The organism is Mesorhizobium sp. WSM3873, from assembly GCF_001672445.1.
GTDB lineage: Bacteria > Pseudomonadota > Alphaproteobacteria > Rhizobiales > Rhizobiaceae > Mesorhizobium.
Window position 1 is genome coordinate 1 of the sequence record NZ_LYTM01000007.1, and the last position, 55400, is coordinate 55400.

57 protein-coding genes and 2 pseudogenes (1 of these 59 running past the window's edge) are annotated in these 55400 nt (G+C 62.6%); 24 read left to right on the forward strand and 35 right to left on the reverse strand.

What is annotated here, in order from left to right; genetic code table 11:
* The 3 genes from A9K71_RS06255 to A9K71_RS06265 form a co-directional block, all read left to right on the forward strand.
* On the forward strand, window positions 1-3141 hold a 3141-nt coding region (locus A9K71_RS06255; protein WP_066991945.1), incomplete at its 5' end, for a CheR family methyltransferase.
* On the forward strand, window positions 3138-3542 hold the full coding sequence (locus A9K71_RS06260; protein ID WP_066991949.1) for a response regulator: 405 nt from the start codon (window positions 3138-3140) through the stop codon (window positions 3540-3542). The genes A9K71_RS06255 and A9K71_RS06260, both read left to right, overlap by 4 nt.
* 340 nt (window positions 3543-3882) lie before the next feature.
* Window positions 3883-4467 carry a sigma-70 family RNA polymerase sigma factor gene (locus tag A9K71_RS06265; RefSeq protein WP_348626979.1) on the forward strand — a complete coding sequence of 195 codons (585 nt, stop codon included), beginning with the start codon at window positions 3883-3885 and terminating at the stop codon, window positions 4465-4467.
* Window positions 4468-4476: 9 nt separating this feature from the next.
* Here A9K71_RS06265 and A9K71_RS31930 read toward each other — a convergent pair whose 3' ends face one another.
* From A9K71_RS31930 to A9K71_RS06360, 20 genes and pseudogenes are all read right to left on the reverse strand, one after another.
* Entirely contained in the window at window positions 4477-4653 is a 177-nt protein-coding gene (locus A9K71_RS31930; protein ID WP_082980368.1) for a hypothetical protein, read from the reverse strand.
* A gap of 183 nt (window positions 4654-4836) precedes the next feature.
* Window positions 4837-5055, reverse strand: coding sequence for a hypothetical protein (locus tag A9K71_RS06270; RefSeq protein WP_066992288.1), 219 nt, complete (start codon window positions 5053-5055; stop codon window positions 4837-4839).
* A 64-nt stretch (window positions 5056-5119) separates the two neighbouring features.
* Window positions 5120-5974 (reverse strand): methyltransferase domain-containing protein, encoded by an 855-nt coding sequence (locus tag A9K71_RS06275; RefSeq protein WP_245299538.1) that lies wholly within the window; start codon window positions 5972-5974, stop codon window positions 5120-5122.
* 50 nt (window positions 5975-6024) lie between these two features.
* Window positions 6025-7017: a GNAT family N-acetyltransferase gene (locus tag A9K71_RS06280; RefSeq protein ID WP_082980369.1), complete on the reverse strand. Its 993-nt coding sequence runs from the start codon at window positions 7015-7017 to the stop codon at window positions 6025-6027.
* On the reverse strand, window positions 7014-8078 hold the full coding sequence (locus tag A9K71_RS06285; protein WP_066991955.1) for a glycosyltransferase: 1065 nt from the start codon (window positions 8076-8078) through the stop codon (window positions 7014-7016). Before A9K71_RS06285 ends, A9K71_RS06280 begins: the two co-directional genes overlap by 4 nt.
* Before the next feature lie 22 nt (window positions 8079-8100).
* Window positions 8101-9033 (reverse strand): beta-xylosidase, encoded by a 933-nt coding sequence (locus tag A9K71_RS06290; RefSeq protein ID WP_066992294.1) that lies wholly within the window; start codon window positions 9031-9033, stop codon window positions 8101-8103.
* Window positions 9026-9787, reverse strand: a complete 762-nt coding sequence (locus A9K71_RS06295; RefSeq protein ID WP_066991958.1) for a TIGR04290 family methyltransferase — start codon at window positions 9785-9787, stop codon at window positions 9026-9028. The genes A9K71_RS06290 and A9K71_RS06295 overlap by 8 nt, the downstream gene beginning before the upstream one ends.
* Window positions 9788-9789: 2 nt before the next feature.
* Complete coding sequence (locus A9K71_RS06300) at window positions 9790-10593, reverse strand: sugar phosphate nucleotidyltransferase (protein WP_066991961.1); 804 nt, start codon at window positions 10591-10593, stop codon at window positions 9790-9792.
* Window positions 10593-11693 carry a glycosyltransferase gene (locus A9K71_RS06305; RefSeq protein WP_066991965.1) on the reverse strand — a complete coding sequence of 367 codons (1101 nt, stop codon included), beginning with the start codon at window positions 11691-11693 and terminating at the stop codon, window positions 10593-10595. The genes A9K71_RS06300 and A9K71_RS06305 overlap by 1 nt, the downstream gene beginning before the upstream one ends.
* A gap of 13 nt (window positions 11694-11706) precedes the next feature.
* Window positions 11707-12300, reverse strand: a complete 594-nt coding sequence (locus A9K71_RS06310) for a histidine phosphatase family protein (protein ID WP_066991967.1) — start codon at window positions 12298-12300, stop codon at window positions 11707-11709.
* The gene (locus tag A9K71_RS06315) at window positions 12297-13400 is read right to left on the reverse strand and encodes an inositol-3-phosphate synthase (RefSeq protein ID WP_066991969.1); all 1104 of its coding nucleotides are present in this window, start codon (window positions 13398-13400) and stop codon (window positions 12297-12299) included. Before A9K71_RS06315 ends, A9K71_RS06310 begins: the two co-directional genes overlap by 4 nt.
* Before the next feature lie 191 nt (window positions 13401-13591).
* A complete protein-coding gene (locus A9K71_RS06320) occupies window positions 13592-13750 on the reverse strand; it encodes a DUF3309 domain-containing protein (protein WP_066991972.1) in 159 nt (52 codons plus the stop codon).
* 441 nt (window positions 13751-14191) lie between these two features.
* Window positions 14192-15148: pseudogene (locus tag A9K71_RS06325) on the reverse strand (UDP-glucuronic acid decarboxylase family protein); the annotation flags it as partial.
* Window positions 15149-15171: 23 nt separating this feature from the next.
* Window positions 15172-16281, reverse strand: coding sequence for a glycosyltransferase (locus A9K71_RS06330; protein WP_066991976.1), 1110 nt, complete (start codon window positions 16279-16281; stop codon window positions 15172-15174).
* Window positions 16278-17372 carry a glycosyltransferase gene (locus A9K71_RS06335; protein ID WP_066991978.1) on the reverse strand — a complete coding sequence of 365 codons (1095 nt, stop codon included), beginning with the start codon at window positions 17370-17372 and terminating at the stop codon, window positions 16278-16280. Before A9K71_RS06335 ends, A9K71_RS06330 begins: the two co-directional genes overlap by 4 nt.
* Window positions 17369-18499, reverse strand: coding sequence for a glycosyltransferase (locus tag A9K71_RS06340; protein WP_066991981.1), 1131 nt, complete (start codon window positions 18497-18499; stop codon window positions 17369-17371). Before A9K71_RS06340 ends, A9K71_RS06335 begins: the two co-directional genes overlap by 4 nt.
* A 2-nt stretch (window positions 18500-18501) precedes the next feature.
* Window positions 18502-19602 (reverse strand): glycosyltransferase family 4 protein, encoded by a 1101-nt coding sequence (locus tag A9K71_RS06345; RefSeq protein ID WP_066991984.1) that lies wholly within the window; start codon window positions 19600-19602, stop codon window positions 18502-18504.
* Window positions 19587-20879 carry a TIGR04295 family B12-binding domain-containing radical SAM protein gene (locus A9K71_RS06350; protein ID WP_066991987.1) on the reverse strand — a complete coding sequence of 431 codons (1293 nt, stop codon included), beginning with the start codon at window positions 20877-20879 and terminating at the stop codon, window positions 19587-19589. Before A9K71_RS06350 ends, A9K71_RS06345 begins: the two co-directional genes overlap by 16 nt.
* Window positions 20876-21949: an NAD-dependent epimerase/dehydratase family protein gene (locus A9K71_RS06355; protein WP_066991990.1), complete on the reverse strand. Its 1074-nt coding sequence runs from the start codon at window positions 21947-21949 to the stop codon at window positions 20876-20878. Before A9K71_RS06355 ends, A9K71_RS06350 begins: the two co-directional genes overlap by 4 nt.
* Entirely contained in the window at window positions 21946-23052 is a 1107-nt protein-coding gene (locus tag A9K71_RS06360; protein ID WP_066991993.1) for an SDR family NAD(P)-dependent oxidoreductase, read from the reverse strand. Before A9K71_RS06360 ends, A9K71_RS06355 begins: the two co-directional genes overlap by 4 nt.
* A gap of 213 nt (window positions 23053-23265) precedes the next feature.
* Here A9K71_RS06360 and A9K71_RS06365 point away from each other — a divergent pair, with 213 nt between their 5' ends.
* On the forward strand, window positions 23266-23538 hold the full coding sequence (locus tag A9K71_RS06365) for a hypothetical protein (RefSeq protein WP_066991996.1): 273 nt from the start codon (window positions 23266-23268) through the stop codon (window positions 23536-23538).
* A gap of 82 nt (window positions 23539-23620) precedes the next feature.
* On the opposite strand, the gene A9K71_RS31195 is transcribed toward A9K71_RS06365, so the two are convergent.
* The 3 genes from A9K71_RS31195 to A9K71_RS06375 all read right to left on the reverse strand — a co-directional run bounded on the left by A9K71_RS31195 (window position 23621) and on the right by A9K71_RS06375 (window position 25971).
* Complete coding sequence (locus A9K71_RS31195; RefSeq protein ID WP_127242060.1) at window positions 23621-23863, reverse strand: hypothetical protein; 243 nt, start codon at window positions 23861-23863, stop codon at window positions 23621-23623.
* 63 nt (window positions 23864-23926) lie between these two features.
* Entirely contained in the window at window positions 23927-25105 is a 1179-nt protein-coding gene (locus A9K71_RS06370; RefSeq protein ID WP_066992301.1) for a zinc-dependent alcohol dehydrogenase, read from the reverse strand.
* Between the two features lie 80 nt (window positions 25106-25185).
* Complete coding sequence (locus A9K71_RS06375; protein WP_066992305.1) at window positions 25186-25971, reverse strand: SDR family NAD(P)-dependent oxidoreductase; 786 nt, start codon at window positions 25969-25971, stop codon at window positions 25186-25188.
* Window positions 25972-26131: 160 nt separating this feature from the next.
* Between A9K71_RS06375 and A9K71_RS06380 the strand changes: the two genes are divergently transcribed.
* Complete coding sequence (locus A9K71_RS06380) at window positions 26132-26371, forward strand: hypothetical protein (RefSeq protein WP_066991999.1); 240 nt, start codon at window positions 26132-26134, stop codon at window positions 26369-26371.
* 69 nt (window positions 26372-26440) lie between these two features.
* Here A9K71_RS06380 and A9K71_RS06385 read toward each other — a convergent pair whose 3' ends face one another.
* A complete protein-coding gene (locus A9K71_RS06385; RefSeq protein ID WP_066992002.1) occupies window positions 26441-26650 on the reverse strand; it encodes a hypothetical protein in 210 nt (69 codons plus the stop codon).
* A gap of 285 nt (window positions 26651-26935) precedes the next feature.
* On the opposite strand from A9K71_RS06385, the gene A9K71_RS06390 reads away from it, so the two are divergent.
* Window positions 26936-27802 (forward strand): Ku protein, encoded by an 867-nt coding sequence (locus tag A9K71_RS06390; protein ID WP_066992309.1) that lies wholly within the window; start codon window positions 26936-26938, stop codon window positions 27800-27802.
* A 383-nt stretch (window positions 27803-28185) separates the two neighbouring features.
* Here the strand turns inward: A9K71_RS06390 and A9K71_RS06395 are convergent, their stop codons facing one another.
* Complete coding sequence (locus tag A9K71_RS06395) at window positions 28186-28506, reverse strand: hypothetical protein (RefSeq protein WP_066992005.1); 321 nt, start codon at window positions 28504-28506, stop codon at window positions 28186-28188.
* 197 nt (window positions 28507-28703) lie between these two features.
* On the opposite strand from A9K71_RS06395, the gene A9K71_RS06400 reads away from it, so the two are divergent.
* Together A9K71_RS06400 and A9K71_RS06405 are read left to right on the forward strand one after the other, a co-directional pair.
* Window positions 28704-29189 (forward strand): hypothetical protein, encoded by a 486-nt coding sequence (locus tag A9K71_RS06400; protein ID WP_066992008.1) that lies wholly within the window; start codon window positions 28704-28706, stop codon window positions 29187-29189.
* A gap of 338 nt (window positions 29190-29527) precedes the next feature.
* Window positions 29528-29953: a hypothetical protein gene (locus A9K71_RS06405; RefSeq protein WP_066992011.1), complete on the forward strand. Its 426-nt coding sequence runs from the start codon at window positions 29528-29530 to the stop codon at window positions 29951-29953.
* A gap of 145 nt (window positions 29954-30098) precedes the next feature.
* Here the strand turns inward: A9K71_RS06405 and A9K71_RS31200 are convergent, their stop codons facing one another.
* Together A9K71_RS31200 and A9K71_RS29960 are read right to left on the reverse strand one after the other, a co-directional pair.
* Complete coding sequence (locus A9K71_RS31200; protein WP_156752600.1) at window positions 30099-30236, reverse strand: hypothetical protein; 138 nt, start codon at window positions 30234-30236, stop codon at window positions 30099-30101.
* 44 nt (window positions 30237-30280) lie between these two features.
* Window positions 30281-30373 (reverse strand): annotated as a pseudogene (locus A9K71_RS29960) (DUF2934 domain-containing protein); the annotation flags it as partial.
* A 166-nt stretch (window positions 30374-30539) separates the two neighbouring features.
* On the opposite strand from A9K71_RS29960, the gene A9K71_RS06415 reads away from it, so the two are divergent.
* A complete protein-coding gene (locus A9K71_RS06415; protein WP_066992311.1) occupies window positions 30540-30857 on the forward strand; it encodes a hypothetical protein in 318 nt (105 codons plus the stop codon).
* 72 nt (window positions 30858-30929) lie between these two features.
* On the opposite strand, the gene A9K71_RS06420 is transcribed toward A9K71_RS06415, so the two are convergent.
* The gene (locus tag A9K71_RS06420; RefSeq protein WP_066992315.1) at window positions 30930-32921 is read right to left on the reverse strand and encodes a protein-L-isoaspartate(D-aspartate) O-methyltransferase; all 1992 of its coding nucleotides are present in this window, start codon (window positions 32919-32921) and stop codon (window positions 30930-30932) included.
* A gap of 469 nt (window positions 32922-33390) precedes the next feature.
* On the opposite strand from A9K71_RS06420, the gene A9K71_RS06430 reads away from it, so the two are divergent.
* Window positions 33391-33654, forward strand: a complete 264-nt coding sequence (locus tag A9K71_RS06430) for a hypothetical protein (RefSeq protein WP_066992318.1) — start codon at window positions 33391-33393, stop codon at window positions 33652-33654.
* Window positions 33655-33720: 66 nt separating this feature from the next.
* Here the strand turns inward: A9K71_RS06430 and A9K71_RS29965 are convergent, their stop codons facing one another.
* Together A9K71_RS29965 and A9K71_RS06435 are read right to left on the reverse strand one after the other, a co-directional pair.
* On the reverse strand, window positions 33721-33933 hold the full coding sequence (locus A9K71_RS29965; RefSeq protein WP_082980370.1) for a hypothetical protein: 213 nt from the start codon (window positions 33931-33933) through the stop codon (window positions 33721-33723).
* An 8-nt stretch (window positions 33934-33941) separates the two neighbouring features.
* Window positions 33942-34502, reverse strand: a complete 561-nt coding sequence (locus tag A9K71_RS06435) for a hypothetical protein (protein ID WP_066992020.1) — start codon at window positions 34500-34502, stop codon at window positions 33942-33944.
* Window positions 34503-35090: 588 nt separating this feature from the next.
* Between A9K71_RS06435 and A9K71_RS31935 the strand changes: the two genes are divergently transcribed.
* From A9K71_RS31935 to A9K71_RS06450, 5 genes are all read left to right on the forward strand, one after another.
* Window positions 35091-35252 (forward strand): hypothetical protein, encoded by a 162-nt coding sequence (locus A9K71_RS31935; protein WP_082953723.1) that lies wholly within the window; start codon window positions 35091-35093, stop codon window positions 35250-35252.
* 181 nt (window positions 35253-35433) lie between these two features.
* A complete protein-coding gene (locus tag A9K71_RS06440; protein ID WP_066992023.1) occupies window positions 35434-36240 on the forward strand; it encodes a nucleotidyltransferase in 807 nt (268 codons plus the stop codon).
* The gene (locus A9K71_RS06445) at window positions 36233-36979 is read left to right on the forward strand and encodes a metallophosphoesterase (protein ID WP_066992025.1); all 747 of its coding nucleotides are present in this window, start codon (window positions 36233-36235) and stop codon (window positions 36977-36979) included. The genes A9K71_RS06440 and A9K71_RS06445 overlap by 8 nt, the downstream gene beginning before the upstream one ends.
* 76 nt (window positions 36980-37055) lie before the next feature.
* A complete protein-coding gene (locus A9K71_RS31940; RefSeq protein ID WP_082980371.1) occupies window positions 37056-37232 on the forward strand; it encodes a hypothetical protein in 177 nt (58 codons plus the stop codon).
* 5 nt (window positions 37233-37237) lie between these two features.
* Entirely contained in the window at window positions 37238-38062 is an 825-nt protein-coding gene (locus A9K71_RS06450; protein ID WP_066992028.1) for a Ku protein, read from the forward strand.
* A 16-nt stretch (window positions 38063-38078) separates the two neighbouring features.
* On the opposite strand, the gene A9K71_RS06455 is transcribed toward A9K71_RS06450, so the two are convergent.
* Window positions 38079-38360 (reverse strand): hypothetical protein, encoded by a 282-nt coding sequence (locus A9K71_RS06455; protein ID WP_066992031.1) that lies wholly within the window; start codon window positions 38358-38360, stop codon window positions 38079-38081.
* Between the two features lie 131 nt (window positions 38361-38491).
* Complete coding sequence (locus tag A9K71_RS06460) at window positions 38492-39523, reverse strand: ATP-dependent DNA ligase (RefSeq protein WP_066992034.1); 1032 nt, start codon at window positions 39521-39523, stop codon at window positions 38492-38494.
* A gap of 159 nt (window positions 39524-39682) precedes the next feature.
* On the opposite strand from A9K71_RS06460, the gene A9K71_RS06465 reads away from it, so the two are divergent.
* Both A9K71_RS06465 and A9K71_RS06470 read left to right on the forward strand, forming a co-directional pair.
* Window positions 39683-40291, forward strand: coding sequence for a cysteine hydrolase family protein (locus A9K71_RS06465; protein WP_066992037.1), 609 nt, complete (start codon window positions 39683-39685; stop codon window positions 40289-40291).
* Between the two features lie 944 nt (window positions 40292-41235).
* Window positions 41236-41922: a response regulator transcription factor gene (locus A9K71_RS06470; RefSeq protein ID WP_245299539.1), complete on the forward strand. Its 687-nt coding sequence runs from the start codon at window positions 41236-41238 to the stop codon at window positions 41920-41922.
* Between the two features lie 148 nt (window positions 41923-42070).
* On the opposite strand, the gene A9K71_RS06475 is transcribed toward A9K71_RS06470, so the two are convergent.
* Complete coding sequence (locus A9K71_RS06475; RefSeq protein WP_066992042.1) at window positions 42071-43276, reverse strand: hypothetical protein; 1206 nt, start codon at window positions 43274-43276, stop codon at window positions 42071-42073.
* A gap of 423 nt (window positions 43277-43699) precedes the next feature.
* Between A9K71_RS06475 and A9K71_RS06480 the strand changes: the two genes are divergently transcribed.
* The gene (locus A9K71_RS06480) at window positions 43700-44287 is read left to right on the forward strand and encodes a sugar transferase (RefSeq protein ID WP_197504203.1); all 588 of its coding nucleotides are present in this window, start codon (window positions 43700-43702) and stop codon (window positions 44285-44287) included.
* A gap of 83 nt (window positions 44288-44370) precedes the next feature.
* Here A9K71_RS06480 and A9K71_RS06485 read toward each other — a convergent pair whose 3' ends face one another.
* Window positions 44371-44619 (reverse strand): hypothetical protein, encoded by a 249-nt coding sequence (locus A9K71_RS06485; RefSeq protein ID WP_066992046.1) that lies wholly within the window; start codon window positions 44617-44619, stop codon window positions 44371-44373.
* Between the two features lie 411 nt (window positions 44620-45030).
* Here A9K71_RS06485 and A9K71_RS06490 point away from each other — a divergent pair, with 411 nt between their 5' ends.
* From A9K71_RS06490 to A9K71_RS29980, 6 genes are all read left to right on the forward strand, one after another.
* Window positions 45031-46335, forward strand: coding sequence for an O-antigen ligase family protein (locus A9K71_RS06490; RefSeq protein WP_066992048.1), 1305 nt, complete (start codon window positions 45031-45033; stop codon window positions 46333-46335).
* Window positions 46336-46378: 43 nt separating this feature from the next.
* Complete coding sequence (locus A9K71_RS06495) at window positions 46379-47212, forward strand: hypothetical protein (RefSeq protein WP_066992051.1); 834 nt, start codon at window positions 46379-46381, stop codon at window positions 47210-47212.
* Between the two features lie 8 nt (window positions 47213-47220).
* Complete coding sequence (locus tag A9K71_RS06500) at window positions 47221-48225, forward strand: hypothetical protein (RefSeq protein ID WP_066992324.1); 1005 nt, start codon at window positions 47221-47223, stop codon at window positions 48223-48225.
* Window positions 48226-48382: 157 nt separating this feature from the next.
* A complete protein-coding gene (locus A9K71_RS06505) occupies window positions 48383-49534 on the forward strand; it encodes a PqqD family protein (protein WP_066992054.1) in 1152 nt (383 codons plus the stop codon).
* The gene (locus tag A9K71_RS06510; RefSeq protein WP_066992056.1) at window positions 49525-50526 is read left to right on the forward strand and encodes a nucleotidyltransferase family protein; all 1002 of its coding nucleotides are present in this window, start codon (window positions 49525-49527) and stop codon (window positions 50524-50526) included. The genes A9K71_RS06505 and A9K71_RS06510 overlap by 10 nt, the downstream gene beginning before the upstream one ends.
* 79 nt (window positions 50527-50605) lie before the next feature.
* A complete protein-coding gene (locus A9K71_RS29980; RefSeq protein WP_082980372.1) occupies window positions 50606-50848 on the forward strand; it encodes a hypothetical protein in 243 nt (80 codons plus the stop codon).
* A 157-nt stretch (window positions 50849-51005) separates the two neighbouring features.
* Here A9K71_RS29980 and A9K71_RS32395 read toward each other — a convergent pair whose 3' ends face one another.
* A protein-coding gene (locus tag A9K71_RS32395) for a hypothetical protein (protein WP_245299540.1) crosses the window boundary here: on the reverse strand, window positions 51006-55400 show its 3' portion. The gene runs 18 nt beyond the window's last position; 4395 of the gene's 4413 nt are visible here — the last part of the coding sequence; its start codon lies beyond the right edge, outside the window — the gene reads right to left on this strand; the stop codon is at window positions 51006-51008.

Below are 55400 nucleotides of genomic sequence, written 5' to 3' on the forward strand. Positions count from 1 at the left end.
GGCAGCGACGGCACCATCGGTCTGAGGGCGATCAAGGAGCACGGCGGGCTGACGCTTGCGCAGGCAGGCGCCGAATATGACGGCATGATGCGCAGCGCCGTGCAGAGCGGCATGATCGACATGGTGCTTCCGGCGGAAGAAATGGCGACGAAGCTGGTTGGTTATTTCAGCCACGCCACCCGCGACGAAAGTGAGCGCGACCGACGCAAGCGCGACGTGGCCGAGCAGCTTTCGCGCATCGCGGCGCTGCTTCGCGTGCGCACGGGCCATGATTTCAGCGGCTACAAGGACAACACCATCCTGAGGCGCATCCAGCGGCGCATGCAGGTGCTCCAGATCGACGATCCCACCGTGTTCTACGAGAGGTTGCGCGACGAGCCGCAGCAGGTCGATCTCCTGTTCCAGGACCTGCTCATCGGGGTGACCAGCTTCTTCCGGGACCCGCAGGCCTTCAATGCGCTCGAACGCTTCGTCGTCCCCAAGCTCTTCGAGAACCGAAAGCCCGACGAGACGATCAGGGTGTGGGTGCCTGGCTGTGCCACCGGAGAGGAAGCCTATTCGATCGCTATGCTTCTGAAGGAGAACGCGCCGCGCGGCGCCGCTTCTCCCAACCTGCAGATCTTCGCCACCGACATCGACGAGCGCGCGCTGGAAGTGGCGCGCGCCGGGCGCTACCCGGCAACGATGGCGAGCGACGTGGCGCCGAAGCGGCTAAAGGAGTTCTTCTCACGCGAGGACGGCACCTACCGCGTTTCCGCCGATTTGCGAGAGGCTTGCCTGTTTTCGGCGCACAATCTGTTACGCGATCCGCCGTTTTCCAAGCTCGACCTGGTCGCGTGCCGCAATCTCTTGATCTATATGGGGCCGGAACTGCAGGAAAAGATCATCCCGATCTTCCATTACGCGCTGCGCAGCAACGGCTATCTCTTTCTCGGATCTTCTGAGAACGTCACGCGCCATGCGCGCCTGTTCTCGACCGTCGACAAGGCGAGCCGTATCTTCCAGAAGCGCAGCGGGGTCGCTGCGCAACGGCTGCCGGAATTCCCGCTTGCCGCCGCGGCCAGACAGGCTGCGCCGGCCGTGCGGCAACGGACGACGACAGGAACTGTGCAGGAAGTCGCCGAGCGTTTTCTCGTCGAGCGCTATGCGCCGGCCTATGTGGTCATCAACGCGGCGGGCGAACTGATGCACAGTTCCGGAGGCACGGGCAAATACCTCGAGCTCGCGGCCGGTGCTCCCGACCACAACGTTTTTTCCATGGCGCGGCGCGGGCTGCGCATGGATCTAAGGGCTGCGCTTCACAAAGCCGTCAGCACCGGCCAGGTGGCGCTTCAGAACAAGATCAACGTCGGTACCAATGGCGGCCGCCAGACGATCAGCCTCGCCGTGCAGCCGCTGCCGGCCGAGGGCGGGACGGACCCACTCTACATGCTGGTCTTCCGGGATATCGGCGGCATCAAGGCGGATACCGAGGACGAGCCCGTCCACACGACCGACGATGTCGAAAGCGCCAATGTCAGTCAGCTCGAAAAGGAGCTGCGTGAGACCAAGGAGCGGCTCCAGATCACGACGGAGGAGCTCGAATCCTCCAACGAGGAGTTGAAGTCCTCCAACGAGGAACTGTCTTCCATCAACGAGGAGCTGCAGTCCTCGAACGAGGAACTGGAAACCTCGAAGGAAGAACTGCAATCGATCAACGAGGAACTGCAGACCGTCAATGCCGAGCTCAACATCCGCGTCGACGAGCTCAGCCGCGCCAACAACGACATGTCCAACCTGCTCGAAAGCACGCAGATCGCGACCGTGTTCCTCGACCGCGATCTTTGCGTCAAGAACTTCACGCCGACGGCGCGGGACCTGTTCAGGCTGGTCGAAAGCGATGTCGGCCGGCCGCTCGCGCATGTGCGGCCGCGCTTTGCCGCGGACCGGCTGCAGGCAGACATGGAGCAGGTGCTGCAGCGGCTGGGGACGATAGAAAGGCAGGTGGAAGTCATTGAAAGCGCCAAGCGCTACATCATGCGCGTGATGCCCTACCGCACCGTGGACAATGTCATCGCCGGCGTCGTCGTCACCTTCGTCGACATTACCCAGATCGCGCAGGCGGAGGAAAAGATCGGCGCGCTGTCGCACGACCTGCGCAACCGCCTCGAAAGCCTGGAGACTGTTCTGGATCTTGTGCCTGTCGGCATCTTGATCGCCGAAGACGACGACGTGGATGCCATCCGCGCCAATCGCCGCGCGGCCGAGCTCGCCGGCCGGCGCGCCGCGGACGGCAAGCTCAGCACTGTGCCGGCGGTCCTGCCGCTGATGGTGAACGGCTCCGTGGTGGAAACGCACGAGCAGCCGCTGCAGAAGGCGATGCGAACGGGCAAGCCCGTCCCCGGCTACGAAGCCCGAATCGCGCAGGGGGACGGCTCAAGCATCGACGTGATGATGTCGGCCAATCCGCTGTTTGACGAGTCCGGCAGGGTTCGGGGCGCTATTGCGGCCCTGGTCGATGTCTCGAACCATAAGGAGGCCGAGCGCGCTCAGGAGAGGCTGCTGCACGAGCTGCAGCATCGTGTGAAGAACATCCTAGCCACGATCACCGCACTGACCTCGCGCATGATCCGCTCGTCAAGCTCAATGGGGGAATTCGCGACATCATTCCATGAGCGACTGCACGCGATGGCGCGCACGCATGAGGTCCTGTCTTCCCACAATTGGGGCGACGCCGACCTCGAGGACCTGCTGAGGGCGACGTTTTCCCCCTACAGCAGCACGGGACGCCAGAACCTAGTCGTTCACGGCCGGCCGTTCCACCTCGATGCGGCAACGGCGGCGGCACTCGGCATGGTGTTCTTCGAGCTTGCCAGCAACGCCGCCAAATATGGGGCGCTTTCCGCCGAGACCGGACGCGTCGAGGTCTCCTGGAACGTGGTGAAGCCGGGCATGCTTTCGATCAGCTGGAAGGAACTCGGCGGTCCGGCCGTGGAAGAGCCATCCCGCAGAAATTTTGGAACCACTTTCATCCAGCAGAGTTTGGAGTACGAGCTGAGGGGGAGTGTCGAATTGAACTTCCGGCCCACCGGCCTGGAGTGCCTGCTTGAAATCCCCCTTGCCCGAACCGAAGCCTTCGAGCCGCTGCCCGGCTACGCATGAACAAGAGCGCTCCATTATCGGGCCTGCGAATCCTCGTCGTCGAGGACGCTTTCCTGGTTGCGCTCGACCTCTCCGACGAATTGACCGATGCAGGCTGCCATGTCGTGGGGCCCGCGCCTTCGGTCCAACAGGCGCTCGAGCAGATCGATGGCGTCGAGCTGGATGGCGCGGTGCTCGACGTCAACCTGCAGGGCGAACGCAGCTTTCCGCTGGCCGAGCACCTCGCCGCGCGAGACGTGCCGTTCCTCTTCCTCACCGGCTATGACAGCGCGACGGTCTTTCCGGATCGGTTCCGGGATTCGCCGAGGCTGTCTAAGCCCGTGGAGACCAAAGTGCTGATCGAGGCGGTCGCGCGATTGGCGCGCGCAGGCACCGAGGCCGCGCGGCGCTCTCGCCTGTAGCAATCGGGCTCCTGCAAGCGTTTCGCAACATCCGATGCAGGCACCGGTCTGGGCTGGAATCGTGCAAGGCTTTTCCACTCCTCCGCTGCTGTTGATCGAACGATCGCAGGATCATGACCGACCAGGTCATAGGGAACACCAACATCGTTCGGGGGGCACGACCGCGGTGATCTTTGCGGCCGCCAGGGGATTGGTGGGAGTTGGTTCCTCTAGCTCGAATCGCGACGCCACCATCGGTTGGCCCAGGTTCAAGCAAGTTCGCTTACAACAGGAACGATCATCATCGTCACGCATTCTCCCTAATCAATGCCCATCAACTCTCTCTGCTGGGGTGAGAACCGTGTTACCCAAAGGCCATGCCGTGCCTGACTGCGTACCGGGCGAGGTCGCTGTCGTCGACCTCATTCCTGCCTTGCGTGCTTTTGCGCGCACTTTTTGCCGCTTGCCCGATGATGCCGACGATTTGGTGCAGGAGACCCTGACCAAGGGGCTTGCGAACTTGGACAAGTTCGAGCCGGGGACGCGATTGAAGTCCTGGCTTTTCACCATCATGCGCAATACGCATTATACGCGGGTCAAGGCGGCAGCTAGGGAGGCGCCCGGTTTGCTTGACTGCGCCTCCAGCCGGCCGATTTCGGAAGCCTCGCAGGACTGGTCCGTTCGGACCAAGGAAGTCTACCGCGCTATGCAGAAGCTTCCGATACATCAGCGCGAGGTGCTGACGCTGATCGGTGTGCTGGGCGTCAGCTACGAAGAAACCGCGGAGATATGCGATTGCGCGGTCGGTACCGTTAAAAGCCGTCTCAACCGCGCGCGTGCAAGCGTCTTGGAATTCCTTGATGAAAGCTCATCGCAAGCGCTGGTCGAAAGACACGACCATGTTGCGGAAGATCACTGGGACAGAAGCGCTGACAGGCATCGATGAGGCTTGCCGTCAGTTCTCCTTTTTGCACCGGCGCTTCTCGATCAGCGCATTCTGCAACTCGATCGCGAGCTTGGTCAGCCGATCAGGAACTTTTTCCTGCTCAATGGCGGTCAACAACGACGCGATCTCTTGGTCTATGCCCAGGCTTGCCTGGCTTACGGGATCGCGCTGGCTCGGACGAGACATGGCATTCTCTTAGCAAATGTGGCCCCTTCGAGATTCACTTGAGACCATACACGGCCGGAGTTTGCAAGGCGCTTACAGCCGCCGATCAGCTTCAGCCCCGCAGCAGATCGTGGCGGAGCGAAAACCCTTTGCCTGAACTGATCCGTTGCGAGCCGGCAAAGTCTTGCGATAGTCCCCGCAAGATCAGTCTTCCGGAATCCGGTTTGCCGCGTGGTCTTGATACTGATCGGACTTGATCCGATTGCTGTCGAGGCCGCGTTCTTTTGTATGCTGCTTCTTATCCCGGTTCGACAGGACGTCATTTTCGCCAATCATGTCTTTCGGAACCGTCGTCTTCGCTCCGGTCCCGGCACCTTTGCCCTGACTGCCGCGTCCCATGTGTTTCTTGCCGCCGGACGCCATCTTCTTCTCCTGGGTCTTCCAGATTCTGCGCAAGTGGTCTGGGAGCCGAACTTCGGTCCGTCGGTTATGTTCCGCCGGTACGACGAATAAGAAAGGCGGTGCCGTCCCATCGACGGAAAGGCATCTCGCCATCGATGAGGACGTCCATGGCGCATATTCGGGCGAGATGGCGGATGTCGGAGGAATCGGCGGCGGGCGACATCCGGTATGAATAATTGAGGATTGCCACCATCCCTCCTGGCCGCAACACGCGCGCCACTTCGATAAAGTGCCGCTCGGCGACGCCGGCAAGTACCAGGTAAGGGAAGCTATCGACCGCCAACACGCCATCAAAACCCGCATCGACGAATTCGCCAAGGTCGAGGCCGGAGGTCCGGCGGAATTCAACATTGCCAAGACCGGCGCAGCGTCGGCGCGCGACGGCAACCATCCTTGGCGAGATATCGATGCCGACGATATGCTTAGCTCTGGCGTGGAGCGCGCATTCGAAGCGGCCGATGCCGGAGCCGATATCGAGTATTGTCTTGTCCGCGCCGGTAAAATCCTGTCGCTCCAGCCAAGCGACGATTTCGGCCGTTGCAGCCGAAAGCTTTTCCTCATCGCCAAGCGACGAAAGTTGGACGCTGGCTGCCGGAGAGATGGCGACCGCCTCGTCAAAGCCCTCGGCCAGCCGGCGGATCGTCATCTCACCGGTTTCGCCGCGCAGACGGTCATGACAAACCGAAGCTGCCGTTGACCTCAGACTATCGAAGGCATCTGCCTTGCCTGAAAGAAGCACGGCTATGTCCTCGAGCCAGCCCCTTTGCTCGACAGCGCTTGTACGCATGTCCAATGCGACGTCCGCCAATTCTGGCGCGCGCATCTCCGTCTCGACTGCCAATCTGGCGACCGCGACTTCGGCGGACAGGTCGGTCGCCATGCAATTCTCGAGGATATGCCTCGCGGTCGACCTCACTCGCTCTGCTGTGGTCATGGCGAGGCGCTCCGGGTCCAGACCCTTTGCACCGTCCATCGGTCCTCTGCTCCCCAGCTGTATTTGTAGCTCTCCCGGCCGCGTAGAAAATCGAACTCTCGCGCGCCGTCCTGAACGGCTTCGGCGATAGCCTTGCCGATCAGAATGGCGCCGGGGCTCTCCGATGCATAGGAGGGGTCGAAGCCGCCGAGATAGGCATAGGCGCGGTCGCGGTGATGAAAACCGTAATAGGCGCCGACGACGGCGCCGTCGATTTCCATGAGCCAGCATCGCGCCAAATGGCTCGCGGCGAGACGGGGCAAGGCATTGCGATGAAACTCGATCGCGCTTTTGGTCAGCACCCCGCCGCCCTGTCCGGCCCAGCGGGCGTCGTGCAGGCGGATCAGCTGACCGAGAAATATCTGCGGCGCGGCCTCCGCCCGGTTGATCGTCACCCGGCCTCTCCGTTGCGCGGCTCGCAGCGCGCGACGCAGCTGGCGTCTTCGCCGCGCGGGAACGCAGCGTGCAAGCGTCTTGTCGCCAGCCAAGGCAAGCACGGGGCAGGCGGCATGGCAGGTAGATCGGCTCTCGTCGATATCGGGCAGCAAAAGCTCCAGGGATGCGGCTTCACTCGAAAGGTCCGGCAGGATCCATTGCGACCATTCGAGCGAAAGCACCGTCTCGGCAATCAAGGCACCGACTGCTTCTTCGAACTTGGGTGCGCAAAGAATATCGAGATAGTCGCTCAGCGATATTCCGATCGGAAGCAGGCGCAAACCGGAAGGGTGCCGTTCGAGGTAGAGTGGTGCCAGGCCGACGAGATCGTTTCCGTTCCACACGGCGATCGCCGAGAGATCGCCCGGCGCGAATGTGCGCCACCACGGCAGGAGCCAAGCGGGTGACTGGAAAGGCGTAGCAGAGCCGCATTGCGACCAGAGCGACCACCAATGCTGCTCTAGACCGTCGAGCGCATCTTGGTCGCGGATGACATCGGCACGCAGGCCGCTCATCCGGCGGCTCCCAACCGTGCTCGGGAATCGCCGAGCTTTGCCAATGCCCGATAGGCATCCATATAGGCCGAAACCATGCGATCGAGCGAAAACCGGTCTCGCGCCTCGGCCCGGCATGTTTCATTGTCGAGGTCGGCCGAAGCGTCGATGGCTATCGCCATCTCGTCGATATCATTGACCAGGAACCCGGTCTTGCCGTGCTCAACGACATTGGGCAGGGCGCCATTCGGGAAGGCCACAACCGGAGTGCCGCAGGCGAGGGCTTCCATGGCAACGAGCGAGCTCGTCTCCGCGGCGAGGCTCGGAATGACCAGGCAGCGGGCGGCGTTGAGAAGCCGCCGCTTGGCGAAAAACCCGAGCGGTCCCAGGAAACGCCGCCGCCTGTCGAGGCGAGGCTCCACGTCCTCGGCGAAATACTGAACATGTGTCCGGTAGGGATATATCTGCCCTCCAATTGCAAGCGGCACTCCAGCGCGCTTCGCGGCGTCGATCGCCAGGTGGATGCCTTTTTCCCGGCATATTCGGCTTAACACGAGCGCGAAATTGCGATGTGACCGGGGATCGGCAAGCGCATTGACGTCAACCCCGTTTGGGATGGGCGCGATCAGTCTCGATCCGGCCGGCGCGGTTGCTTGCTGCGCCTCCGAGACCGCGTGCAGCCACAGGTCTTCACGGGCCGGGCTCAGCACTCCGGCCGGATACCAGGCAAGCGGCAGGTGCAGTGTCACGAGCGTGGGGCCGTCATCGGGAAGATAGGCATCGAAATCGATGCCATGCAGATGGACGACATCGATCGGCCAGCGCGCACGCGCGGCTGCGATCGCCGCGCGGTGCGCGTCCTGGGCGCGGCTCTTTGCCGTCTCGTCGAGCGCGCCTGTTTCGGCAGGCGTCTCGACCAGGGTCCCGGCCGCGCTGGAGCCCCGGCAGGCGACGACGATGGATTGATGACCTTGCCTGACCAGTGCGTGATCCAGCATCGACAGCACCTGCTCGGCGCCGCCGACCGCATCGAGGCCGACAGGCGCAAGCGGATAGGCGACGTTGAGCACGGTAAGCGTCATGGCTGATCGAGCCGAAGTGACCTCATGCGGCCGAGACCCGCCGCATCGGCATCGCGGCGTCGCGCACGCCAGGTGCGTAGCGGCGCACCATCTTCGCGCAGAATTCGGCGAACTCTTCGGGCGCCTGTGGCGGGCTGGTGTGATGGGGCTGCAGGCCTCGGTGCTCGGGCGTGAAGCAGAAAGTGATGGTGACGTTGAAGTCTGCCAGGGCTTCCATCTGGCGATCGAACCAATCGAGGGCATTCGGTCTGAAACTGTCGGCCCAAGAGAGGCCGGTGCGCAGACTGGTGACGCCCAGCCGCTTCATCCAGGCAACGGCGTCGTCCAGTCGGTGGTCCTCGAAATGGAACCACTGGACGAGGCCCATTTCCGGAGTGTGCCGCACGAACTCTTCGAGCGCGGGCTTGGGCGAGCCATCCTCGCGCAGAAGACCCATGTAGAAATGACGGTAATAGGAGGAGCCTTCCACCTCGCGATGCCGTGTGGTCGCTCCCCAAGCATGCGGCAAATCATAAAGGCTATACCATTGGACGCGGGGCGCGTTGCCAAGCAGAAGCTCCGCCGTCCGCCGCAGGCCCCAGACCTGGACCTCCTCGGCGCCGAAGCTCGACACGCCGACTTCGCTGATCCAAATCGGCAGATCGGTGACTTCGGCGATCTCGCCGAGCTTTTGCGGCCATTCATGGATCTGCCAAAGGTTCCAGTCGAGCGGGAAGCCGTGCACCGCGACGGCGTCGACATGGTCGAGGACACCATATCCCTTGATCAGCGACATGAAGCCGGCATCGATCGGCGAAATGCCGCCAAGCACCCTGGTGATCGCCGGGTTTTCAAGCCCGATCGCGTCCGCCGCCAGGATAGTCATGCCGGCGAAGCGGCTCCAGTCCGGATCGAGCTCTGGGTCCCAATGCGACTTGTTGTTGGGCTCGTTCCAGATCATGGCGGCTTCAATCATCATTTCGTCCTTTCGACGGGTAGACCGCACCTTCACCCGCCGGCTCATCGGACGCGCGGCAGAAGTAGACCTCGTCTTCCGGGTGAAGCAGGATCTCGAAGCCGGCGCTGCGGAGCATCGCCTCGATGCAGCCGCGGTTCGGGATCCACCAGTTGGTCGGATCGTCGGCGTAGCGGTGCTCTATGAAGTGCAGCTTCGGGAATTCGGATTGATCGAACAGGTCGAGCGTCCAGAAATCGTAGTTCTGTTCGAGCGCGAGGATTTCGCTGCTCCCGCGTTGCATCGACTGGAAGACCATCAAGTCGCGCGCAACATGCTCGCGGATCAGGTCGAGCGCCAGCAACGGGTGGCGTAGATGGTAAAGCACGCCCATGAAGAGCACGATGTCGAAGGTCTCGCCGAGCGCGCCGACGTCGTAGACCGACAATTGCCGAAATTCGATGTCGCACTCGGCGATTTCGGCCGCGAAACGCGCTTGCGTCAGATAGTCCACGTCGAAATCGATGCCGAGCACGCGATCGGCGCCTCGCTTCTTCATTTCAATGGAATAGAACCCGGCGTTGCAGCCGATATCGAGCACCGACTTGCCCGAGAGATCGGCCGGGATCGCATCCGCGAATTTCTGCCATTTCACCAGAGGATAGTTGCCGAGGAAATGGTCGGGAGCGGTCTCCACGCCCGCCAGTTGCATGTTGTGGAACCACGGTCCAAGCGCATCGATGCGGCGGCGAATTTCCGCGTCGGAATGCAGCATGGTCAGCCTCCTTCGCCTGGCAAGGATGGCACGTGCGAGCGGCTCGGCGGCACGAATATCGCCGTGCCATCGTCTTCCGAGGCGTCGTTGTTTTCAAGCAGCCGGAGCGCCGTGCGGTAGCCGTTGAAGGTGCCGACATCGACATAAGCCGATCCCGCCTTGATGCCCCAGGCTTCACCGCCGGCAGCAAGGTAAGCATTGACCAGCGTTCCGAAATACTCGTCGCAGCCGTCCCGCTCGCGCCAAAGCGCCGCGAGCCGCTGAAAGATGCAGCCCGGCATCTTGAACGCGCCCCAGACCCAGTCCGTGGCTGCGTCCTGCTGCTTGACCTGGATCTGCTCGACGCGGCCGTCCTGATCGACGACCACGGCGTCGAAAAGCTCCGGACGGTCTACAGGAAACAGCAGGAAAGACAGCCGGTCGTCCGGCAGGTGGCAGAAGCCGTCCTCGGGAAACCAGATCGTGTCCGGCAGACCGATCAGGACAGTCTCTTCGGGCGGCACGAGAGGGGCGGCGCGGAAGATCGCATCGCAAAGACCGACCGGAGAGGGCTGGGCCACGAAGATAGCGGCCGCGCTGTCATAACCGGCGGCATAGTATTCGAGGATATCGGACTTACCCGAACCGATGATGAAGCAGATCCTGTCGACGCCGTTGCGCACCATGCGCCGCACCAGATATTCGCTGACCGCGCACGGACGCTCGGTTTGCCCGTCCATCCGGCTGCCAACCGGGAGCAGTTCCTTGGAAAAACCCAGTGGTTGAATGCGGCTGCCGCGCCCCGCCGCAGGCACGATACCCAACATCAGACGGTTTCCTTCATCGGTTCGCTTGCTGGCGCGGTGGCGGCTTCGACCAGAATCCGGTCCAGTTCCGCGGCGCGGCGTGCGGATGTGTGTTCGTCGAGGACGCGTTCGCGGGCTCGGCGGCGCAACGCCTCGAGCTCGCCGTCCGACAAACCGAGCGCGGCGACCACATCGTCGGTGGCATGTGCAAGCAGGATTTCGCTGCCGGGCTCGAAGAAGTCGTCCAGACCCGGCCAGTCGTCGGAAACGATGGCGGCGCCGCAGGCAGCCGCTTCGAACAGCCGGCCGGAGGGGCACCAGCCCTTGCGCGCCATGGCCTCGCGGGTGACATTCAGCGTGAGACGTGACGAGCAGAAGAAGGCCGGATGATCGGCAGGCGGCAAATGCCTGACGAAGAAGATGTTGTCGCTCCACGGAAACTCCTGCGGATATTGAGCGCCGCCAATGACGAAACGGCGATCCGGCAGCCGGACAGCGGGCGCGACGAGCAGCTTCTCGACGCCGGCCTGGCGATCCGCGGCATAAGTGCCGAGGTAGGACAGATCGCCGGCAAACTCGGCCCTGGGCTTTGCCGGCCGATGACGCTCCGGATCGACATGACCGTAGAGCGGCACGACGCGGCGCGCCCCCAGCATGGACTTGAGCGCACCGAGTGCCTCGCCGCCGGTGTAGCTCAGCACCAAATCGAAATCGCGAAGGCCTTCCGGACCGAAATAGGGAGGCTGCTCCCCCTGCTCGATGCGCGCGAGCGTCACCGCGGTGTCAAGATCGTAGAACACCTTGAGCCCACGGCAACTCTCCTGCGCGAGGCGTGAGGCTTCAACAGCATCCGGGCAGTAGGAGGTGACGATGACCGCGTCAGCCTGCCGGACCGCGATTGCCGCAGCCTGGGCAATATCATCCCATCCCGGATAGAGCACCACGTGGCCGCCATCGAGATGGGTGAGATCCCTTGCGCCGGCATAGTAGGGCGTGTCGCGCTCAAAGAAGCTGATCGACCAGCCGAGTGGCGCCAGCGCGCGTATCAGCCCGCGCCAAAGCGTGGCATGTCCGTTTCCCCAGGAAGAGGTGACCGTGAGGCCGAAGATCACCATGCGCATCGGGCAGCTCCAGTCAGGCGATTTCGTTCAGGCGAATGAGCTTAGAGCCCCAGTCGCCATGGACGACGGTGGTGATCGAGGCAGGTTCGATGTCGAAGCGAAAACAGTCGCCGAGCTGAAGACCAAGGACCTTGCACACCGCAGCCTTGATGACGTCCGCGTGACTGATCAGTGCAACGCATCGGTTTGGGGCTTGTTCGCGCAGCACGTCCATGAGGTCGACGATCCGCTGCTGGGTGTCCTGCATGGTCTCGCCGCTCGGTGTTCGGGCGCTCTGTCGCTGGTCGTTCCACATCCGCCAGGCGGCGTCATTGGCCAGCTCTTCGAATGTCTTACCGGACCATGCGCCGAAATCGATCTCGTCCAATTCCTGGCAGATTCCGATCTGCTCAATATTGCAGGCGACAGCGATCGGTTTCGCGGTTTCCAAGGTGCGCTTGCGCGGGCTGCTGAAAATGGCCGCGAGCGGTTCCCTCGCCAGACGGCGGGCCAGACGCAGCGTCTGTGCCTGGCCGGTTTGGCCAAGATTGATATCCTGGCGGCCTGCCAAATAGCCGTTGACGTTGTCATACGCAGCATGCCGCACGAGGAAAATGGTCGTTGTCATTCCGCGGCATCGAGCATCGGCTCGCCCCTACCGGCTATGAAGGCGAGCGTGCGCAGGCGGGCTTCGGCATCGGTGAACTGCTCCGGCGGAGACTTCATGAAATAACTGCAAGGGCCGGTGAGCGCCCCAGCGATACCGCGATCAAGCGCCAGCTTGGCGCAGCGCACCGCGTCGATGACCACTCCGGCGGAGTTGGGCGAATCCCAGACTTCCAGCTTGAGCTCGGCATTCAGCGGGACGCCGCCGAAGGTCGTGCCTTCGACTCGGATATAGGCCCATTTGCGGTCGGTGAGCCAAGGCACATGATCGCTGGGTCCGACATGGATGTTGCCGGGCTCGAGCGGAACATCGATCTGGCTGGTGACCGATTGCGTCTTGGAGATCTTTTTCGATTCCAGCCGCTCACGCTCCAGCATGTTGAGGAAGTCCGTGTTGCCGCCGAAGTTGAGCTGGTAGGTGCGGTCGATGCGCACCCCTCGCTCCCGAAACAGATTGGCGAGCAGCCGGTGAACGATGGTAGCGCCGACCTGGCTCTTGATGTCGTCTCCGATCAGGGGCAGGCCGCGCTCTTCGAAGCGGCGGCGCCATTCCGGCCGCGAAGCGATGAAGACCGGTATGCAGTTGACGAAAGCGCACCCGGCCGCCAACGCGCATTCGGCATAATAGCGGGTTGCCGCATCCGAGCCGACCGGCAGATAAGACACCAGCACCTCGGCCCCGCTTTCCCGAAGGCCTGCGGTCACGTCGGCGACCGGCTCATTCGCTTCCTCGATTTCATCGCGCAGATATTTGCCGATGCCGTCGAGTGTAGGTCCGCGTTGCACGCGCACGCCGATCGGCGCCACATCGGCAAAACGGAAGGTGTTGTTCGGGGCGTTGTAGATTGCTTCGGCCACATCGCGCCCGACCTTGCTCTTGGCGACGTCGAAGGCGCAGACGACCTCGATGTCTTCGACATGGTAGCCGCCGAGATCGGCATGCATCAGCCCAGGGATCGGCTCGTTGCTTTTTGCCTGACGATAATAGGTGAGGCCTTGCAATAGGGAGGATGCGCAATTGCCGACACCGACGATGCCGATGCGAACCTTTTTCGATGTCACGAAACCGCCGCCTCTGTTGTTGGAGGTAAGTTCCTCGCGCCGAACTGTGACCGGTCAGGAATGTTCCTTGAGAGGTGGAAAATTCGCCGATGCGGTCGACGTTCAAGACTCCCGTTGCCGGGTTGTCTCCGAACGGCCAGCGCAGGACGCGACGTTCGGAGTGCGGCTAATGGAATCTCGCCCGCTCGGCCTCAAATCCGGCCCATGAGCGCCATGATCACCAGGATGACAAGTATGACGCCGAGCACGCCCGAGGGCCCATAGCCCCAGCCCGACGAATACGGCCAGGCCGGGATCGCGCCGATCAGCAACAAGATCAGGATAATAATGAGGATTGTGCCGAGACTCATATCGGGTCCCCTTCATTGACGAGGCGGACGTTCTGCGGGGCTCATATGCTATTTGTTCGTCATTCGTCTGAGGCGCTGGGGGCTCAGTCCAGCCTGCGCAGCATGTCAGCTTCCCGCTCGAGGATGGTTGCGACTTCTTCGCGTTGAAGATGCGTCATCATCAGGCTGACGCAACATTCGAGGTAGGTGATGGAGGCTCGTCGCAGGAAGGCGGCGGTTTCCGCGGCCGCCATCTGCTCGATGTCCTTGGCTGATCGCTTCGACTGCACGACTGCGTTCTCCGTGCCGGTTATCGGGCCCAACCAGAATCTCGGTCGGATGTTCCGCTTCGGTGAAAAGAACGCCGGACGCATCGGGATCCTGCGCGCCGCCGGTTTCAAATCCGTCTGCTCCGGGCCTGTTGGTCGCGGCGGCGGGCGACACGGTCGCGCTGCCTTCGAGTTCGGCGAAGTAAACGACCGTTTGCAGCAGGCCCTGCCGGAGAGGTACCTTGGGGGCCCATCCGAGAAGCTCCTTCGCACGGGCTATATCGGGGCGTCGCCGGCGAGGATCGTCTTCCGGCAAAGGCAGGAATTTCACGGGCGACCTGGTGCCGGTCAGTTCCCTCACCAGGCCGGCCAATTCGAGGACGGTGAATTCCCCGGGGTTGCCAAGATTGATCGGCTGGCGCGGATTGGGCTCGATGTCCATCAGCCGCAACAGGCCTTCAACCAGGTCGGTGACGTAGCAGAAGGATCGCGTCTGCCGGCCATCGCCGAATATCGTCATCGGCCGCTTTTCAAGTGCCTGCATGACCAGATTCGAGACGATGCGACCGTCGGCGGGGTCCATCCTTGGGCCATAAGTGTTGAAGATGCGGGCGACACGCACGTCGGCCCGATCGGCCCGAAGGTAGTCGAAGCAAAGCGTCTCCGCGGTGCGCTTGCCTTCGTCGTAGCAGGCGCGCGGGCCGATGCAGTTCACATGGCCGAGATAATCCTCGCGCTGCGGATGCTGCTCGGGATCACCATACACTTCGCTGGTCGATGCTTGCAGGAACCGTGCACCGTCGCGAACGGCAAGCTCGAGCAGATTGAGCGACCCGACCACGCAAGTGCGCGTGGTGTGAACTGGATCGGCCTGGTAGCGGGGCGGTGACGCCGCGCATGCCAGATTGAAGACACGGTCGACCGGTTCACCAAGTTCCAGCGGGCTGCAGATATCCTGCTCGATCAGCCGGAAGCGCGATTGGCCGATAAGCGGCGTGATGTTCTCCATTCGGCCGGTGAGAAAGTTGTCGATGCAGATCACGCGATAGCCGATGCCAAACAGGGCCTCGCATAGGTGCGAACCGAGGAAACCGGCACCGCCAGCGACAAGCGCCGTCCGTGTCTGTTGGGCCTTTCTTGAACGCCGCATCTGTGTGTTCTCCTGTCTGCCTGTCATGCTGCACTTTCGACATCCAGATCGAGCACCGGACGTGTCTGCCTTGCCCGCGCCAGCATCGACGTGAACTCTCGTGCCCGAGCAACTCCGGTGTGTCTTTCCAGGACCAGCGAATGGGCCTGCCTGGCCATGCTGAGCCTGGCGCGGTCCGGCTGTCCCAGAAGAATTCCCGTCACATCATCTGCGCTGCCGGCCGTCTGTATCGCCGTAGCCGGAAAGAAACTGTCGAGGCCGGGCCAGCGATCGCTGATGATCGGCGTCCCGCACGCCGCAGCTTCGAAAAGCCGGACGCTGGGCGACCATCCGGCTTCGACCATCGAAGTGCGTGTCACATTCAGCGTGTAGCGCTGCCGGCTATAAAATCCGGCATGCTCGGCCGGCGGCAGGTGCTCGATCCGCTCGACATTGTCGGGCCAGTCGATATCGTGCGGGTATTGCGAGCCCGCGACCACGAAGCGTCGATCCGGCAGTCGACGCGCAGGCTCGAGCAGAAGCGTTTCCAGGGTCTGCTGCCGATCCGGACTGTAGGTGCCGAGATAGCCTAGATCCCATTTGATCACATTTCGGTTTCGATGGTGCCGCTCGGGGTCGACGGAGCAATAGAGCGGTTCGGCCCGACGCGCGCCGAATTCGAGCTCCAGGCGATGGAGGGTCGGTCCGCCCGTGAAGGAGAAATAAAGGTTGAAATAGGGAACCTGCCGGCGGGCGAGATAGTCGCAGTCATCCTCGGCAACCCTGGCCAGCGTCACCGGCGTGTCGATGTCGTAAAAGCAGAATAGCCCGGTGCACAGCGACGCCAGGTCGTCGATGACCGCCCTGCCTTCGGGCACGAACGAGCCGATGACCACGACATCGGCCTGCTGAAGGTCTCGTTCATGGTTGCGACGAAGCTCCTGGACGGTGTCGTAATAGCGCAAGTCGCAATAATCGGGGTCGCGCAGGTCGCGGTGGTGCGCGTACCAGGGCACGTCGCGTTCGAGGAAGGTGATGCGATGGCCGAGCTCGTCGAGGCCCCGCAGCAGTCCCCGAAAGGTCGTCGCATGGCCATTGCCCCAGGAAGAGGACAGAGAAAGACCCAGGAACACGATGTCGAGTGCCTTCGTCATTCTGCGGCCTCCACGGTCTCGCGCTCGAAATGCGCCTTGAAGATTGCGTCAACCCGTTCAGCCCTCAGTGTGTACGTGTGCTCGGCCAGAACACGCCGAAGTGCTGCCGCCCCGATCGCCTTTGCGCGCCCTGGTGTGAGCGTGCACATGATCTCGACAACATCGGCGCCGTCCCGCGCCACCAGGATTTCCTCGCCAGGCGTAAGGAACAGCTCGACACCGGCCCAGGCATCGGTGATGAGGCATGCACCGGCGCCGGCCGCCTCGAACACCCGCGTTGCCGGCGAAAAGCCGTTGCTGGCCATGCTGTCGCGGCTGATGTTCAGCACCGCCTTCGGCGTGACATTGAAGGCGTTGTGGTCTCGAGTGCCGACATGGCCGAGCCAGGAGACATTCTCCGGCATCGCCTTGTCGCCCCAGCCTGATCCGCCGAGCAGGAACTTCTGGTCCTCCAGCGCTGCGGCCGGCTCGAGGAAGAAGCCTTCCACGCGGGCCTCGCGGTCCGGCAGGCGATTGCCGAGAAAGGCGAGATCGCAGGCGAAGCGGGGATCTCGGGCGACAGGGAAATGCGTCTCGGGATCGAGCGCGTTGTAGATCGGCACACATTCGGCGGCGCCAAGCGCCCTATAGTCCCACACGACCGGATCTCCGCCGCCATAGGTCAGCACGAGGGCGATCCTTTTGAGCTCCTCGTGGAGAGGATGGCCGGCATCGTTCCGCAAGTCGCTGAGCGTCGCCGGGGCGTCGACGTCCCAGAACACCGTCAGCGCGTCATTGCGGGCGTGGTCGAGCACGGCGCGCAACAGTGCTTCGTCTTCGAAGCCCACACCGCTTGCCTTGACGACGATGTCGGCCTGCGCGGCGCAGCAAGCGACTTGCATCAGCGCATCCGGCGTCGCCTCGTAGACGACGACGTCGCACCAGTCGGGAACCTCGATGTCGCGGTGCTTCTGCCGGTCAAAGGCGTCCGGCTCGTAGAAGACGATGTCGTAACCGCGCCGGGAAAGTGCCTTCAGCAGGCCGCGATAATAGGTGGCGGCGCCGTTCCAATAGGACGACAGCAGGCTGGATCCGTAAAAGGCGATCTTCATGCGGCGGCCTCCCTTGTTGGCACCCCGTCAACCGCATGGCGATTGCCGCATGCGGCGAGTATGTCGAACAATTCGTCGGCGCGGCGCCGGCATGTGTGCCGTGCCAGGATGGTTTCCAGCCCGGCTGCCGCCAGAGCCTTCGCAAGCCCGGTGTCGTGCAGCACGTCGCGCAGGTGCTGGCGCATCTCGGAGCCGTCGCGGGCAAACAGAAAGTCCTTGCCGGGACGGAACAGCTCTTCCACGTCCGACCATGGCGCAGAGACGAGGGGAATGCCGCAGGCCAATGCCTCGAACATGCGGATCGTGGGAATGCCCGGCAGATGGTCCCGATAGGGTCGGCGCGGGATGTGCACCGTCACTCGATGCCGCGCGAACGCTTTCGGGACGTCGGCATTGGCGATCCAGCCCTCGTGGCGCAAGCCGGCGTCGGCGAGCGCGGCCCGCGCCTGCGCTGGGTAGCGCACCCCGTGAACGGTTCCCGACAGGCCAAGCTCGCGTGCCGGCGCGACGAGGAACTCGTGGATTTCGGCGCTGCGTTCGTCGTCGCCCCAGTTGCCGACCCAGACCAGATCCGATACGGCGTCGACTTCGGGAGAGGGTTTGAACAATCGTTCGTCCGCTGCTTCATGCCAGGTGAAAGCCCGTCGGCCCCAGCCGGCGCGAAGGTAGCTCTCCCGCAACGCCTCGCCGAAGGCCAAGACGCCGTCATAGTGCTCCAGGTTCAGTGCCGAGATCGACTGCGTCGCCGACACGGCGCGGTGATGCGTGTCGTGAAACAGCAGCGTGAACTTGCCGCCGTTGAGCTTGGCCCGCCCGATCCGCGCCACAAGATCTGGATCGGTCCATTCATGGACGATCACCACATCCGCCTTCGCAATCCAGGCCTCGTGATCGAAGGACGCATCGTAGGTCACCGGCATCAGCTCGGGAAAATCCTTCCGGAAGCGCTCGACGGCGAAGGGGCCTTGCTCGGCCAGAAGGTTCGAACGACTCCAACCGTCCGCGGGTTCGAGCGCGAGGGCGTGGTGTCCGTTCGCAACAAGCTCGCGCATGATGCCGCGCTGGAAATGCGCATTGCCATGGTTCCAATCGGAAACGACGGAATGGGTGTAGAATACAAAATGCATGCTCAGCGCCCTGCGACGGCCATCGCCGCGCGATCGTAGATTTCACTCATCGCGACCGCCTGCGCCTGCGGCGAAAATTTGCGCGCGCGACGGACGGCGCGCCGGCCAAGCTGACGCCGCAAATTTTCGTCGCGGGAGAGGTGGGCGATGCATCCGGCAAGCGCATGCGGATCGCGCGTGTCGAAGAACATAGCCGCGCCGTCCCAGAGTTCGCGATAGGTCGCGATGTCGGCGAGGACCAGCGGCGCGCCCGAGAGCGCGGCTTCCAGCGCGGCAAGCCCGAAGGGCTCGTAGATGGATGGCGAAACGAAAATGCCGGCCCGCGCCATCCGCTGGCGCACTTGGGCATGGCCGATCGAGCCGAGCGCGACGCAATGATCGAGACACGCCATCTGCCCGTCCGGCCCGCCGAGGGGGCCGGCGGCATGGACCGGCCATTCCGTCATGGCAGCCGCGGCATCCAGCACAGCCGCGTTCTTTCCTTCATCCCACCAGCGGGCGGCGGCCAGGACGAAAGGCTCGCGGCGCGAGGCGACCGGGCCGGGAAGAGCACTGTTGTGGACGACACTTAGCCGCGCGACCGGCCCGTAGCAGGCCTCAAGCATGTCGGCGTGGCTTCGGCTGGGTGCCACCACAATATCGGCGCGATTGAAACCGGCCCAGTTGCGGTCCTTCTGCCAGGCCCAGCCGTCGGTCGGCACCTGACCGCGCACGGCATGCAGCCACGTCACGACGCAGGAGTGCGAGACCGTGAGAATGGGGCAGGGCAGATCGACCTCGGCCGCCTGGGCCGGAGCGTTGAGATGAACGAGGTCCGCGGCACAGGTCGTTGCAAGCTCGCGAAGCTCGCCGGGCAGGCCGTCGAGATCGCTCTCGTTGCGCGTCATCCAGTCCGGAGGGGTCTCGAGCCAGGCGAGCGTCGCGAAGGACTGCGCTTCTTGTGCCTGCTCCCGAGAAGGCCGAGGCCCTAGCCCGGCCAGCACGACGCTGTCCCCTCGGGCGGTGAGCTCGCGCGCCAAGTCGAGCGAATATCGCCAGACGCCACCGACGGAGTCGGTGGTCATCAGGATGCGCCGCGGGCGATGGATCAATGATTGCAGCATGAGGACTCCAATTCGGCCAGCGCGCGCGGGCGCTGATCCTGGATGTCGCTGAACGTCCTGAACGAAGCCAGATAATGCTCATGCGCGCGCTCCCAGGCGAAATCGTCGGGCTCGCCCCACAGCTCGCGGTAGCTTGGCGAGCTCGGATAGGGATAGAGCGGCACCGGCTCGTTGGCCCAGACACCGTTGTCGATGAGGTGCTTGCGCCAATACTCCACCAGCGCCGGATCGTCCTGGACCACGCCGATCAGATTGGCCTGGACGAAAGGAACATGGCGGCGGGCATCGACCAGCAGCGCGGCCAGTTCCTCAGTGCCCAGCCGACAGCGCTTGGCCAGCATTTCGCGGCCTTCGACGGTCAGGCTTTCCAGGCCAGCTTCGATCGAGACGCAGCCGGCCTCGCCCAACAATTCCAGCAACTCCGGTTTCCAGAGGTCGATGCGCGTCTGAACGCCAAATTGGATATCGCGGTCGACAAGGGCCTCGAGCAGCGCCTTCTGGGGCAGGAAAATCTCGTCGATGAAGTAGATGTAGCCGACGCCCTGGGCGATCAGACCGTCGATCTCGGCGACGACCGCGTCGTGGTTCCTGCGGCGGTAGGCGTCGCGAAAATCGATCTTGGCGCAGAAGCTGCAATTATAGGGGCAACCGCGCGAAGCTTCCACCTCGGCACCGGCGCCCTTCTGGTCCGTGTCGAACCGATGATGGTGGTGCGAATGGGCCGCAATCCAATCGGACGGCCAATGAAGTGCCGGGTGGTCGACGAAGCGGCTGACGCTCACGCCACCGTTGCAGGCCAGCACGCCGCTCTCGAGCCGCGCCGTGTGAGGGACGGCGCTCCATTCGCCGCGCCCGGCAAGCTCCGCCACCACCTCCTCGCATTCGCCGCGCACGACGACATCGACGCCAAGCTTGCGCAGGGTAGGGGCCGGCGTCGCCGAGCCATGCGGCCCGACGGCGGCGGTGCGCCCGCCGCGCCCGGCGAGATGCTTCAGGAATTCTGCCGGCACCCGCAGCTCCGGCGGCGCGCAGCGCCAGAACAGATAGGTCGGCGCGGTGGTCACGACGGTCATTTCCGGCCCGTACGCCGCCACGCGCTCGGCAAGTTCCGCGTTGTCGAGATTCTGCAACTGTCCGTCCAGCATCAGCACGCTGTGGCCGTCGGTCTCCAGCAGGGCTTTGCAGTAGCCAAGCTCCAGGGGCAGATGCGGCTGGCGGCAGCCGAAATAGATGCTGTGTTCATATGTCCAACGCGGGTTGACCAGTGCAACTTTCATGCGACGTACCTCGCCACTTCAGCGTGCGGCTGGAGACGGTGCCGCAACAGCCAGCCGGCAAGGTCGCTGATGCCTTCGCGCCACGGGACATGCGCGCGCCAGCCAAGCGCGGCCTCTATCTTGCGGGTATCGGCGATGAAGAAGGGCTGGTCGCCGGTGCGTTCGAGATCCTGCCGCACCACGATGTCGCGGCCGGTCATGATGGCGATCTCCGACAGCAGCGAGCGCAGGCTGACGGCATTCCGCGGTCCGCCGCCAAGATTGAACGCCTGTCCCTTGAGGTCTTCGATCCTGGCCAGCACTCCGCGATAGGCGGCAACCGCGTCGGACACATGCAGGATGTCGCGCACCTGCTTGCCGTCGCCATAGATGGTGATGGGCCGGCCGCTGAGCGCGCTGAGGAGGAAATGCGCGACCCAGCCCTGGTCCTCGGTGCCGAACTGGCGCGGTCCATAGATGCAGCTCATGCGCAGCACCGCCGTCGGCAGACCATAGGACTTAGCATAATCAAGGACATACTGGTCCGCAGCGCCCTTGGAACAGCCATAGGGCGTGCAGAAACGGAGGCCGATCGTCTCGTCCACGCCATTGGCGCGGATGGCTTCGTCGCAAGGCTCGTAACGATCGTCCGTTTCCCGCACCGCGAGCTGGGGCAAGCTGCCGTAGACCTTGTTGGTGCTGGCGAAGATTACCGGGGCGCTCACCTGGCGCGCCGCCTCAAGCACGTTGAAGGTGCCTTTGAGATTGATGTCGAGGTCCTCCGCGGGATCGATCAGGCTCGTGGTCACAGCGGTCTGGGCGGCCAGATGGAAGATCGCTCTTGCTGGCGTCAGCACCGAGGCCAGTTTGGCTTGGTCGCGCACGTCCACGGCTTCAACCCTGAGATGGTTGCCATGCTTTTGCGCCAGCCATTCGAGGTTCTGCTCGACGCCGGCTCGGCTGAGATTGTCGATGACCAGAACTGGCTCGCCATCCGACAACAGGCTGTCGGCGAGGTTTGAGCCTATGAAGCCGCTGCCGCCGATGACGGCCACCGGCGCTTTGCCGAGGCCGCGATGCCGCTCGCTCATGACACCAGCCCCCGCTCTTCAAGCTCGCGCTTCATGTCGGCGCCTCGGTCGATGACGACGGTGTTGCGAACCCAGGCAGCGAATTCACCGAGGGAGTTCTCAAGCCGATGGCTCGGCTCGAAGCCAAGCAGCTCGCGCGCCTTGGCAATGTCGGCAAAGCAGTTGCGGATGTCGCCGGAGCGCGCCTTGCCGAGGATTTCGGGCGGCCGCATCGGAACGCCCATCGCTTCTGCAAGCAATCGAGCGACCTCGCTGATGGTGTAGGACCGTCCGCTGCCGATATTGATCGCGTGGCCGGCTGCCTGGCGTTGCTCCAGCGCCAGGCGGAAAGCGCGGGCGACATCGCGCACATGGACGAAGTCGCGCTTTTGCTCGCCGTCCTCGAAGATCATCGGCCGCTTGCCGTTGGCGAGCCGCGAAGCGAAGTTGGCAAGCACGCCGGTGTAGGGATTTGCGAGCGCTTGACCGGCGCCGAAGACGTTGAACAGGCGCAATGCCACCGCATCCACGTCATAAGCCTGACCGAAGATCAGCACCGCGCGTTCCTGCGCATATTTGGTCAGCGCGTAGATCGAAGCGAGGTCAGGACGTTTCTCCTCGTCGGTCGGAATCGGCGACAGCGCTTCGCCGGCAGCCGACAGCGGGTCCCATTGGCCGATCCTGATGTCGCTTGGCTTGCGATGGGCATCGTCGATACGCCGCCCGTCTGGTGTCTTGTAGAGGCCTTCGCCGTAGATGCTCATCGACGATGCGACGACAATGCGTTCGACTGGTTTCTTGATCAACGCCTCGAGCAGGGTCGCGGTGCCGAGATCGTTGGTGCCGACATATCGGGCGATCTCGTACATGGATTGGCCGACGCCGACCTCGGCAGCGAGGTGGATGACGGTGTCGACATCCGCTACCGCGTCGGCGACCGCGTCTCGATCACGGACATCTCCCCGTATCAGCTCGGCGCCAGCTGGAATGCTGACGGCTTCATTGCCGTGCACTTGGTCCAAGAGTGCGTCCAGGACACGGACCTCGTAGCCATGCTCGATGAGTTCCTGGGCGACATGCCGGCCAATGAAACCGCAGCCTCCCGTAACCAGGACACGTTTCACGAGAACTCCTTGCCGAGTTAGCGTTGGGGCCGATTTAGCGTTGGGGCCGATTTAGCGTTGGGCTCCCGAACTTCGGGACAAAAGGTTTGTTCCCTGCTTCATCAAAGTTCCCTCCGGGGCGAAGCTGTCGGCGGGTCGCCCGCATGCCTGGGAACATTGCCCTTTGCGCGCTGTTAGGGCCGCTCACTGACGTGCGGCGAGAAAGGGAATGCCATGTCTGAAGCGAAGACGACCACCAATCACGACGAAATTCGCAAATGGGTTGAGGAGAGGGACGGCCATCCCGCCGTGGTTCGCACCAAGGGCGAGGGCGGCATCCTGCGCATCGACTTCGGCGAGCCGGAGGAAGCGCTCGAACCGATCGAGTGGGATGAGTTCTTCCGGATCTTCGACGAGAACGACCTTGCCTTCCTCCATCAGGACAAGGCCGGGACCGGAGGAAAGAGCCGCTTCAACAAATTTGTCGAGCGGAGCGGGAATGGTTGACGCAGGCGGCGGCAGGTAACCAGCAGCGAACGCACGCAAGCGGCCCGACGGGGCGCAGGCTGCCGCGCCGCCCCCGGTGCCCTCAATCCAATGGCTTGTCGGTTGGGCGCGGGGTAGTACCGGCCTCGCGCTTGCGACCGGCATTGCGATTGGCAACCTTGCTGTCGAGCGGTGATGTCGACTGTTCCTCGGCGGCGCCGGCTGTTTTGGGAACTGCCGGTCTCGCGCCGGCGTCGCTATCCATGGCATCGCGGTCAGGACGCGGAAGGCCTTCGGCGTTCGGTGACCTGGTGGCCGGCCGAGATGTGTTTTTCAGTTGAGCCATTTGATACCTCCTTACCTGATCGCAACGACAGGGCGCCCGGGCGAGTTCCGGGCAAAGACGTGGTCACCCGTGTGGGCGCATCACGACCTTGATGCAGCCGTCCTGCTTGTCGCGAAACTTCCTGTAGAGGTCGGGTCCGGCCTCGAGCCCGGCGCGGTGGGTGATCACGAAGGACGGGTCGATGTCGCCGCTTTGGACCTTGTGCAGGAGAGGCTCGAGATAGCGTTGCGTGTGGGTTTGTCCCATGCGGAACGTCAGCCCCTTGTTCATCGCCGCGCCGAACGGGATGTGGTCGACAAGGCCGATATAGACGCCGGGCACCGAAATGGTGCCTCCCTTGCGACAGCAATAGATCGCCTCGCGCAGCACATGCGGCCGGTCGGTGCCAAGATAGACACTCGCCTTGACCTTATCGAGCATGGAATCCGGGGTGGCGCTGGCATCGGCTTCGGTGCCGACACAGTCGATGCAACTGTCCGGGCCGCGACCGTTGGTCATGGCCATCAGGGCATCGTAAATATTCAAGTTGCTGAAATCGAGGGTCTCGGCCTTGCCGTGGTCGCGCGCCATAGCAAGCCGCTCCGGCACCTTGTCGATGGCGATCACGCGACCGGCGCCAAGCATCCAGGCGCTCTGGATCGCGAACTGGCCGACCGGCCCGCAGCCCCAGATGGCGACGGTGTCGCCCTCCCGGATGCCGGCGTTCTCCGCCGCCATATAGCCGGTCGGGAAGATGTCGGAGAGGAACAGGACCTGTTCGTCGTCCATGCCGTCCGGCACCTTGATCGGGCCGACATCGGCAAAAGGCACGCGCAAATACTCGGCTTGCCCGCCCCAATAGCCACCGACCAGATGCGAATAGCCGAACAGGCCCGCGGGCGACTGGCCCATGACCTTGGCGGCCTGGTCGGCGTTGGGGTTCGACCGGTCGCAGAGTGAAAACAGGCCGTTCTGGCAAAACCAGCATTCGCCGCATGAGATATTGAAGGGAACGACGACGCGATCGCCCTTCCTGAACTTGCTGTGTCCACGGCCGACCTCCACCACTTCGCCCATGGTCTCATGGCCCAGCACGTCGCCCGATTTCATCGTCGGCATATAGCCGTCCATCAGATGCAGGTCCGAACCGCAAATGGCGCAGCAGGTAACCCTGATGATGATGTCGCGGTCGTCCTCGATCGCGGGATCAGCGACCGCGTCGCACCGGATATCGCCCTTGCCGTGCCATGTCAGCGCTTTCATCGTGCCGTTCCTGTCGATTGGAGGATTGAGTGCATCGAACTTGCGCCCGGCTGGAATGTTCCCCGGGCGGCGCCTCGCATTCATCCGTTGTTCGCGGAGCCCGGTTCGGCGGCCTTGCGATGCTGCTCGGCCAGCGTGCCGGCCGGCGTGACGTGGGCCGCGGCAGCCTGCATCTTGTTCTTCAAACCGCTAACGACCTGCTCTTTTCCGGCCATCATGGCGTCATAGCCGTCCTTGGCCACATCGGCCGGATTGTCTTTCTCCTGAGTCCCGATTTCGGTGTCCATCATGTCGGCCCGCTCGAAGAAGCGGGTCTGCGTCGCGCCGGGCATCAGCACTGTCACGGTCACACCGCTGTCCTTCAACTCATGGCGCAGCGCGATGGCGAAAGAATCGATGAAGGCCTTGGTGCCGTTGTAGACCGCTTGGAAGGTGCCGGGCATGAAGCCGGCGATGGAGCCCGTGAACAGGATCCGGCCGCGGCCACGCCGGACCATCTGCCGGCCGAGCCGATGTGCCAGATAGACCGTGCCGGTGATGTTCGTGTCGATGACGCGGCGCGCCTTGGGCCAGTCCTGATCGATGAAGCCCCGGCCCAGGCCTCGTCCCGCGTTGAGGAACAGAAGGTCAATAGCGCGGTCACCAATCCTCGCGATCAGTTGATTGGCCCCTTCCTCGGTCGCGAGGTCGGCTTCTACCGCCTCGACTGCAACGTGGTGAGATTGCAGCGCCTCGGCAGCCTGCTCTATCGCCGGCTCGTCGGCCACGATCACCAGTTGGTAGCCATCTCTCGCACATAATTTCGCCAGTTCCTTGCCGATGCCGCTGGAAGCGCCGGTCACCACGGCGAGCTTTCCGCTTTCCATTTCGTTCTCCGACCGTTCGAGTGTGGTCCGGCCGAACATGCGCAGAGTGCGATTGTTCCGTTCGAATTCTTGGGATTCGGCAACGCGCGGCAAACGAGGCTCGGCGAGACGGAACCAATTCGGGGCACGCCTGTTCCGCCGTCAATGTGGAGCGACAGCCATGGGCATCTTTTCCGATCTGGATAAGAAACTTACCGACAACCTCTATGAGCATGGCAGCCAGCTGACCGATCCCAGCGCTGATCTGCCCCGGCGGGTCAAGGAGACGGTCGATCTCCTCATGCCGTTCATCCAGTCGGAGGCGCGTGAGGCGGTGAGGCTGCAAATCCTTGGCATCATTCACGAGCACATATTGGATGAGACCGAGATTGGGCCTGGAGAGCCAGCGGCCAAGGAATGAGAGAAGCTGGCTGGACGCGTCATCGATTTCCGGCCGCCCTAAAGCGGCAGCGCCGAACGGAGCCAGGCGCTAGCTGATATCTATGATTTTTCGCTTCTTGGGCGTCCGGCCCGGCCTGGCCGCGGGAGGAGGCGACTTTGCCGCCGGTGCCGCGGCCAAACGCTGCTCGCGTAGTCGCGCCGTCTTTGCCTGGCGCGCCAGTCGTTCCGTCTCAAGCAGTTCGCGCGCCGCATTCGAGGTGCGCTCACGCCTGTCCTTGTCGATCTTCCGCGTCGCCACGGTCGTTCCAGATCAATTCGCCGTTGGAGCCGTATCCAACTTGCCCGAAGGCCCATTGTTCCGAATGATCCCGCGACGGACGGACGTTTCGAACGAAATGTCTGCAACTCGATTATGTGGGGCCAAGCCCTTGTCGGAAGCTCCCGTTGCTTCTCCCGCCGGGAAGTTCAGCGCTGCTTCGCGGTTCAGCCGGCTGAAGCCGACGCGATGCGCCGGCCTGCGACGTCGGAACCGAAGCGGTGCGTTCGCCGTTCCGGCTGCATTCCTGTCGCCAAGGAGATCGCCATGGCGCCGCGTCCCGCCTGGAGCGGTTATCTCAAACTGTCGCTGGTCACCTGCGCCGTCGAATTGACGAACGTCGTGACCCATGCCGAGAAGGTTTCCTTCCACGTGCTCAATCGCAGGACCGGCAACAGGGTCCGGCGCGTCTATGTCGATGCCGAGAGCGGCAAGCCGCTGGATAAAGACGACGAGGTCAGGGGCTACGAAGTCGGCAAGGACGAATTCATCTTCATCGAAGAGGAAGACATCGAGGCGGTGCAGATCGAGTCTTCGCACACGCTCAATCTCGACGGCTTCGTCGACAAATCGTCGATCGAGCAGATCTATCTCGACGCGCCCTACTACGTCACGCCCGCCGACAAGGTCTCGGAAGAGGCCTTTGCGGTGATCCGCGACGCGCTGGCAGAAAAGAAGATGGCCGGGCTCGCTCGCATCGTGCTCTATCAGAGGGAACGCCCGGTGGTGGTCGAATCACGCGGCAAGGGCATGATGCTGACCACCCTGCGTTATGGCGACACCGTGCGCGAGCCCGCCGGCGTCTTCGCCGAGATCAAGTCGGGAAAGCCCGACAGCGAGATGATCGGGTTGGCGGAGCACATCATCGATAAGCAGAAGGGCAAGTTCGATCCCACCGAGTTCCGGGACCGATATCAGGAGGCACTGCTGGAACTGGTTCGCGCCAGAAAGGCCGGCAGGAAGGCGCCGAAAGCCAAGGCGGAACCCAAGCCATCCAATGTGGTCAATTTGTTCGATGCGCTGAAAAAGAGCCTCGGCGCGGAGGCCGGGGCAAAGTCCAAATCCCCGAAGTCCAGGGGAGCGCCGAAGCGAAAAAAGACGAAGAATTCTGCACGGGGGCGCAAGTCGGCATAGCAGTTGTCTGTGCGGTGAGCGACATCAAGCTGGCTTGCAGGCCGAGGCAAACAAAGCTGGAGGCTTGGCGCCTTCGCCGAGGAGGAATTCGGGTAACGCTCAGCGCGGGCTAAAACACCGTCCGTGGCAGAAGAGCACGAGCTCGAGGATTTCGCGCGCCGGCGGCACCGAGCACGATCCAAAAATCTATCCGTTGCGTTCCTCGCTTTCACGCAACAGCCGCACGATCGCATCGACTGGGGACGGATCGGCCGCCGGCTGGATTTTCCGTCGCCAAAGATGGCGAAGAAGCTTTTTCAACATGGGCATGCACATACTCCCTAGCTACCAGACCTTGCATCGGGCGTTCCGGGTTGGAGCGCCTCGGCGAGCCGGCATCGGCATCAACCCAGGCGAGCGGCAAGCAGGAAAGCGGCGCCCGCCAGAACCACGAGCGCTGCAATCACCAGCACCGGCCCGTTTCTGCTCGGCTGAAGGCCGGGCGCGTTCTGGGGGCGCTGCATGGCGTCGGCGAAGCTCGCCTGATTGGTGAATTTCGGTTCATCTGATGCGACGCGATGGGCGGAACTCGTCGACCCTCCCGCCTCTGCATCCGTTTCCTGCGGGGCGGCAGAAGGGTCGAATCCGGGCGTCTTGTCCAGGGTAAAGCCCATCTGCATTTCGCCTCGACCCTCGGCGGGTCTTCGCTTGCTCGGTGAGGTCATCGGACAGCTCCTTCGCTACCAAACATCTGTCCGGCGTCGGTGTTCCCACGGGATCTTGAACGCGAAGTAGAAACGCTGCTGTGCGGGAACTCGTTTCCGGGAAGGGGGAACTATCGCTGCCGCCAATCGCTGAGCGCGGCCGGAACATTTCCTGTTGGGCAGCTTTTACCTTCGTTATCTAAGATGACGAGGCACCGATGCAGGTTCTCGATACCCAAATAGTTTCCAACTCGGAAGGCGTGGTGACAGTCGAATTTCTCGGTGAGGGCGGCGAAAAGATTGGCGTCACAATGGCTGGATCCGATCCACGGCCGACGTACGGCGACACCGCTCTTATCGATCGCGCCAAAGAGATGATGGTGCAGTGCGCGGTTTTCGAGACCGTGGAACACCGGTCCGCGCAGGAGAGCAACCGCGACTTCAGCGAGCCCGCCAAGCCGGACAGCCCCTTCACATTCGAATATCGCGACCATGATGGCATGCGGCAGCTGAAGGGCGTGGAATTCCCGAATCTGGAGGCCGTGCATGACGAGGCGCTGCGTTCGGCGATTGATTTGCTTGACGACACGGCCGCCGAAGGTGGGCAGCAGGGCTGGGCCGTCCGGGTTCGCGACGCCAACGGAAAGATCGTGCTGGCGATCGACTTCGACGAGGCGAAACGGAAAAAGGCGGCAGCGGAATGAGGACCGCGGGCTGCGTGGCCTGAGAAAGAACCATGCTCCCGTTCCTATCACTGGATATGATATATTCGACAAGCGCCTGCATCTTAGTCCAACCTGGGCTCGCAACTGAAACGCCGTGCAGTCCTGCACTTGCGGAACCTGTCGATTGTCTGCATTCCAAATGAATTCCGTGTTCATCCGGAACTTTGGGGACGACTGTCAGTTCGATGATTTGCAGGCGCCGCTTTTTGGCGCCTGCCGGAGATCGGTGGGAAACACTGATCGGCCCGCACCTCAGACGCGGGCCTGCCGACCCCGCCAGGACAAGCCGGTCAGCCAAGTATGGACGGGAGCCTATCATGAAACACCAAACGCTCGACCAACTGCACGCAGTCGCTGATATCAATCCGCTGGTGCCGCTCACGACAAGGACTGAAAAGATAGAGAGGTGGGCAGAACTGCTCGAGCGGAATCCGTTGCGCTGTCTCGCCGCGCTCACCGGCACCGAGTATCTCTATCCAGGCATGCGGGAAGAGGCGCGGGCGGCTGGATCCCCGCTGACGGTTGCGTTCGAAGACCCGTTGCTCAGGGCCTCGGGCCTGCAGTCCGATACCTACGGGGAAGCCAAACGCTTCTTTGAACTCTCCGATTGGCAGTTGCATGAAGTCGTCTGCAGCTGCCATGCCGGCGCAACCATGCAGGCCAGTTGGGCTGCTGGACGCGTCCGGAGAATTGTCACAGGCAATCGCATTTTTGCCTGGCTGAGAAGCCGCTTCATACACTGACTGCCTCTCAACCTGCTCGCTATCGCGGCTGTTGCGACAGCCGCCGGCGGCGCTCGGACGGCTCGCCGAAACAAGGCTGGCGAGACCGCAATGCAAAGAGGGCGATGCGGTGGGTAGGGCAGGTGCCCGATCGACAGGCCCTGCCTCAGCCGTTCTGGTCGATCGCGTGGGGCGCTGGCTGCTGGCTCCCGCCGCTCGGGCGCTCGGGCTCTCGGCCGATCCAGGCCCACACGGTTATCAATAAAATCACCACGATCGCGATCACTGCAACGATCCGGGGCATCAGAAATCCTTCCTCGGCGCCTCTGCTAGCCGCCCGGCTTGTTCCTGATCCCAATGTTCCTGTTGCCGACCTTGCGGCCGACCGGCCTGCTCCCAGATTTCGGGGGCGCGGCGTCTGATGCGTTCTTCCCTGTCCATGACTGCTGCCTCCTCGTGCCGGACCGCCGTCTGTTCGCCTAATTGGGCGATGGCGTGTTTGTTCCATCGGACTGATGGGAGCCGATTGCCCGCGTCCCTCATCGGCCAGGTCGGGGAACGCTCTTCTGACGATCTTGTTATCCTCCAGATCAACCCGGAGAGAGTCATGGGCAAGGAAGAGAACCGCCGCGAGACCGGCGCCAGGAAGTACCCGGCCAACACCGATCCGGATCCCTCAGACCGGTTTTCGCAGGCTGCGGCCAGCAACGAAAAGCCTCACGATCGCTTTGGGCTCACCCGCAGACAGGGCGAGGTGGAAGACAAGACGCATCAGTCGGAAGGGCAAAACCCTTCGGGACGGGCGACGCCTGGTCCTGCGACGGAAAAGACTTCCGGAGCGGGCCCATCGGTCCCCGAGCAATCCAAGGATGCAAGAGCGCCCAAAGGCGGCCGCCGGCCTGGTGCCTACGTGAAAGAACAGTAGCGTTCGCTCGCCGCATCACCTCTTCGCCGAAGTTCCCGCATCAGCGCGATGTCGAATGCATCCGTCCATCGCCTACACCCCGAAGGGGTAGGTGTCCGGGACACCGCTCGTCGCATGCTCCGGCCCGAAGGGCGTCACGGCGGTGGTTTCATCGAACCAGACGAAGGCGTCGAATTGCCGCGCAAGCGAGGCGTCGGCATAGTGGCTGTGCAGTTCCGTTTCCGGCCGATAGATCACGCCGATGAACCGTTCGAGCCGACGTTCGGTCAGCCGATCATGAAGGGCTGGATCAGCTCCAAGGTCGAGCAGGAAACGAGCGGTGCCGGCGTCGTGGCAAAGCCGCTCATAGCTGTCCTCGCGCGAAGGCCGCACGGACATGATTTCCATTTCGCCGTCCCAATGCTTGGCGGCAGCGACCGTGCCGGCATGCGTGCCGAAGCCGATGAGGGCTACGTCGTCGCCGAACCGCTGGCGACAGAGCTGACCGATGTTCACTTCGTCTCTGACGATTCCCATCTCCGTGAAGCGGGCGTCGCCGATATGGGAGTTGTGCGCCCAGACCACGGCCTTGGCATCGGGGGAACGCGCTTCGATAACATGTTGCAGCGTCTCGAACATGTGCGTGTCGCGCAGGTTCCAGGATTGCGCGCGGCCATAGTACATCACGCGATAGTAGTGCTCGGCGGCGGCGATGAGCCGGGCGTTCTGCGCGGCATCGAACAATTCGTCGCCGTCCTGGCCGGCGTGATCGAGCTGACGCGACAGCATGTCCCGGCACTGCCGCAGCACCGCCTCCTCGCATTCCCGGTAGCCTCGGGTTAGCGCCGCCCGGCCATAGGTGGCGGGTTCGTGCTGCCACGGCGTCAGGCAGCCGTAGCGTTCGCGGGCAATGCTTGCCGCCTCCGGATCGATGCGGTCGAGATATTCCAAAACCGCCGCGATCGAGGCTCTCATATTGTAGATATCGAGGCCGTAGAACCCTGCCTGGCTTGCCGGTGTTTCGATCTGCTCGTTGTGCGCACGCAGCCACTCCACGAATGCCGCGAATTCGGCGTTGCGCCACATCCAGGTGGGAAACCGCTGGAAAGGCATGTCGGCGCGCGGCGAAGGTGGGCGGTGACGCACATAGCGGTCGATCGCCGCGGCGTCGGGCCAGTCGGCTTCAGCGGCGACGATCGTGAAGCCATGTTTCTCGATCAGTCTTCTGGTGATCCAAGCCCGCGCCCGATAGAACTCGGATGTGCCGTGGCTCGCTTCGCCGAGCAGCACGATCCGCCGGTCGGCAAAGCGATCGAAGGCCTCCACAAAGGCGGGATCATCGAACTCCGGAAGCGGTTCGGCCGCCGCGGCAATCATCTGCGGAAGACTGCGCGCTGGCAAGAGCGGGGAGATACGGCTGGTTCGGATGCGGTTGTCCTCCTGCCAGCCTTCTTCGCCGATCAAAGGGACAAAGCGCACCGCACCGAAATCTTCCTCGCTGTAGGTGGAAGCGCCAGTGCGGGTGACTTTGAGGAGACGCTGCTCGTCAGGGTCATCTCCGACCGGAATGACCAACTTGCCGCCGACATCCAACTGCTGCTGCAGCGCGAGCGGCGCGCCGGGCCCGCTCGCCGCGACGACGATGGCATCGAACGGTGCCGCTTCGGGCCAGCCCTTGGTGCCGTCGCCGGTGCGCACCTCGATGTTGCGATAGCCAAGCGTCTCGAAGCGCCGTCTCGCGGTTTCCGCCAGGCCGGCGTGCCGTTCCATCGTGTAGACATGATCGACGATGCGGCTCATCACGGCGGCGGCGTAGCCAGATCCCGTGCCGACCTCGAGGACGTGATCGCCGGGCCCGATCTCAGCCATTTCCAGCATGAACGCGACGATATAGGGCTGCGATATCGTTTGGCCCTCGGCAATCGGCAGCGGTCCATCCTCATAGGCAAATTCTTCGAAGCCAGGGTCCACGAAAGTCTCGCGTGGGACCTCGCGCATCGCTGCCAGGATCTCACGATCATGAATGCCGCGGCGGCGGAGATGAACATCGACCATTCGGCGACGTTCGCGGGACAGGTCGAGCATGTGCATCCTCAACAGGAAGTTGGAATCGCAAGCGGCTGCGGCAACGTCATCCCTCGGCCTCCATCATCGTCCTGGCCGGCTCTCGCGCGACGTTCTCCTCGATCCGCTCGCGCCCCGGAGTCTCCGGCAGCGCCTTGCGGAATTCTTGGCATAATCGGGTGGCATCTTCGGCGGTTTTTCCGCAAAGCCTCCATGACGCCGTTGATGCCATCGCCGGGCAGGCCGAACATGACCTCGACATCCCAAGCAACTCGAGTGTCGACGAAGATTTCGGCTGCATTTGGCATGGCAAGGTTCCAATGATTGCCTTCCGAACCAGTAGGGCGGCAGTTGGTTCCCTTGCCCACGCCATCAGGCCACCGCCTCGCAAGGAGCGAATTCGCGGGAACGAGCGAGCCGGACGCGGATTGAATCCCCAGTCGCCAACGAGCAAAGCGCCAGGATTGGCGATTAGCCGGAAGGGTTGATCATGAGCGAGCCACTGAAAACCACAAATCACGAGGTGATCCGGGCTTGGATTGAAGCCCGCGAAGGCAGACCTGCAGTCGTGCGGACTGCAGGCAAGGGAGCGGTGCTGCGCGTCGACTTCGGCGAGCACGAAGAGGATCTGCAGCCCGTCGAATGGGAAGAGTTCTTCGCCATATTGGATGAGAACGAACTTGCCTTCGTGCACCAAGACCTAACGGCGGAAGGTTTGCCCAGCCGTTTCAACAAATTCGTCGAGCGCGGATGAGAGAAGCGCCAGGCGATCAGGCGGAAAGCAACTCGCTCGCCTGATGCTCGCTGCTTACGCCTGCCGCTATTGATTGCCCGGCATTTTGTTGCTGCCTTGCGGATCCTTTTCTATGCCGGCGGCGGGAGACGTGTCCTGGGGTGCGTTTCCGCCCTGGTTCTGCTCGGGTGCCCGCTTCAACGGTGCCGTCGGCCAGCTACTCTGGACATAGGCGAAGGCCCAGTAACATGCCAACAGCACAACCACTGTCAGGATCAGCGGCAACAGCACTCGTCTCACGCTGACTCCTATTTGCTCTGCTGACGGTAATCGCCGGCCCGCGGATCGAATCCGGTCCAACCGCCAGCTTCGTAGTCGTTCCGCCGTTCGCCGATGTCCACCGACCTGGAATCGTGGAGGATCGCTTGTGCTTGCGGAGCGAGGTCATCTTCGACGCGAGCGGTAAGCAGAGTGCCGCCCCGGCGAATGCCTTCGGCATAGACATGGGCGTCGCCCTCCGACACGCCGCCGTCGGTCAGACTGCCGATGATGCCGCCGGCCGCTCCACCGACAACTGCGCCCGCGGCCGCGCCCGCGGCTGTCGCCGCCAGCCAGCCAGCCGCCACGACCGGACCGACGCCAGGTATTGCTATGGCGCCGAGGCCCGTCGCCAAGCCGCCGGCGCCGCCCACGACCGCCCCGATCCCGGCTCCACTGGCTGCATCCTCGGCGGCCGCGGAAGAGTGCCGGCCGTCGGCATTGTTGGCGATGATGCTGAGATCGCTCGGCGGTACGCCCATGGACTCCAGCTCGCCCACGGCATCGGCGGCATCGTCATAATCGTCGAACAGTGCGGTGATCGTCTGCATTTTGATGTCTCCTATCGATTACTATCGGCCGGCAAAGGTTTGCGCGTTATCGGCTGCGACCGCCGGAAAAAACGAGGAGGTCGCAGCGACGGCTAATGGCGCGAGAAGTGTCCGCATGTTCATGGCTTCCAGCTCCTGTGCTCGATGGGCCGGAGCCGAACAAGCGACTCAGGGCTTTGTTCCAGTCCGAGCCTGTCGATTTTCAGATGGCGTCTGCCGGAAATGTGATCCGAAGGCCGCGTTCCACGACAAGCCCACCTCAGAGGTTCTTGCTCGCCGCAGTCGCTTGGACGGAACGGCCTTTCCTGCTGCGGTTTGGTAAAGAGGTCGCTCTCGGCAAAGAGACAGCGCGCATACCGGCGGCTCAAACGAACTGGCCGGTACCGTCTGCGATTTCCTTCGGCCGTTTTGGCTCAGGGTGCCGCAACGGCCGGACATGGTCGCCAAGGCGATCCCGACGGGCGCGTAAGCGACTGACCACGCAGGCCGCCTACTCCCTTGGACAGGAACATTTGCAGCCCTTATCGGTTAGCTCAAGACCAGCGATACGTTGCTGGAGAAACCACCTTCGACAGGAAGGGAAACGCCATGTTCGGCTCCGATTTATGGCTGTTCGTTGTTGCCGGCGGTCCGCTGATCCTTCTCATTGCGATCATCTACGTGCTTTTCACCCGCCGTCACAGAGGCCCAGTCGAACGGCGCGAGAGCGACCGCGCGACCGAGCGCTTGTACCGCGAGCAAAAGGACTAGCGCACCAGCCAAGCTGTCGCGCCCAAGTCGTTGTTTTCACGCGATTTCGGCAACGCTCCGCGCGCGGCGCGGCTTGCCTGATCTCCGGACGGTGTTGCCGGGCCCATTTCGCAAGCTCCGACAGCGGAACAAGCGGGCCCCGCGGCTGTTATCGAAAGGTCCGAAATCGGAGCAGCAGTTGATGACCAACGACGAGTTGCCGGGTCTGCCAGCATCGCTCCCCGTGATCGACGCGAAAGCCGAGCCAACGCTGAGAAGCGCCGCGGCGGAGGCGTTCTACACCCATGCGATCCGCGAGCTCGCCGCTACCGACATTCCTTTCCTGGTCGCCGGGACCTACGCGGTGAGCGCCTATACGGGCGTGGTTCGGCAAACCAAGGATCTGGATATCTTCTGCAAGGCCGGAGACTGCCCGCGCATACTCGAGCATTTCAAGAACATCGGCTATGCGGTCGAGATCCGGGACGATCGCTGGCTCGGGAAGGTCTTCGAGGGCAAGCATTTCTTCGATGTTATCTTCGCCTCGGCCAACGGCACGATGCAGGTCAAGGATCAGTGGCTGGAGCATGCCCGCCAAGTCGAGCTGCTGGGCAGCCGGGTCCGGATCATCGGCCCAACGGAGCTCATCTGGTCGAAATGCTTCATCCAGGACAGAGGACGCCACGACGGCGCCGACATCGCCCACACCATCCTCAAGGCGCACGATCAGATCGACTGGCAAAGGCTGCTCGCCTATCTCGATGTCCATTGGGAAGTGCTGCTGATGCAGGTTCTCAACTTCCGGTGGATCTATCCCAGCGAGCGGGACCGCATCCCAGACTGGCTGCTCGACGAACTGCTGGGCCGGCTTGCGCGACAACGGCAGCTGCCGTCGCCCAAAATGAAGATCTGCCGCGGCCGCCTGCTGTCGCAGGTCGACTATGAGATCGACGTCAAGGAATGGGGGTTTGCCGGCGTCGGCGGCGTTGGAGAGATGCGCGATGCCTGAACCAGCCACATCAACGAAATCAAACGGCAACGATGTCATCAAGGTCGCCGCCATGGGCGACCTGCATGTCCAGGAAGATGCCCAGACCTCGTACCGCGACCTGTTCGGCGAGATATCGCGCGAGGCCGACGTCCTGGTCCTTACAGGCGATCTCACCAATCTCGGAAAACCGCGTGAGGCGGAACTTCTGGCCGAGGATCTGCGCGCATGCTCGATTCCCGTAGTCGCGGTTCTCGGCAACCATGACTACGAATCCGGTTGCGTCGAGCAGATCGCTGCAACGCTCCGCCAGGCGGGGGTCCATCTCCTCGATGGCCAGGCGATCGAACTGAACGATGTCGGCTTCGTCGGCGTAAAGGGTTTTGTCGGCGGCTTCGGTCGAAGGATGCTGGGCTCCTTCGGTGAGCCGGCCATCAAGGCGATGGTGGCCGAAAGCGTCAACGAGGCAATGCGGCTCGAGAATGCTATGCGGCAGGTGCGCGCCAAGCGCACGCTCGTGGTGCTCCACTATGCGCCGGTCCCGGAGACCGTGGCGGGAGAGCCTCCGGAAATCTTTCCGTTCCTCGGCTCCTCGCGGCTGGCCGAAACCATCGATCGCTTCAAGGTAAGCGCCGTGGTACATGGCCATGCCCATCGCGGCTCGTATGAAGGCCGGACCCCTGGTGGGGCCAGCGTCTACAACGTCGCGATGCACATCGCGAAGCCGACCGGCCGTCCTTACGCGCTGCTCGAAATCTGAGGCGCAGCGCTGCCTGCCGCTTCGGAACCATGCCGGCAGCGATGAGTTGTGCAGGAGACCAACGGAACCAACTTCGATGCCTGACCCCAGACAACCGGATCCCGATCGCGACACGCCGATGCCGGCGCCCAGCTGGAAACCGGAGCCGGTCAGGAAGCCGGAGCGGCACGGGCTGCCGGACGAGGCGCCGCGCCCGAATGCCGATGAAACCGACGATCCGCCGGCGCCTGCCGGGCGCATCCGGACGGAGTAAGCTCGATGGCTGCGCCTCGCGCGATCTGGAAAGGCTTCATGAAGGTCGGATCGGTTTCATGCGGCGTCAAGATCGTCGGCGCCACCAGCGAAGCGTCGAAAATCCATTTCAGGATATTGAACCGGAGGGACGGCCTGCCGGTGAAAAGCGCCTATGTGGATGAGGAGACCGGCGAACCGGTGGACGCCGAGGACCAAGTCAAGGGCTTCGAGACCGACAAGGAGGATTTCATCCAGATCGAGCCCGAGGAGATCAAGGCGCTGAAACTCACCTCCGAGCACACGCTGGAAATCGGCGAGTTCGTGCCGGTCGCAGACATCGACGCGCGCTATCTCGAAAAGCCCTATTACCTCATTCCGGCGGAGGATGCTTCCGCAGAGGCGTTCAACGTCCTTCGGGAGGCCATGAAGAACAAACGGGTGGCGGCGCGATCCTGTGTCGTCCTCTACCAGCGCGGACGCGAGGTTCTCATCCAGCCCTTCGGCAAGGGAATGCTTCTCACCGAGCTGCGGGACCGCAATGAGATGGTTTCGGAGGCGACGGTGTTCGAAGGGTTGAAGAAGCAGGACTACGAGGCGGACCTGCTCGAGATCGCCGGCCTGCTGATCGACAAGAAGGCGACGAAGTTCGATCCTTCGAAATTCGAGGATACATACGAGAACGCGCTGATCGCCATGATCGAGGCCAAGCGCAAAGGCAAGAAGCTGCCCAAGGCGGCGCCGAAACCGCGTGAGAACGTCATCAATCTGGCCGACGTTCTGCGCAAGAGCCTTGCCAAGGAGGGCATCGCCGCGAAAGGCGCGAAGCAAGGCAAACGCAAGTCAGCTTGACGCCAAGAAAGGCCGCTCAGACCTCGTCGAACCGGCTTCCTTCCTTGGAGGGATCGCGCGCGAGGACCCGCTCCTCCTCGTCGTCCGGGAGTGCCTCGTCACTTTCCTGATAGGGATTGTCGTCGTCTTCTTCGGGGAGCGTTCCCTCCGCTTCTTCATCGTCCTGCGGGTCGCCGTTGACGGCGACGCTGTCGGGCAGGATCCGGCCGCCCTCAAGCGCGTCCCAGTCCTGCTGCTCGACTGCCGGAGCCTCGGTTTCGTCCTGATTTGCGGTGCGTTGCTTTTTACGCGGGTCCATCTCGTTCTCCAATGCTGCAAGCCTATCCGGCTCGCGGTTCGCTCAGTTGGAAAACCGCTCAGGCGATTGGTGGTTCCGCCCGTTGCAGCAAGTGGCGGCCGTTGTGGCGTCGCCTCTCCCTGGCAGGTGTCCTACGCGATCTGTTCGAACGTGCATTGGCGCGGCGCCTTGTCGGGCCGCCAGCGCACCAGCCTTGTTCCATGCCGGAATCGGTCGCCGGTGACATGGTCGAAGCGGACCTCCACGACCAATTCGGGCCGCACCGGCTCCCAGTCTCCGCTGCGCTCGGTGCTCCAGCGGCTCGGGCCGCCGGGTGCCTTGCCGGTGAAGCCGAGCCCGCCGCGCAACGCTTCAAGCCTCTTGGTCAGCGCCGCTCGCTCGTCACTGGCGATGGTCGAGGTGAAGCCGACATGGTCGAGCTGGCCACGGTCGTTGTAGAGGCCAAGCAGCAGCGAGCCGATCTGGCGCTTGCCGCTCAGGTAGCGAAAGCCACCGACCACGCAGTCTGCTGTGCGCAGCCGCTTGACCTTGATCATGGTTCGCTCGCCCGGGCGATAGGGTTCGGCCAGTGCCTTGGCGACCACGCCATCGGTGGCACCTCGGCCGGCGTCGCGCAACCATCGTCTGGCGGTCGCGAGGCTCGTTGTGGCCGGCGAGAGCTTCAGCCCGGCGTTCTCTGCTCTGGCAACGAAGTCCTCGATCGCCCGGCGCCGATCGGGCAAGGGCAAATCGAGCAACATCTCGCCTCCCGGGGCAGCCAGTGCATCGAACAGGATCAACCGCGCCGGTGTTTCCGCGCTCAGCTTGCGGATACGGCTCTCGGCCGGATGAAGGCGCATCTGCAGCGCGTCGAAGGAGACGCGCCCGTCGATCTCGATCACGATCTCGCCGTCCACGACGAATTGCCTTGCGGCGAGGTCGCGCAGCATCGTGGTCAGTTCGGGAAAGTAGCGGCCGAGCGGCTTGCCGGATTTGGCGCGAAGCTCGATGGCGTCGCGGCCTTTGAAGGCCAGGCAGCGAAACCCGTCCCATTTGGGTTCGTACTGCCAGGGACCTTCAGGCAAGGCGTCCGCGGTCCGCGCCTCCATCGGCGGCGTATCCAAAGACAGCGGAAACTCGGGACTCGAGATCGCCGGTTGGGACGTAATCCTGGAGGTCTCCATCTCGGTAGAACGTTCGACCACACCTGTAGTTTCCGGTCGACGGGAACGAGTTGCACGGCGAGGCGTTGCCTCACCAAAGTTCTGAAACCAAATGTCGAGCTTTGACCGCGCCGGGCACTTCTTCACCAGAGCGAACATGAACTTCCGACAGGAAATCCGATGTCGGCTTCCGGCTTGAGCTATGGTCCTCTGGGCGAGCGCTGCGCGCATCTATGCGTCGACATGCAGAAATTGTTCGCGGAACCTTCGGAATGGGCCACGCCGTGGATCACCCGCGTCCTTCCGAGGATCGTCAGCCTCGTCGAATGGAAAGCCGAGCAGACCCTTTTCACGCGCTTCGTGCCGGCTGAAAAGCCTGGCCTGGGTGCCGGCACCTGGAGGCGCTACTATGAGCGCTGGGCGTCGATGACGATCGAAAATGTCGGGCGAGAAATGGTCGGGTTGCTGCCGCCGCTGTCATCCTTCTGTCCGCCGGCGCAGGTGATCGACAAGCATGTTTATTCGCCCTGGCCGGAGGGCAGACTACAGACGGCACTTGCCGCGCGCAGCATCGACACGCTGGTGGTCACGGGAGGCGAAACCGATGTTTGCGTGCTCGCAACCGTCCTGGGGGCGATCGACATCGGATATCGCGTGGTGCTGGTCACGGATGCGCTTTGCAGTTCATCGGACGCGACGCACGATGCCCTGATGACCGTCTACCATCAGCGCTTCGCGCAACAGGTCGAGACCGTCGAGATGGAGACGGTCCTTTCGGCCTGGACCTGAACGTTATGGGACGATCCGCACCGGCTACAGCCGAAAGCGACCGATCAACTGCTGTTTGACGGGAACCGCAATGTTTCTCCGAAATTGCGCAGGCAGGGAGTGTGTAGATGCCTAAACCAGCGAAACGGGAAAAAGCTCGCAAGCCAAATCCGGCTGACCCCAACCCAAAGCAAAAGCCGCCGAGGGACACGCGCGAAAACCCGACACGGAATCCGGATGGTCCTGGCGAATTGCCGGACACGGCCACGCGAGAAGAAGTCGAGACAGTCAGGCCTAACCTGAAACGCTAGTACCGGTAGGCGTGATTTCCGAGGCACGACGCATTGATGTTGTGGAGATAGGCCGCGCGAAGATTGACCTTGCCGGCCCGACAAGACTGCGATTGCCGGCCAAAAAAGAAACCCCGGCTGCAGTGGTTGGGTGGGGGGCACCGCAGCCGAGGTCAATGTTTTTCTCAGAACTGTGGCGCCGTTTGCTCCAAACCGCAAATCTCGCTCTTAAGGTCGAGACAGGCTTGCGCGCAGCTTTGAGGAGCATAATTCCTGTTTAGCAACTTCAGGTTGTCATCCTTTCGGTCATATTAGCCACCTAAGATATAATTACCAAATTGTTAACCAGGATTAATGCGCCTTTTCCACAGCATCGTAGTATGCGTTTGAGGCTGGATTACCTCAATGGAGCGGGGATCCCATACGTCCGTGGGTTGGGCCGGCGTATGCACTACTCCTTGAATCTATTCCTCACTTAGCAGCTAGTCGCCCGACACAACGGTAAACGAGCGTAACAGTTCATGCCGCTGACAAGCCCTGCGTGGGAGTCAAAACAAAAAGGGGAGAGAGCAAAGTCGGCGGCGGAGAGGAGTAAATAAGGCGATGGGACATCTTCAAATTTCCGAGTCTTGGAAGGATGCGACGGGGTCGTTGCAGAACGGGCATATGACGGACGTGAACGGGCTCGGCACGTCTGATCTCGAAGAAGGACACCCGACCGAAGGTCTGGTGGTAATCGTGGACAAGCGGGCACTCGAGCGCGAATGTCTTGCTCGAGGCCTTATCGAACATAATCCGGCTTTGCGCGTCAGCGCCGTAGGATCTCTTGATGAGATTCAGCACGTCGCCGGCGGGGCGGAGGCTTCCGCGATCCTCGTTATTCTCGGCGCCCGAAAGGTGACAGACCAGAGCGTTCGGGCGGAACTTGTGCACCTCATCTCCGAGGTCGGCGCCGTACCCGTAATCGTCGTGGTGGATTCCGACGAGCCGGGGGAGATCCTTGCGGCTCTCGAATGCGGCGCCCGCGGCTACATTCCCACGAGCGTCAAGGTGAAGGTCGCTGCCGAGGCCATCGGTCTCGCCCGCGCCGGAGGAATCTTCGTGCCCGCCAGCTGCGTGCTGGCGCTTCGCGAGATCATCCATTCGACGGCAAATGGCGCCCGTCCGCTCGCCGGAATGTTCACCTCGCGCGAGGCCGCGGTCGTGGAAGCGCTCAGGAAAGGCAAGGCCAACAAGATCATTGCCTACGAGCTCAACCTCTGCGAGAGCACGGTCAAGGTCCATATCCGCAACATCATGAAAAAACTGAAAGCCACGAACCGCACTGAGGTGGCCTACAAGCTTAGACAGATGATGCTTTGAAGGCTGCCCAGCCTGGTGCCTGGCAATAGAACGACGCGCACGCCGATCCTCGACGTGGAGGCGGACCTATTTCAGGTCCGCCTCCCTTCGAGATTCAAGAGTAGGACCGTGCCTGCAGGTCTTGAAACGGATGCGCTCAGGCCGATGCTCAGGCATGTTCCCGGTCGAGCATCTCGAATCCTGCCTTCACGAGAAATCCAACACTGTCGCGGCCCAACTCCGCACCGCGATATGCTGCTTCGGCAGCCTTCAGGCCTCCCGTCAGTCTGCGGATCACCGGAGCCGCTCCGAGTATCTCGAGCGGCAGGCCCAGCTCGCCGCGGTTGGGGCGCTTCGGCGGCCATACCCTCAGGCCGAAATAGCTGGCGGCCGAGCGGTCGATCCCGCCGCTGAACTGCACCAGCAGCGCCTGGCGCGTTCTCCTGGCGATGCGGCCCAGGCTGTTGATGTCCATCGGTGGTTTGGCTGAGGGCCGCATAGCGACGATGATCACCTCCCATGCATCATCGGTCAGCAGAACCGGATGGGAAAAAACACCAACTCTTGCTCCACGTTCGGCGAGCATACGCTCGAGGAATGGTGCGCAGGGCGTGTCGCAGACGACGGCGAATCTCGAGGCACGCTGATCGACGCCGGCATCCTCGAGTAAGACCCGGCATAAGCGCGCGAATTCCGGCATCAGGTCTATGGCCGGGTGACCGAGATTTGGAGCAGCAACCTTGATGCCGGCCTCGTCACAGGCATCGAAGTCCAATACGCCTTGCCGAAGCTCCCAAGGCTCGGCCATGAGCGAAACGACCGCATGAGAGGGCAAGAGCTCGATGAGCGATCTCGAAATCGGTCCGACCTGGGGACAATTGGTGATGAGGTCGACCTCCTGCCATTTGCGGCTTTCGATGCGATTCGTCACTTCCACGCGTTCGGCGACCTTGGCGTATTCGGCAAATGCCAACGTCGCGTCCGCGGCCGCCGCCAGGCTCGGATGTCTGGAGGATACGCGGGTGAGTGCAACGACACGGTCCGCATTGGCGAGCGCCGCGGCTGTCGCAGTCACCGCCTGATAGCCCGTCGCCGCGCCAACCACCGCAGTGAGGCCGGAGAGATCAAGATCGAGCAAAGCTATCTGCTTGCGGACGACGGCAAGTGCTTCCGTATGGTCGACCTCCAGAACATGACGAGTGCCCGGTCTTGCGGCGAAGTCACCGGACGAAGGCTTCGGAATGGGCGTCACGTTGCGTGCTCCACTGACAGGCTGGCAGGCATTCTTTCGACGCGGAAGATCTGTCTCGTCGAATCTCGTCGCATGCGCGCGCATGGTTTTCAGGCATTGCCAGACGGCTGCCGGCTCGCCCATCCGGCACCAGTGGCTCCAGACATTCTCTCGGCATCCTCGCCAGAGCTAGGGCCTGAATTCAGTCGGCGGTCTGGATCGCCCCTAGCCGGACCAGTTGCATTTCGTCGATCACGAATACAGTCGAACTTGCCCGAACTGCTACTGCAGAAAATGGGTGCCAGTGTTACGCCGTTTGATCAGAAGGCTTATCGACACCGCGCCGGCAATACGCGTTCAGGCTAAGAGGCTAACCGGCGCCAGATCGGGCGCTACCTCCTTTGCGGTTCTTGCCGGGAATGATCCGCCGCGTGAAGTTAAGCGCTAAAATCAGCCGTTTCCTTGGCGAAGCTCATGACAATCAGCGCATTCGACACGAACCCCCGCAGACCCGGAATAGGCGTCGGTCAAAACCATCGTCCGCTTGGGGGGCGGCGCAAGAGGATCATGGACGTCGCCGTCGCATCGATCGCGCTTGTGCTTGCCGCTCCGATAATGCTTGTGGTTGCCCTCTTGATTTTGGCGACCGACGGCGGACCGGCGATATTCTCTCACACCCGGGTCGGCTTCAACGGCAGGCGTTTCGCCTGCTACAAATTCAGGACCATGGTTGCCAACTCCCAGCAGGTTCTGACCGACTATCTTGCGAGCAATCCCGAAGCTGCCAAGGAGTGGGAGCAGAATTTGAAATTCAAGAACGATCCGCGGGTCACCTTCCTGGGGCACATTCTCAGAAAGTCGAGCCTGGATGAGTTGCCTCAGCTCATCAACGTGCTGCGCGGCGACATGAGTTGCGTCGGTCCTCGGCCGGTCGTCCCCGACGAACTGCAACGTTACGGCGCCTGCGCGATCGATTATCTTCGAACCCGGCCCGGGCTGACCGGCGCGTGGCAAGTGACGGGCAGAGACGCAATAGACTATCCCAGCCGTGTCTCCCTCGACAGCCGGTACGTGCGAAACTGGTCCATATGGGCCGACGTCGTCATTCTCGTTCGGACGGTCTTCGCCGTGATGAGATTCGATCATGCGTCCTGACTGCCGCGGAAGGCAGCGAGCATTGACGGCATCGCCGCTTTAAAAAAGTCCGGCGCCAGCGACGAAATGGCAGCCGCAGTCCGTCAATGCTCATCGGTCACGGCGCGACGCCACACGATGCCGAGGAAGACGCCGAGCAGGTAGGCGCCCTGCAGCGTGACAACGAAAAGCAGGATCGAAAGCAGACGGTCCCAGGCAAACAGGCTGCCGATGCCGCCTGCAATGGCGCTGAACACCACAATCACCGCGGTCATGACGATGAGCGCCGGCGCGCGAACACGAAATCCGAGCAAAATGCCGATCACGCCGACGGCGACAAGACCCCAAAGCACGGCGATCTCCTACGGTGTGAAAGACTCGGTGTGCCGCGCCCAAGTCTCCCACATATGCAAATCCGCACCAACACCGAATCCCCGCCGCGGCTAGACCGGATCTCGACCAGGCAGACTGGAATCGCAGCACCACCAGCCCTTGCACAAAAGGCGTAGGACACCTTGTCCCAATGACGCGTTTTCGCTCATTTCCTTGTCATCCCGCTGCGCCTACGCTGCTTATGAAATAGGTACGCGGAGTATTCACCCGCGGTGCGGCAGCGCGCCTTGAATCACCGTCCTGGAGTGAACGTTGTGTCTCTATTTCTTGGCGTTGCCGTTCAGGACACAGGGGCACCGGACGCAGCCTGGCGAGGCAAGAGCGCGTCGGCCCGCGGTTGTTGCATAGCATTTTCAGCGTGACGTCCATCGATGCTGCAGGCTTCCATCCTTTTGCTGATCGTGTCGATATGGTTCCCTGGCGCCACGCGGATTGCCGGAACCGATGGCTCGATTTCCTTTTTGCTCGCTTTGTTCTGCGGCCTGGTAAGCCTCGTTCCCTACGCCGAAGCGACAAAACGTCTGCATCGCACCGACACGGCCCTGGCGGCTGCTGTGCTGACAACATCTGCCCTCATCATGGTTCTGTCGCTGCTGTCGGCGCTACACGCGGACAATCCGGTCAGGACCATGCGCGCTGTCTTCGCCCAGGTGTTCGGTTTCGCCACTATCCCGACCATTGCATTGATCGCCGCGAGGCCTAGGAGTTTTGAGGCAATCGACAGGATTGGGATGACCATGGCCATCATGGTTGCTGTTACATCCTGCCTTGTCGTTATTGGCCTCGGCGATGCTCGATTCGCCGATCGGGCGGAAGGCTATTTCAAGCATGCAAACCAGCTCGGAATTGCCTTGTCGGCCGGTCTGCCGCTTGTCGCCGCGAAGCTGGTCGCTTCTCGAAGGCACCGAATCCTCCTTTCGGTTTGCCTCCTCGCGGGGTTGCTGGGTTTGGTCAAATCGGGATCCAAGACGAATTTCGTTCTTGGGGTCGTCGGTCTCGGCACGTTCTACGGGCTATACTGCATCTATCTGGTGATAAGGAAGCAGCGTCCGGTAACAGTGATCGCGGCGACCGTTACGGCTCCGATATTGTTCCAGGCTAGCTTCATGATGTTGCAGTTCCTGAACCCACGGGCCTACAAGCTGCTGTCGCTTCAGCTCTCCGGCGGGGAGGCACATTCGATCGTTTCGCGGCAACGACTGTGGTCGATCTCAATCGATCTGGGCCTGTCGCATCCGTTCATGGGCGTGGGCGCAGGGCAATGGGTGGGCGACATCGCTCCGCACAGCCACAACCTGTTCATCGATTATTTTAGAACGCTGGGAGTGCCCGGCCTCGCCTTGGTGGTGATCATGGTTCTGCTGGTGGTGGGTTATCTGATCAGCGCCGTTCTGCACACATTGGTCGACAGGGGCAGGAGCGAACAAGCGACCGAAGTGAATGTCATGGTGCTCGGAACATCGGTCGCCGTATGGAACTACTTGGTCGCCAACCAGATGAGCGATTCCTTCGGGCCGTCAACCGCGGCCTTCTTCTGGCTGCCGCTCGCTTTGCTCATAGTCTACCGCGGCATGCAGCGATCGCTGCAGACCGGCCTTGCCAAGACACCGAGGTTGTATGTCGGGACCGGGTCTCAGCTGCTTGAAGTTGAGTATGCCCCTCGCACATCGCCTTGACTTCATTGGCGTTCCAAGAGTTCATCGTACCACCCGAAATCCAATGACCTCGCACACTGTTGGTGACCTGGCGGCAAGCCTCCCGCCAAGCGTCGAAGCACGCGCGCTGCGGACAGACATTCGATTTGTCGAATTCTTTGGTCTGCCCGGGGTCGGAAAGACAACCACCTCCGGCCTGCTGGCGAACAGCCTGCGACGGTGCGGCCTGCTGGAAGGCGACGTGCGAGTGGCGTGGGAAGGAAGAACATTCATCGAGAGGCAGATACACAGAATGGGCGTTGTCGCACCTCGGCTGCTAGATCGTGAGTTTCGCTCGTTGCTTGCTCGAATTGCCCGTTTCGTCATCGAAAGCAGGCAAGTATCGCGCCTTGATGCCATCAGGCTTGTCTGGAATCTTATCAGCCTGGTCGCATTTATCCAGCATGAGAGGGAAAGAAGAAATTCAATAATCATAATGGATCAGGGATTGCTGCAGGGATTCTGGTCCATATTGCTGAAGAGCAGATGCAGAAAAACGTCCGAGAATTGGCTGGATATGCTTTCCGCCGTCGGATTGCATGACATGGTTTTTGTCCACCTGCACAGCGAGACCGGCATCGCCAGAGACCGGCTCCTGACCAGGGGGGATCGCTCCTCGCGGCTGCAACGGACATCTCCGGACAGCGATCCCGACCTTTGGTCTGCGGCGGATCGGGCTTGCCGCGAAATGGCGGCCGCTCTTGAGCGGGGAATGGGAACGGAAGATCGCATGGGCGTGCTGGCGGCTATCGACATCGAAAGGCTTGCTTCGCCCGAGGCCGTAGCCTCGAGAGCTCTCGAGGCGGTCCGTTCGGCCTGTCTAGACCGTCATCGGCAATTCGCTTCTTCAGGTCAATGAGCATGAGGATGGACCGCCGTTCATTCATGGGTCTTGCTGGGCTGTCTCCCGTGTTCGCCCTGTTGCCGGGCGCGTACCAGGCGGGGGGCGGGCAGATGCCGGAGGGCAAGCAGCTCGTTCTGACGGGCGAGCATGGCTACGAACAACAAATGTTTCGGGATCTCGAAGCCGGGGCGACAATCGATGCCCGGAATGCTTCCTTCACAGTCGCCAACAGCAGAAATCCTGAGCCCAGCGCGATGATGGGCTGCGACGAAGGAAATCTGCCAGTCAACCGCTACCCGGTGGTCATCCGCAACTGTCCGGGCGTTCATTTCATCGGAGGGCGCTTCGACGGCCAGGTGCCGCTGACCTCCGATTGGCGCGACACCTACTGCAACAGCGCGGCTCTGCTTGTCAGGGACGGAACCGCCAATGCGACAATAGAAGGTGTCCGCGCGCGGCGCTGCTGGGATGGCGTGCGGTTCGCGGCTCGGGCCGACGGCTTTCACCTGAAAGGCTGCTGGCTCAGCGAAATCAGGGATGATGCGGTGGAGAATGACTACCTGCTCAGCGGCATTGTCGAGGATTGCCTGTTCGACGGCTGTTTTTCCGGGATCAGCGTGGATCCTGCCTCAAACGAGCGGGATGGGACACGGGAGACAGTGCGGATCGATCGAACCCTCATTCGCATGCACCCGTTTCTCTCCAAGGACGAAATCACACATCAGGCGCCGATCAAGGCCGTCGATCAGTCACCCAGGCTGAGGATAACCGGATCGGTTTTCGCATTGGCTTCGGTGAACATGCGTGGACTCCGTCGCCTGGAAAGAACCTGGCAGCTGGCTCTCGAAAGCCGGGACAACGTGTTGCTGTGGCTGCCCGACGATCCAATTCCTTCGGAATTGCCGCTGCCGCCATCCGGTTTCAAGGTGCTGACGGGTGCTGACGCGCGCGAATACTGGAACAAGGCGCATCTGCAATGGGTCGCGGCGCATCAGAACGTGGCCCGGTTCTCCGACGAAGCGCTGTGACAAGTCGCACTCGGGGGCAAACATTCGGTTGCTTAGCTGCGTTGGGCGAAGTGAACTCCTGCCGAAAGGCTTGCCGCTTCGCCCGTTGAACGTACCTGTTTTGCAACGACAGGTTGGACCGCCGTCGCGTTGCGGCAGAGGGGGAGAGGACTACTCGATGAATCACGAGGCGGGCAACGGAACGGCGGCCCCAGGCTCCACCGCTCATATCCCGGCCACGTTTGTGACCCAGGGACGGCTGGCATGCGTCAGAGGGCAGAATATCCTGTTCAGTCCTTCCCAGCGCGCCATCTTCGCCGTCAACGATACTGCTGCCGAGATCTGGCGCTCCCTGGAAGAGGGCACATCGCCGCGCGCCATCTCGGCCGAAATGGCGCGCGCCGCCGGCGTCGATGGGATCGAGGCAAACAGGCATGTCGAGGCCGCGCTGAGGGACTGGCAGCGGCTGAGCTTGATACGGCCCGACGCACCGCCGTCTGTGTCGGCTCGAGAGGCTGTGAGCCAGGTCGTCGCGATCGCGGGCCTTTCCGTACGCATCGAGTACCCTGCAGCCTGCGCCTTTCCCGCGGTCGCCGTGTTCCGGCATCTCGAGGTCCGACGAGAGACTGCCGACATTCTGTTCCAACTGGTCGAGCATGAAGGACGGGTCCACCTGTTCCGGGATGGCGACTGGGTTCTTTCTTGCGCACCGGACGAGCTCCCCGTCATGCTGAAAGGGCAAATGCTGATCGAGGTCCTTGATCGCAGCGCCTACGAACTTGCTCTGCACGCGGCTGCGCTTCTCAAAAATGAGCGCATCGTGCTTCTTTGCGGCAACCCGGGCGCAGGCAAGACTACGTTGACCCTGGCGCTGGTCAATGCAGGGTTCGGTTTCGTATCTGACGATGTGACCCTGTTGGACTCCCGGGGACATGGCATTGGTCTGCCGTTTGCGCCCGCCGTCAAGGCAGGAGCATGGCCGCTTTTGGCCGCACGCTTCCCCGATCTCGACGCTGTTCCGGTTTGTCGCCGCCCGGACCGCAGGCGAGTTCGGTTTGCGGTGCCCAGCGAGGTCGTGCCGTCCTCTCCCATACCAATCGGCTATGTAATCCAGCTTCGTCGAGGTCGCGACGCGAAAGCTTGCCTCGAGCCGATCGACCCGGCCAGCGCATTGCGTGTGCTGCTCAACGGGGCGTTCGCACCCGGCCGAGAGTTGAGTGGCAGTGCCTTCGACACTCTGACCCAAGTCATCGGATCGGCAAGCACCTATTGCCTGAATTATTCGAAGCTCGATGATGCAGTAGAGGTGATCACGAAGGCATGCCGGTGAGACACAGAGGCAACGCGCTCGAGGCTCTGATCGCCGGACTTCGCGGCAGTCCGGCCGACCGGGCCGATTGGCACGCCGTAATCGCCCTGGCCAATCGCACTTTGCTCACGCCGGATTTGTACTCCTCCCTCGCGCGCGCCGGCCAGATCCACCGGCTACCGCAGGACGTGTCCGAGTATCTCCGGTTCGTTCACGACTGCAATCGGGAGCGGAACTTGCGCTTGCGTGCGCAACTGCGCGAAGCCGTTGCGGCGCTCAATCGCCGCGGCATCGTTCCGCTCCTGCTCAAGGGCGCTGTTCCCTTGTTCCTTGCGCCGGCCGGCCAGGCTCCCAGCAGGATGACGAGCGACCTCGATCTGGCCGTGGAGCCGGCCAAAGAGGCCGCCGCCCAAATCTGCCTTGAAGAGCTCGGCTATGTCGAGGTGGCAGGTGAGCGAGGCATGGCGCGTGAGCAGGATGCCGGAATGCTGGAACTCCGGGCGCGCCGGGCGATCGACTTTGAACCTCCCAAGCTCGTCCAGCACGACGATTTGTGGGTGAATATTCCTACTGCCCAGTCCCGGGCTCTGCACTGGATCGTGCACGACCTGTTTAAGGAGGGCGACTATTGGCGCGGAAGGATTGATCTCAGGCACCTTCACGACCTGGCGCAATTGGCGGAGACCGAGAACGTGGACTGGAGCGCGCTGCAGGCATCCATGTCGGACCGAAGCGCCCGCAATGCCCTGGATACCCAGCTCCTGGCCTTGCATCACTTCTTCGGAACCAGGATCCCGGCAAGATGCGCGCGGCGCCCGATCGTCCGTTTCCAGCACTGGAGGCGCGTCTTCACGGCAACCCACCCGATCATCGGCGCTCCGTTGCGCCTGGCCGGGAATTTGATTTGGGGAACGCGGCGGTTTCTAAGCGCCAGGGGTTCGGCGAGGGGAGGCTCGTCCGATTTCGCGCGGCGCATCGCTCGTACGCTTTTGCTTCCAAGCGCGAAAATCTAAGCCTTTTGGTGAACTAGTATCCTGGCATCGGGAAACATAAGCTGTTGTGATACTTTGGAACCCGCATGGGAGAATCGTCATGCCAACCGAAAGCACGAAACGCTCGGAAAGGACGCAGGAAGTCCTCGTTTCAGAGGCTCAGGCGCGCCGGGACTTTCTCAAGAAGGCAGGGCGTTTTGCGGCGGTGACTCCACCGGCCATAACGGTTCTGCTCGGCACCAGCCTGAACTCCAGAGCAATCGCCAAATCGGGAGGAACACGCCCGGGCAACGGCTGGGGCGACAAAAACCACATTCACCTCGGGCCTCCCGGCCAGTCGTAAGGTTGACCGTCAGGGTCGCTGAAGCAGCGTCTTGAGAACCAAAAGCGCGTCGCGCGGAAATGGATCCGGGCGGCGCGCTTCACTTTTGATACCCCGATCGCTGGCGGCACGCCGCGGTCGGGGTATTTGTTTGTTGGCGGTCGCTCCCCCTGTCAGATCAGGCGAGCAGCCAATCGTTCAAATGGAATTCATAGATCTTGCCGTCGTTCTCGGTCGGATTCGAGTCGTTGTCCACGCCGCGATCGACGACATAGAGGCTCATTTGGTGGCTCGGATCGTCGCTGCTCGGCGCCAGGGCAAGTCCCGCCGGCTTTTTCGCGTTGGCGGCGGAGATGTCGAGCGTGCCCAGCAGATCCCCGGTTGGCGTCACCATTGCCACGGAGGTGCGTGACACGATGACATAAAGCAGGTCGTGGACCGGATCGTACGCGATGCCCCCGTCAGAAGGGGTTCCGAGCGCCTCTTCAGAAAAACTCGTCACGACATCATCGCCCCCCGTGCTTGGGACGCCGTCGAATCTGCCGTTCTGGCCCGGAGCGATGGTGTAAATCCTATGGGTCGTGCCATCCTCGAGATAGAGCACGCCGCGGTTTGTGTCGTAGGCAATACTCTCCGCATCCGTACTGCCGAACGCGGCGGTCCTGAACGAGGTCACGATATCGTCGGAGGTGTTGTAAAGCCCATCGTTGCCCGGGTTCAACTCGTAGACGCTCTTCGTGCCGGTATCGTCCGAGAAGAAGAGATGGTGGTTCGCCGGATTGTAGGTGACCCCGGCCGGCTCATCGGAGAAATTGATGGTGGTGAGCGTGCCCGTCAGGGTGCCGTTCAGATTCATCTGGAAGAGATTCTTGCCGGTGAAAATCGACATCTCCTCCACCTCACTATCGGTCACCAGCAGCTTGCCGAGGTGGGAGATATAGACGATATCGGTTGGGTCGGGGCTCGGCGGTGACCACTGCGAAGCCAGAATGGTGTGCGCCAAGGTCACGGATGTCGGCAACTGGGTGGCGGTGACGCCGACGGTGAAGGTGTGCGTGGCGATGCTGCCGTCGGACGAGGTGGCTGTCACGTGGAGATCGATCGTCGGTTCGGACTGAGCGTTGAGCGTGCCGCTGCTCGATCGCGTGATGACGCCGGTGCTGGAATTGATGGCAAAGCGCGAGTCGTCGATCGTGTAGGTGACCGTCGAGCCGGCATCGGGATCCTTGGCCGAGGCGGTGATGCCGACGGCAGTGCCGGCGGCGGCATTTTGGACGATCTGATTGGCCGCGGTGTTGGCATCGGGCGGCGTGTTGAACGCGATCGGTTCGGGGCTGTTGAGGACGGCGAGGGTGAAGCTCTTGTTGGCGGTGCTGCCGTCGGAGGAGGTCGCCGTCACCGTCAGGTTGATGGACGACTGGGTCTCGAAGTCGAGCGTGCCTGTGCCCGAACGCGTGATGACACCGGTGCTGGAATTGATGGCAAAGCGCGTGTCGTTGATGCTGTAGGTGACCGTCGAGCCAGCATCGGGATCCGCGGCCGAAGCGGTGATCCCTGTCGGCGCCCCCGCCGCGGCGAGCTCGGCGATCTGGTTGGCGCCGGAGTTGGAGTCGGGCGGAGTGTTGAAGGCCACGGGCTGTTGGCCGGCCGTGACGCTGACAGTGAAGGTGCTCGTGGCGCTGCTGCCATCGGACGACGTCGCTGTCACCTGGAGATTGATCGTCGGTTCGGACTGGGCGTTGAGCGTGCCGGTGCCCGAGCGCGTGACGACCCCGGTGCTGGAATTGATGGCAAAGCGCGAGTCGTCGATCGTGTAGGTGACTGTCGAGCCGGCATCGGGATCCGAGGCCGAAGCGGTGATGCCGACGGCAGTGCCGGCGGCAGCGTTCTGGCCGATCTGGTTGGCCCCGGAGTTGGCATCCGGCGGCGTGTTGAACGCGATCGGCTCCGGGCTGTCGAGGACACCGAGGGTGAAGCTCTTGGTGGCGGTGCTGCCGTCGGAAGAGGTTGCCGTCACCGTCAGATTGATGGACGACTGGGTTTCGAAGTCGAGCGTGCCTGTGCCCGAGCGCGTGATGACGCCGGTGCTGGAATTAATGGCGAAGCGTGCATCGTTGATGCTGTAGGTGACGGTCGCGCCGGCATCGGGATCGGTGGCCGAAGCGGTGATGCCCGTGGGTGCTCCCGCCGCGGCGAGCTCGGCGATCTGGTTGGCGCCGGGGTTGGAGTCGGGCGGAGTGTTGAAGGCCACCGGACTTCCGGATCCCGGCAAGACATATTCGATGTGCAGCAGCGGCGCGCTGGCGGGATTGTATTCGTAGGAATCGGCGGTGCGCGTGCCGGTGCCGGTGATCAGGAAGGCCATGTCGTTGAGCGCCGCCCAGCCCGAGCGGCTGACGATCTCCTGGACGATAGCCGTGAGGTCTGGCGTGCGCTCGGCCTGGACGTGCTCGCCCACCGTGGTCCACGGGGCCGGCGTCCAAGCCGTCGACGCGTCGGTCGTTGCCCGTGACGATACATTGAAGCTGGTGCTGGTGAAGGGGCTTGCGTCGTCGGTGTCCTGGCCCTTGATCAGCAGCGAGGCCGCGCCGGTCTTCACCTCATTGGCCTGGAACTGGATGTAGGCGCTGGTGATGATCGCGCCTTGCGGGACGTCGATACCGGTGAAGCGGAGACCGACCGTCTGGCGGGTAGAGCCGTCAAAGCCCAGTTCCAGATCACTGACGTTGCTCGAAATCGAGCCGGAACCTTTCTCCTCGACATCGTCGCCTGCGGCCGCCACCCTGGCCTCGAAAGTCCCAGGCGTGCTGCCGCCGGTGACGTCAACATTGAAGGCGTGGGTGTTGGTGCTGCCGTCCGACGAGGTCGCGGTGACCGTGAGCGCAACCGTCGGCTCGGACTGGGCGTTGAGCGTGCCGGTGCTCGAGCGTGTTATGACACCGGTGCTGGGATTGATGGCAAAGCGCGGGTCGTTGAGACTGTAGGTGACCGTCGAGCCGGCATCGGGATCCGTGGCCGAAGCGGTGATGCCGACGGCAGTACCGGCGGCAGCGTTCTGGCCGATCTGGTTGGCCGCGGTGTTGGCATCGGGCGGCGTGTTGAACGCAACCGGTTCCGGGCTGTCGAGGACGGCGATGGTGAAGACCTTGTTGGCCGTGCTGCCGTCGGAAGAGGTTGCCGTCACCGTCAGGTCGATCGACGACTGGGTCTCGAAGTTGAGGCTGCCTGTGCCCGAGCGCGTAATGACGCCGGTGCTGGAATCAATGGCGAAGCGCGTGTCGTTGAGGCTGTAGGTGACCGTCGAGCCGGCATCGGGATCGGTGGCCGAAGCGGTGATCCCTGTCGGTGTCCCCGCCGCGGCGAGCTCGGCGATCTGGTTGGAGCCGGGGTTCGAGTCGGGCGGAGTGTTGAAGGCCACAGGCTGTTGGCCGGCCGTGACGGCGACGGTGAAGGGGTGCGTGACGACGCTCCCGTCCGACGAGGTGGCGGTGACGGTGAGGTTGACAGACGGCTCGGACTGGGCGTTGAGCGTGCCGGTACCTGATCGCGTGATGACGCCGGTGCTGGAACTGATGGCAAAGCGCGAGTCGTCGATCGTGTAGGCGACAGTCGAGCCGGCATCGGGATCAGAGGCCGAAGCAGTGATACCGACGGCGGTGCCGGCGGCAGCGTTCTGGCCGATCTGGTTGGCCGCGGAGTTGGCATCCGGCGGCGTGTTGAACGCAACCGGCTCCGGGCTGTCGAGGACATCGAGGGTGAAGCTCTGGGTGGCGGTGCTGCCGTCGGAAGAGGTTGCCGTCACCGTCGGATTGATGGACGACTGGGTTTCGAAGTCGAGCGTGCCTGTGCCCGAGCGCGTGATGACGCCGGTATTGGCATTGATGTCGAAACGCGAGTCGTTGAGGCTGTAGGTGACGGTCGCGCCGGCGTCGGGATCCGTGGCCGAAGCGGTGATCCCGGTCGGCGCTCCCGCCGCGGCGAGCTCGGCGATCTGGTTGGCAGTGGGATCGGCATCGGCAGGCGTGTTGAAGGCCACCGGACTTCCGGATCCGGGCAAGACATATTCGATGTGCAGCAGCGGCGCGCTGGTCGGATTGTACTCGTAGGAATCGGCTGTGCGCGTGCCGGTGCCGGTGATCAGGAACGCCATATCGTTGACCGCCGCCCAGCCCGAGCGGCTGACGATCTCCTGGACGATAGCCGTCAGGTCGGGCGTGCGCTCGGCCATGGCCTGCTCGCCGACCGTGGTCCACGGGGCCGGCGTCCAAGTCGCCGACGCGTCGGTCGTTGCCCGTGACGATACATTGAAGCTGGTGCTGGTGAAGGCGCTTGCGTCGTCGGTGTCCTGGCCCTTGATCACCAGCGAGGTCGCGCCGGTCTTCACCTCATTGGCCTGGAACTGAATGTAGGCGCTCGTGATGATCGCGCCTTGCGGGATATCGACGCCGGTGAAGCGTAGGCCGACCGTCTGGCGAGTCGTGCTGGCAAAGCCCAGTTCCAGATCGTCGACATTGGTTGAAATCGAGCCCGAAGCTTTCTCCTCGACATCATCGCCCGCGGCCGCCAGCCGCGT

Bases quoted from the DNA above. Each gene is read 5' to 3' on its own strand.
- A9K71_RS06285 (WP_066991955.1), bottom strand. From the start codon at position 8,078: ATGACGCTTACCGTGCTCAACGTCGCCTATCCGCTTGCGCCTGTCGGC.
- A9K71_RS06465 (WP_066992037.1), top strand. From the start codon at position 39,683: ATGTCGGCTTCCGGCTTGAGCTATGGTCCTCTGGGCGAGCGCTGCGCG.
- A9K71_RS06420 (WP_066992315.1), bottom strand. From the start codon at position 32,921: ATGCTCGACCTGTCCCGCGAACGTCGCCGAATGGTCGATGTTCATCTC.
- A9K71_RS06370 (WP_066992301.1), bottom strand. From the start codon at position 25,105: ATGAAAGCGCTGACATGGCACGGCAAGGGCGATATCCGGTGCGACGCG.
- A9K71_RS31200 (WP_156752600.1), bottom strand. From the start codon at position 30,236: ATGCCCCGGATCGTTGCAGTGATCGCGATCGTGGTGATTTTATTGATA.
- A9K71_RS31195 (WP_127242060.1), bottom strand. From the start codon at position 23,863: ATGGCTCAACTGAAAAACACATCTCGGCCGGCCACCAGGTCACCGAAC.
- A9K71_RS06375 (WP_066992305.1), bottom strand. From the start codon at position 25,971: ATGGAAAGCGGAAAGCTCGCCGTGGTGACCGGCGCTTCCAGCGGCATC.
- A9K71_RS06305 (WP_066991965.1), bottom strand. From the start codon at position 11,693: ATGCGCATGGTGATCTTCGGCCTCACGGTCACCTCTTCCTGGGGAAAC.
- A9K71_RS06450 (WP_066992028.1), top strand. From the start codon at position 37,238: ATGGCTGCGCCTCGCGCGATCTGGAAAGGCTTCATGAAGGTCGGATCG.
- A9K71_RS06455 (WP_066992031.1), bottom strand. From the start codon at position 38,360: ATGGACCCGCGTAAAAAGCAACGCACCGCAAATCAGGACGAAACCGAG.
- A9K71_RS06445 (WP_066992025.1), top strand. From the start codon at position 36,233: ATGCCTGAACCAGCCACATCAACGAAATCAAACGGCAACGATGTCATC.
- A9K71_RS06475 (WP_066992042.1), bottom strand. From the start codon at position 43,276: ATGGGCGAGCCGGCAGCCGTCTGGCAATGCCTGAAAACCATGCGCGCG.
- A9K71_RS06405 (WP_066992011.1), top strand. From the start codon at position 29,528: ATGAAACACCAAACGCTCGACCAACTGCACGCAGTCGCTGATATCAAT.
- A9K71_RS31935 (WP_082953723.1), top strand. From the start codon at position 35,091: ATGTTCGGCTCCGATTTATGGCTGTTCGTTGTTGCCGGCGGTCCGCTG.
- A9K71_RS06415 (WP_066992311.1), top strand. From the start codon at position 30,540: ATGGGCAAGGAAGAGAACCGCCGCGAGACCGGCGCCAGGAAGTACCCG.
- A9K71_RS06490 (WP_066992048.1), top strand. From the start codon at position 45,031: ATGCTGCAGGCTTCCATCCTTTTGCTGATCGTGTCGATATGGTTCCCT.
- A9K71_RS06340 (WP_066991981.1), bottom strand. From the start codon at position 18,499: ATGCATTTTGTATTCTACACCCATTCCGTCGTTTCCGATTGGAACCAT.
- A9K71_RS06310 (WP_066991967.1), bottom strand. From the start codon at position 12,300: ATGACAACGACCATTTTCCTCGTGCGGCATGCTGCGTATGACAACGTC.
- A9K71_RS06330 (WP_066991976.1), bottom strand. From the start codon at position 16,281: ATGACGAAGGCACTCGACATCGTGTTCCTGGGTCTTTCTCTGTCCTCT.
- A9K71_RS06380 (WP_066991999.1), top strand. From the start codon at position 26,132: ATGGGCATCTTTTCCGATCTGGATAAGAAACTTACCGACAACCTCTAT.
- A9K71_RS06350 (WP_066991987.1), bottom strand. From the start codon at position 20,879: ATGAAAGTTGCACTGGTCAACCCGCGTTGGACATATGAACACAGCATC.
- A9K71_RS06295 (WP_066991958.1), bottom strand. From the start codon at position 9,787: ATGCTGCATTCCGACGCGGAAATTCGCCGCCGCATCGATGCGCTTGGA.
- A9K71_RS06335 (WP_066991978.1), bottom strand. From the start codon at position 17,372: ATGAAGATCGCCTTTTACGGATCCAGCCTGCTGTCGTCCTATTGGAAC.
- A9K71_RS06365 (WP_066991996.1), top strand. From the start codon at position 23,266: ATGTCTGAAGCGAAGACGACCACCAATCACGACGAAATTCGCAAATGG.
- A9K71_RS06480 (WP_197504203.1), top strand. From the start codon at position 43,700: ATGGACGTCGCCGTCGCATCGATCGCGCTTGTGCTTGCCGCTCCGATA.
- A9K71_RS06355 (WP_066991990.1), bottom strand. From the start codon at position 21,949: ATGAGCGAGCGGCATCGCGGCCTCGGCAAAGCGCCGGTGGCCGTCATC.
- A9K71_RS06500 (WP_066992324.1), top strand. From the start codon at position 47,221: ATGGACCGCCGTTCATTCATGGGTCTTGCTGGGCTGTCTCCCGTGTTC.
- A9K71_RS06435 (WP_066992020.1), bottom strand. From the start codon at position 34,502: ATGCAGACGATCACCGCACTGTTCGACGATTATGACGATGCCGCCGAT.
- A9K71_RS06280 (WP_082980369.1), bottom strand. From the start codon at position 7,017: ATGAGCGGCCTGCGTGCCGATGTCATCCGCGACCAAGATGCGCTCGAC.
- A9K71_RS06390 (WP_066992309.1), top strand. From the start codon at position 26,936: ATGGCGCCGCGTCCCGCCTGGAGCGGTTATCTCAAACTGTCGCTGGTC.
- A9K71_RS06510 (WP_066992056.1), top strand. From the start codon at position 49,525: ATGCCGGTGAGACACAGAGGCAACGCGCTCGAGGCTCTGATCGCCGGA.
- A9K71_RS06395 (WP_066992005.1), bottom strand. From the start codon at position 28,506: ATGACCTCACCGAGCAAGCGAAGACCCGCCGAGGGTCGAGGCGAAATG.
- A9K71_RS06270 (WP_066992288.1), bottom strand. From the start codon at position 5,055: ATGGCGTCCGGCGGCAAGAAACACATGGGACGCGGCAGTCAGGGCAAA.
- A9K71_RS06430 (WP_066992318.1), top strand. From the start codon at position 33,391: ATGAGCGAGCCACTGAAAACCACAAATCACGAGGTGATCCGGGCTTGG.
- A9K71_RS06495 (WP_066992051.1), top strand. From the start codon at position 46,379: ATGACCTCGCACACTGTTGGTGACCTGGCGGCAAGCCTCCCGCCAAGC.
- A9K71_RS06400 (WP_066992008.1), top strand. From the start codon at position 28,704: ATGCAGGTTCTCGATACCCAAATAGTTTCCAACTCGGAAGGCGTGGTG.
- A9K71_RS29980 (WP_082980372.1), top strand. From the start codon at position 50,606: ATGCCAACCGAAAGCACGAAACGCTCGGAAAGGACGCAGGAAGTCCTC.
- A9K71_RS06345 (WP_066991984.1), bottom strand. From the start codon at position 19,602: ATGCTGCAATCATTGATCCATCGCCCGCGGCGCATCCTGATGACCACC.
- A9K71_RS31940 (WP_082980371.1), top strand. From the start codon at position 37,056: ATGCCTGACCCCAGACAACCGGATCCCGATCGCGACACGCCGATGCCG.
- A9K71_RS31930 (WP_082980368.1), bottom strand. From the start codon at position 4,653: ATGTCTCGTCCGAGCCAGCGCGATCCCGTAAGCCAGGCAAGCCTGGGC.
- A9K71_RS06440 (WP_066992023.1), top strand. From the start codon at position 35,434: ATGACCAACGACGAGTTGCCGGGTCTGCCAGCATCGCTCCCCGTGATC.
- A9K71_RS06260 (WP_066991949.1), top strand. From the start codon at position 3,138: ATGAACAAGAGCGCTCCATTATCGGGCCTGCGAATCCTCGTCGTCGAG.
- A9K71_RS06460 (WP_066992034.1), bottom strand. From the start codon at position 39,523: ATGGAGACCTCCAGGATTACGTCCCAACCGGCGATCTCGAGTCCCGAG.
- A9K71_RS06505 (WP_066992054.1), top strand. From the start codon at position 48,383: ATGAATCACGAGGCGGGCAACGGAACGGCGGCCCCAGGCTCCACCGCT.
- A9K71_RS06300 (WP_066991961.1), bottom strand. From the start codon at position 10,593: ATGTTGGGTATCGTGCCTGCGGCGGGGCGCGGCAGCCGCATTCAACCA.
- A9K71_RS06320 (WP_066991972.1), bottom strand. From the start codon at position 13,750: ATGAGTCTCGGCACAATCCTCATTATTATCCTGATCTTGTTGCTGATC.
- A9K71_RS06290 (WP_066992294.1), bottom strand. From the start codon at position 9,033: ATGATTGAAGCCGCCATGATCTGGAACGAGCCCAACAACAAGTCGCAT.
- A9K71_RS06275 (WP_245299538.1), bottom strand. From the start codon at position 5,974: ATGGCGACCGACCTGTCCGCCGAAGTCGCGGTCGCCAGATTGGCAGTC.